General features: G+C 61.1%; 55 protein-coding genes, 3 tRNA genes and 2 riboswitches (2 of these 60 cut by a window edge). Of the genes, 26 read left to right on the forward strand and 32 right to left on the reverse strand.

Annotation, left to right across the window (positions count from 1 at the left end; translation table 11 throughout):
* A protein-coding gene (locus tag C2E25_RS00260; protein ID WP_103113815.1) for a VOC family protein crosses the window boundary here: on the reverse strand, positions 1-254 show its 5' portion. Its footprint begins 130 nt before the window's first position; only the first 254 of its 384 coding nucleotides appear in the window; the start codon lies at positions 252-254; its stop codon lies off the left edge, out of view.
* A 284-nt stretch (positions 255-538) separates the two neighbouring features.
* Between C2E25_RS00260 and folK the strand changes: the two genes are divergently transcribed.
* The 11 genes from folK (at position 539) to rpe (ending at position 10297) form a co-directional block, all read left to right on the forward strand.
* Positions 539-1033, forward strand: a complete 495-nt coding sequence (gene folK, locus C2E25_RS00265) for a 2-amino-4-hydroxy-6-hydroxymethyldihydropteridine diphosphokinase (protein ID WP_103113816.1) — start codon at positions 539-541, stop codon at positions 1031-1033.
* On the forward strand, positions 1034-1309 hold the full coding sequence (locus C2E25_RS00270) for a hypothetical protein (RefSeq protein WP_103113817.1): 276 nt from the start codon (positions 1034-1036) through the stop codon (positions 1307-1309). It abuts the gene before it with no gap.
* A 22-nt stretch (positions 1310-1331) separates the two neighbouring features.
* On the forward strand, positions 1332-1976 hold the full coding sequence (gene fsa / locus C2E25_RS00275; protein ID WP_085009658.1) for a fructose-6-phosphate aldolase: 645 nt from the start codon (positions 1332-1334) through the stop codon (positions 1974-1976).
* Positions 1977-2417: 441 nt separating this feature from the next.
* Positions 2418-3581: an ADP-forming succinate--CoA ligase subunit beta gene (gene sucC / locus C2E25_RS00280; RefSeq protein ID WP_103113818.1), complete on the forward strand. Its 1164-nt coding sequence runs from the start codon at positions 2418-2420 to the stop codon at positions 3579-3581.
* 155 nt (positions 3582-3736) lie between these two features.
* The gene (gene sucD, locus C2E25_RS00285) at positions 3737-4612 is read left to right on the forward strand and encodes a succinate--CoA ligase subunit alpha (protein WP_103113819.1); all 876 of its coding nucleotides are present in this window, start codon (positions 3737-3739) and stop codon (positions 4610-4612) included.
* Positions 4613-4780: 168 nt separating this feature from the next.
* The gene (def, locus tag C2E25_RS00290; protein WP_103113820.1) at positions 4781-5296 is read left to right on the forward strand and encodes a peptide deformylase; all 516 of its coding nucleotides are present in this window, start codon (positions 4781-4783) and stop codon (positions 5294-5296) included.
* Complete coding sequence (gene fmt, locus C2E25_RS00295; protein ID WP_103113821.1) at positions 5296-6234, forward strand: methionyl-tRNA formyltransferase; 939 nt, start codon at positions 5296-5298, stop codon at positions 6232-6234. Before def ends, fmt begins: the two co-directional genes overlap by 1 nt.
* 17 nt (positions 6235-6251) lie before the next feature.
* On the forward strand, positions 6252-7019 hold the full coding sequence (locus tag C2E25_RS00300) for a DUF116 domain-containing protein (RefSeq protein ID WP_199177337.1): 768 nt from the start codon (positions 6252-6254) through the stop codon (positions 7017-7019).
* A 91-nt stretch (positions 7020-7110) separates the two neighbouring features.
* The gene (gene htpX, locus C2E25_RS00305) at positions 7111-7944 is read left to right on the forward strand and encodes a zinc metalloprotease HtpX (protein WP_103113823.1); all 834 of its coding nucleotides are present in this window, start codon (positions 7111-7113) and stop codon (positions 7942-7944) included.
* Positions 7945-8028: 84 nt separating this feature from the next.
* A complete protein-coding gene (gene rsmB / locus C2E25_RS00310) occupies positions 8029-9393 on the forward strand; it encodes a 16S rRNA (cytosine(967)-C(5))-methyltransferase RsmB (RefSeq protein ID WP_103113824.1) in 1365 nt (454 codons plus the stop codon).
* A gap of 241 nt (positions 9394-9634) precedes the next feature.
* Positions 9635-10297, forward strand: a complete 663-nt coding sequence (gene rpe, locus C2E25_RS00315; RefSeq protein WP_103113954.1) for a ribulose-phosphate 3-epimerase — start codon at positions 9635-9637, stop codon at positions 10295-10297.
* Positions 10298-10389: 92 nt separating this feature from the next.
* Here the strand turns inward: rpe and grxC are convergent, their stop codons facing one another.
* On the reverse strand, positions 10390-10656 hold the full coding sequence (gene grxC / locus C2E25_RS00320; RefSeq protein WP_103113955.1) for a glutaredoxin 3: 267 nt from the start codon (positions 10654-10656) through the stop codon (positions 10390-10392).
* 145 nt (positions 10657-10801) lie between these two features.
* Here grxC and C2E25_RS00325 point away from each other — a divergent pair, with 145 nt between their 5' ends.
* The 5 genes from C2E25_RS00325 (at position 10802) to C2E25_RS00345 (ending at position 17617) form a co-directional block, all read left to right on the forward strand.
* Positions 10802-11224: a hypothetical protein gene (locus tag C2E25_RS00325; RefSeq protein WP_103113825.1), complete on the forward strand. Its 423-nt coding sequence runs from the start codon at positions 10802-10804 to the stop codon at positions 11222-11224.
* A 185-nt stretch (positions 11225-11409) separates the two neighbouring features.
* Positions 11410-13365, forward strand: coding sequence for an FAD-dependent oxidoreductase (locus tag C2E25_RS00330; RefSeq protein WP_103113826.1), 1956 nt, complete (start codon positions 11410-11412; stop codon positions 13363-13365).
* Between the two features lie 68 nt (positions 13366-13433).
* Positions 13434-15980 (forward strand): molybdopterin-dependent oxidoreductase, encoded by a 2547-nt coding sequence (locus C2E25_RS00335; protein ID WP_103113827.1) that lies wholly within the window; start codon positions 13434-13436, stop codon positions 15978-15980.
* A 136-nt stretch (positions 15981-16116) separates the two neighbouring features.
* A complete protein-coding gene (locus C2E25_RS00340; RefSeq protein ID WP_103113828.1) occupies positions 16117-16431 on the forward strand; it encodes a cupin domain-containing protein in 315 nt (104 codons plus the stop codon).
* Between the two features lie 13 nt (positions 16432-16444).
* Positions 16445-17617, forward strand: a complete 1173-nt coding sequence (locus tag C2E25_RS00345; protein WP_103113829.1) for a pyridoxal phosphate-dependent aminotransferase — start codon at positions 16445-16447, stop codon at positions 17615-17617.
* Between the two features lie 34 nt (positions 17618-17651).
* Here the strand turns inward: C2E25_RS00345 and C2E25_RS00350 are convergent, their stop codons facing one another.
* Positions 17652-18056, reverse strand: a complete 405-nt coding sequence (locus tag C2E25_RS00350; RefSeq protein ID WP_103113830.1) for a CoA-binding protein — start codon at positions 18054-18056, stop codon at positions 17652-17654.
* A 197-nt stretch (positions 18057-18253) separates the two neighbouring features.
* On the opposite strand from C2E25_RS00350, the gene C2E25_RS00355 reads away from it, so the two are divergent.
* The 3 genes from C2E25_RS00355 to C2E25_RS00365 all read left to right on the forward strand — a co-directional run bounded on the left by C2E25_RS00355 (position 18254) and on the right by C2E25_RS00365 (position 20876).
* The gene (locus C2E25_RS00355; protein WP_158247070.1) at positions 18254-19486 is read left to right on the forward strand and encodes an HDOD domain-containing protein; all 1233 of its coding nucleotides are present in this window, start codon (positions 18254-18256) and stop codon (positions 19484-19486) included.
* 129 nt (positions 19487-19615) lie between these two features.
* On the forward strand, positions 19616-20152 hold the full coding sequence (locus C2E25_RS00360) for a TrmH family RNA methyltransferase (RefSeq protein ID WP_103113832.1): 537 nt from the start codon (positions 19616-19618) through the stop codon (positions 20150-20152).
* A 61-nt stretch (positions 20153-20213) separates the two neighbouring features.
* A complete protein-coding gene (locus C2E25_RS00365; RefSeq protein WP_103113833.1) occupies positions 20214-20876 on the forward strand; it encodes a hypothetical protein in 663 nt (220 codons plus the stop codon).
* A 115-nt stretch (positions 20877-20991) separates the two neighbouring features.
* Here the strand turns inward: C2E25_RS00365 and C2E25_RS00370 are convergent, their stop codons facing one another.
* On the reverse strand, positions 20992-21492 hold the full coding sequence (locus C2E25_RS00370; protein WP_103113834.1) for a ferritin-like domain-containing protein: 501 nt from the start codon (positions 21490-21492) through the stop codon (positions 20992-20994).
* Between the two features lie 305 nt (positions 21493-21797).
* Here C2E25_RS00370 and C2E25_RS00375 point away from each other — a divergent pair, with 305 nt between their 5' ends.
* Both C2E25_RS00375 and C2E25_RS00380 read left to right on the forward strand, forming a co-directional pair.
* The gene (locus C2E25_RS00375; protein WP_103113835.1) at positions 21798-22964 is read left to right on the forward strand and encodes a DNA cytosine methyltransferase; all 1167 of its coding nucleotides are present in this window, start codon (positions 21798-21800) and stop codon (positions 22962-22964) included.
* 8 nt (positions 22965-22972) lie between these two features.
* The gene (locus C2E25_RS00380; protein WP_103113956.1) at positions 22973-23890 is read left to right on the forward strand and encodes an HNH endonuclease; all 918 of its coding nucleotides are present in this window, start codon (positions 22973-22975) and stop codon (positions 23888-23890) included.
* A 16-nt stretch (positions 23891-23906) separates the two neighbouring features.
* On the opposite strand, the gene C2E25_RS00385 is transcribed toward C2E25_RS00380, so the two are convergent.
* On the reverse strand, positions 23907-24320 hold the full coding sequence (locus C2E25_RS00385; protein WP_103113836.1) for a very short patch repair endonuclease: 414 nt from the start codon (positions 24318-24320) through the stop codon (positions 23907-23909).
* Between the two features lie 776 nt (positions 24321-25096).
* On the opposite strand from C2E25_RS00385, the gene C2E25_RS00390 reads away from it, so the two are divergent.
* Entirely contained in the window at positions 25097-25348 is a 252-nt protein-coding gene (locus C2E25_RS00390) for a CDGSH iron-sulfur domain-containing protein (RefSeq protein WP_103113837.1), read from the forward strand.
* Here C2E25_RS00390 and C2E25_RS00395 read toward each other — a convergent pair whose 3' ends face one another.
* The 7 genes from C2E25_RS00395 to C2E25_RS00425 form a co-directional block, all read right to left on the reverse strand.
* Positions 25349-25699: a CGGC domain-containing protein gene (locus C2E25_RS00395; protein ID WP_103113838.1), complete on the reverse strand. Its 351-nt coding sequence runs from the start codon at positions 25697-25699 to the stop codon at positions 25349-25351.
* Between the two features lie 114 nt (positions 25700-25813).
* Positions 25814-26590 carry a precorrin-2 C(20)-methyltransferase gene (gene cobI / locus C2E25_RS00400; protein ID WP_103113839.1) on the reverse strand — a complete coding sequence of 259 codons (777 nt, stop codon included), beginning with the start codon at positions 26588-26590 and terminating at the stop codon, positions 25814-25816.
* Positions 26587-27372 carry an ABC transporter substrate-binding protein gene (locus C2E25_RS00405; RefSeq protein ID WP_103113840.1) on the reverse strand — a complete coding sequence of 262 codons (786 nt, stop codon included), beginning with the start codon at positions 27370-27372 and terminating at the stop codon, positions 26587-26589. Before C2E25_RS00405 ends, cobI begins: the two co-directional genes overlap by 4 nt.
* Positions 27326-28063 (reverse strand): ABC transporter ATP-binding protein, encoded by a 738-nt coding sequence (locus C2E25_RS00410; RefSeq protein WP_103113841.1) that lies wholly within the window; start codon positions 28061-28063, stop codon positions 27326-27328. The genes C2E25_RS00405 and C2E25_RS00410 overlap by 47 nt, the downstream gene beginning before the upstream one ends.
* On the reverse strand, positions 28056-29006 hold the full coding sequence (locus tag C2E25_RS00415; RefSeq protein ID WP_103113842.1) for a FecCD family ABC transporter permease: 951 nt from the start codon (positions 29004-29006) through the stop codon (positions 28056-28058). The genes C2E25_RS00410 and C2E25_RS00415 overlap by 8 nt, the downstream gene beginning before the upstream one ends.
* A complete protein-coding gene (locus C2E25_RS00420; protein WP_103113843.1) occupies positions 29003-29743 on the reverse strand; it encodes an ABC transporter permease in 741 nt (246 codons plus the stop codon). Before C2E25_RS00420 ends, C2E25_RS00415 begins: the two co-directional genes overlap by 4 nt.
* A complete protein-coding gene (locus C2E25_RS00425) occupies positions 29743-30594 on the reverse strand; it encodes an ABC transporter ATP-binding protein (RefSeq protein WP_103113844.1) in 852 nt (283 codons plus the stop codon). The genes C2E25_RS00420 and C2E25_RS00425 overlap by 1 nt, the downstream gene beginning before the upstream one ends.
* A 95-nt stretch (positions 30595-30689) precedes the next feature.
* Positions 30690-30871: riboswitch (cobalamin riboswitch) on the reverse strand.
* A gap of 95 nt (positions 30872-30966) precedes the next feature.
* Positions 30967-31155: riboswitch (cobalamin riboswitch) on the forward strand.
* A 120-nt stretch (positions 31156-31275) separates the two neighbouring features.
* Here C2E25_RS00425 and C2E25_RS00430 point away from each other — a divergent pair.
* A complete protein-coding gene (locus C2E25_RS00430) occupies positions 31276-32256 on the forward strand; it encodes a sirohydrochlorin cobaltochelatase (protein WP_103113845.1) in 981 nt (326 codons plus the stop codon).
* 45 nt (positions 32257-32301) lie between these two features.
* On the opposite strand, the gene C2E25_RS00435 is transcribed toward C2E25_RS00430, so the two are convergent.
* The 15 genes from C2E25_RS00435 to C2E25_RS00505 form a co-directional block, all read right to left on the reverse strand.
* Positions 32302-33720: an NADH-quinone oxidoreductase subunit N gene (locus tag C2E25_RS00435; protein ID WP_103113846.1), complete on the reverse strand. Its 1419-nt coding sequence runs from the start codon at positions 33718-33720 to the stop codon at positions 32302-32304.
* Complete coding sequence (locus C2E25_RS00440; RefSeq protein ID WP_103113847.1) at positions 33717-35210, reverse strand: complex I subunit 4 family protein; 1494 nt, start codon at positions 35208-35210, stop codon at positions 33717-33719. The genes C2E25_RS00435 and C2E25_RS00440 overlap by 4 nt, the downstream gene beginning before the upstream one ends.
* 57 nt (positions 35211-35267) lie before the next feature.
* A complete protein-coding gene (gene nuoL, locus C2E25_RS00445) occupies positions 35268-37133 on the reverse strand; it encodes an NADH-quinone oxidoreductase subunit L (RefSeq protein ID WP_103113848.1) in 1866 nt (621 codons plus the stop codon).
* The gene (gene nuoK, locus C2E25_RS00450) at positions 37130-37435 is read right to left on the reverse strand and encodes an NADH-quinone oxidoreductase subunit NuoK (RefSeq protein ID WP_085009687.1); all 306 of its coding nucleotides are present in this window, start codon (positions 37433-37435) and stop codon (positions 37130-37132) included. The genes nuoL and nuoK overlap by 4 nt, the downstream gene beginning before the upstream one ends.
* Positions 37432-37953: an NADH-quinone oxidoreductase subunit J gene (locus C2E25_RS00455; RefSeq protein WP_103113849.1), complete on the reverse strand. Its 522-nt coding sequence runs from the start codon at positions 37951-37953 to the stop codon at positions 37432-37434. The genes nuoK and C2E25_RS00455 overlap by 4 nt, the downstream gene beginning before the upstream one ends.
* 82 nt (positions 37954-38035) lie before the next feature.
* Positions 38036-38566: an NADH-quinone oxidoreductase subunit NuoI gene (nuoI, locus tag C2E25_RS00460; RefSeq protein WP_103113850.1), complete on the reverse strand. Its 531-nt coding sequence runs from the start codon at positions 38564-38566 to the stop codon at positions 38036-38038.
* A 60-nt stretch (positions 38567-38626) separates the two neighbouring features.
* Positions 38627-39631 carry an NADH-quinone oxidoreductase subunit NuoH gene (nuoH, locus tag C2E25_RS00465; RefSeq protein ID WP_103113851.1) on the reverse strand — a complete coding sequence of 335 codons (1005 nt, stop codon included), beginning with the start codon at positions 39629-39631 and terminating at the stop codon, positions 38627-38629.
* The gene (gene nuoG / locus C2E25_RS00470; protein ID WP_103113852.1) at positions 39624-41990 is read right to left on the reverse strand and encodes an NADH-quinone oxidoreductase subunit NuoG; all 2367 of its coding nucleotides are present in this window, start codon (positions 41988-41990) and stop codon (positions 39624-39626) included. Before nuoG ends, nuoH begins: the two co-directional genes overlap by 8 nt.
* 103 nt (positions 41991-42093) lie before the next feature.
* Positions 42094-43368, reverse strand: a complete 1275-nt coding sequence (nuoF, locus tag C2E25_RS00475; RefSeq protein ID WP_103113853.1) for an NADH-quinone oxidoreductase subunit NuoF — start codon at positions 43366-43368, stop codon at positions 42094-42096.
* Positions 43369-43587: 219 nt separating this feature from the next.
* Positions 43588-44064, reverse strand: a complete 477-nt coding sequence (gene nuoE / locus C2E25_RS00480) for an NADH-quinone oxidoreductase subunit NuoE (protein WP_103113854.1) — start codon at positions 44062-44064, stop codon at positions 43588-43590.
* Positions 44065-44221: 157 nt separating this feature from the next.
* A complete protein-coding gene (locus C2E25_RS00485; protein ID WP_103113855.1) occupies positions 44222-46606 on the reverse strand; it encodes an NADH-quinone oxidoreductase subunit B/C/D in 2385 nt (794 codons plus the stop codon).
* Positions 46603-47049 carry an NADH-quinone oxidoreductase subunit A gene (locus C2E25_RS00490; protein ID WP_103113856.1) on the reverse strand — a complete coding sequence of 149 codons (447 nt, stop codon included), beginning with the start codon at positions 47047-47049 and terminating at the stop codon, positions 46603-46605. The genes C2E25_RS00485 and C2E25_RS00490 overlap by 4 nt, the downstream gene beginning before the upstream one ends.
* A 120-nt stretch (positions 47050-47169) precedes the next feature.
* Positions 47170-47622 carry a ribonuclease HI gene (gene rnhA, locus C2E25_RS00495; RefSeq protein ID WP_103113857.1) on the reverse strand — a complete coding sequence of 151 codons (453 nt, stop codon included), beginning with the start codon at positions 47620-47622 and terminating at the stop codon, positions 47170-47172.
* A gap of 65 nt (positions 47623-47687) precedes the next feature.
* Positions 47688-48290 (reverse strand): arylesterase, encoded by a 603-nt coding sequence (locus C2E25_RS00500; protein WP_103113858.1) that lies wholly within the window; start codon positions 48288-48290, stop codon positions 47688-47690.
* Positions 48291-48543: 253 nt separating this feature from the next.
* Positions 48544-48621: transfer RNA gene (locus C2E25_RS00505), tRNA-Glu, on the reverse strand.
* Between the two features lie 270 nt (positions 48622-48891).
* On the opposite strand from C2E25_RS00505, the gene C2E25_RS00510 reads away from it, so the two are divergent.
* The 3 genes from C2E25_RS00510 (at position 48892) to C2E25_RS00520 (ending at position 51251) form a co-directional block, all read left to right on the forward strand.
* Positions 48892-50112 (forward strand): porin, encoded by a 1221-nt coding sequence (locus C2E25_RS00510; protein WP_146032866.1) that lies wholly within the window; start codon positions 48892-48894, stop codon positions 50110-50112.
* Positions 50113-50187: 75 nt separating this feature from the next.
* Positions 50188-50730, forward strand: coding sequence for an FMN-binding protein (locus tag C2E25_RS00515; protein WP_103113860.1), 543 nt, complete (start codon positions 50188-50190; stop codon positions 50728-50730).
* Positions 50727-51251, forward strand: a complete 525-nt coding sequence (locus C2E25_RS00520; protein WP_146032867.1) for a hypothetical protein — start codon at positions 50727-50729, stop codon at positions 51249-51251. The genes C2E25_RS00515 and C2E25_RS00520 overlap by 4 nt, the downstream gene beginning before the upstream one ends.
* A 254-nt stretch (positions 51252-51505) precedes the next feature.
* On the opposite strand, the gene C2E25_RS00525 is transcribed toward C2E25_RS00520, so the two are convergent.
* From C2E25_RS00525 to serA, 5 genes are all read right to left on the reverse strand, one after another.
* Positions 51506-51583, reverse strand: a tRNA-Glu gene (locus C2E25_RS00525).
* Positions 51584-51635: 52 nt separating this feature from the next.
* Positions 51636-51711 (reverse strand) — tRNA-Lys (locus tag C2E25_RS00530).
* A gap of 109 nt (positions 51712-51820) precedes the next feature.
* The gene (locus C2E25_RS00535; RefSeq protein ID WP_103113862.1) at positions 51821-53113 is read right to left on the reverse strand and encodes an adenylosuccinate synthase; all 1293 of its coding nucleotides are present in this window, start codon (positions 53111-53113) and stop codon (positions 51821-51823) included.
* Between the two features lie 5 nt (positions 53114-53118).
* Positions 53119-54420, reverse strand: coding sequence for an ATP phosphoribosyltransferase regulatory subunit (gene hisZ / locus C2E25_RS00540; protein ID WP_103113863.1), 1302 nt, complete (start codon positions 54418-54420; stop codon positions 53119-53121).
* A 24-nt stretch (positions 54421-54444) separates the two neighbouring features.
* Positions 54445-55433: the 3' portion of a phosphoglycerate dehydrogenase gene (gene serA / locus C2E25_RS00545; protein WP_103113864.1), read on the reverse strand. 586 nt of this gene lie beyond the right edge of the window; 989 of the gene's 1575 nt are visible here — the last part of the coding sequence; its start codon lies off the right edge, out of view — the gene reads right to left on this strand; it ends in the stop codon at positions 54445-54447.

The following is a 55433-nucleotide window of genomic DNA, read 5'->3' on the forward strand; positions in this document are numbered from 1 at the left end:
TCGGGCAGTTTCAGTTCCAGGGTCATCCCGACCCCCTTGGGGTGGCGGTCAAGATGTTCAAACAGGGCCGGATGCGAAGCTTCCAGCGCCTGTTGCCGGCGGAAGAGGATCGCTGTATCGCCGCACAGCAGCAACAGGACCCGGGGGAATCCCGGTGCCGGCTCAAAAGTTTCCAGTTGCAGACCGAGAATGTCACGGTAAAAAATCTCGGTCCGGTCGAGGTCGGCGACCGCCAGGGTCAGGGTCAGGCTCATGCAACGCTCCTTGCGGCTGTTTGTATCACGCCGGGAATGTGCTGGCAACCGAACCGCGGTTGACGCTGTTCGTGCGCCTGTGCTTTAATCTTGAATCGGTGAGTTCATCACCGGCGGATAGCACAAGCCATTCTCCTGCCTACGATTCCCAGAAATCCCCGGTGAACCTATGGGTACACCTCAGATTTTTGAAAACCGTATTCAGGGCAAGCGCTTGCACTCTCCATCCTGCATAAAACGCACTGATTCAGGTTAATCCCTGCGGTTGCGAAAGAGTCGACGCCATGTCTCTTGTTTTTATCGGGCTCGGTGCCAATCTCGGTGACCGACGTGCCAACCTGTGTCACGCTCGGACGGCCCTGGCCGCCATGCCCGAGGTCCAGCTGGTCGGCAGTTCGCGACTCTATGAAACCGAACCGGTCGGCGGCCCCGAGGGCCAGCCGGCCTTTTTCAATACTGTTTTACAGCTTCAGGTTGAACTTGACCCGTGTCGGCTGCTGGAGCGGTGCCAGGACCTGGAGCGCGCCTGTGGTCGTAAGCGTGAAATCCGCTGGGGGCCGCGCACCCTGGATATTGATCTGCTGCTGGTTGACGCCATGATCAGCCGCAGTCCGGAGCTGGAACTGCCTCACCCGCGTCTCACCGGGCGCGGCTTTGTGCTGGCGCCATTGCTTGATTTGGCGCCTGACCTGCCGATTCCGGGAAGCGGCGGAACGGTCGGTGATTTCTGGCGGCGGGGAGAACCCTGGACGGGGATCGTCTGCCGTGGAGACTGGTAAATGATCCGTCTGCTGCTGCTGGCGATTTTCGCCTTTCTGATTTACGCGATGGTTTCGGCCATCTTGAGGATTTTTCGCGGCGGACAGGGCCTGAACCCGCCGCCCCCGGCCGAGAAGAGCGACGCCGGGGAGGAGATGGTCAAGGATCCGGAGTGCGGCACCTACCTGCCGCGCAGCGACGCGCTGCCGCTGACGGTTGCCGGCCGGAAAGAGTTTTTCTGCAGTGAAGCCTGCCGGGACGCCTGGCGTGTCCGGTTTCAAAAAACAGGGAAATAAACCTGGAACGAGGAGTACGAAGATGAAATTTTTTATCGATACCGCCGAAGTTGACGAGATTCGCGCCGCCTGCGAACTGGGACTGGTCGATGGCGTCACCACCAATCCGTCGCTGATCGCCAAGAGCGGCCGTGATTTCAAAGAGGTCATCACCGAAATCACCGGCATTGTCGATGGTCCGATCTCCGCCGAGGTCATTGCCCTCGACGCCCCCGGCATGCTGGCCGAGGGTCGCGAGCTGGCCAAAATCCACAAGAACATCGTCATCAAGGTGCCGATGACCGAAGAGGGTCTCAAGGCGACCCGGGTGTTCGCCGCCGAAGGTATCCGCACCAATGTCACGCTGATCTTCTCCCCGGTGCAGGCGTTGCTGGCGGCCAAGGCGGGGGCGAGCTATGTCTCTCCCTTTGTCGGTCGTCTCGACGACATCGGTCACGAGGGGATGGAAGGCATTGATCAAATTCGCAGCATTTTCGACAACTACGGCTATACCACTGAAATCATCGTCGCTTCGGTGCGCAGCCCGATGCACGTGCAGACGTCGGCCCTGCTCGGTGCCGATATCGCCACCATTCCCTTCAAGGTGATGCAGCAACTGGCGCGGCACCCGCTGACCGATGTCGGTATCGAGAAGTTTCTGGCTGACCACAACAAGGCGCAGAAATAAGTATCTTTCCGCCGCTCAGCCTGGCCCGGCCCCGCTTCTCTGCTAGACTGCAGGAGATGGAGCCGGGCCTTTTTCGCTTGATGCTGGTCAGTCCTCTTGACGAAGCCGCGGAAAAGGTCTAAAACAGCCAGGCGTATACCGTCTAAGATGCTGTTATAATGATGTTTTAAGTTTCATCTGACAGGCTTGGTCATATCGGGAACCGGATTTTTCGGTCATTGATCTGACCAGTTCACCTGTTTTTTTGGGAGAGTATGGGGAGCGGGGCTTCGACCCGAACCAGTGAACCCCGGCTGATTCGGGCCGGACGGTCCCGGAGGAAGAATTGTCCGCTGCGGAGGTCGGCATGCAGGTTCCAGGTATGCCGGTTCGATGTTGTCAGGTGCCGGCCCCAAGACCGGATAGACTTTTTCACAACCCATAGCTTGAGGTGAAGAACCCATGAACATTCACGAGTACCAGGCTAAGGCGATCCTGCGGAATTTCGGTGTACCGGTTCCGGAAGGACATGTCGTCTACAACAGTAACTCGGCCCGCGACTGGGCCAAGCGTCTCGGTGACGGTCCCTGGGCGGTCAAGGCCCAGATCCATGCCGGCGGCCGCGGCAAGGGAGGGGGGGTCAAGATCGCCAAGACTCCCGACGAGGTGAAGCAGTTCACCCGCGACATGATCGGCATGACCCTGGTGACTCATCAGACCGGCCCCGAGGGCAAGCTGGTCAAGCGGGTGCTGGTTGAGTCGGGCTGCAACATCGCCGACGAATTCTATGTTTCCTTCCTGGTCGACCGCGCCACCTCCAAGGTGACCCTGATGGCCTCGGCCGAGGGCGGCATGGACATCGAAGAGGTTGCCGCCAATACCCCGGAGAAGATCTTCTTCGAGGCGATCGATCCGACCGTCGGCATGACCGCCTTCCAGGCCCGCAAGGTCGCGTTCAAGCTCGGCTTTGCTCCGGCCCAGGTCAAGCAGGCTGTGCCGCTGCTCAAGAATCTCTACACCGCCTTCGTCGAGGCGGACTGCTCGCTGCTGGAAATCAATCCGCTGGTGTTGACCGCCGACGGACAGCTCCTCTGTCTCGACGCCAAGCTCAATTTCGACGACAACGCCCTCTTCCGTCACCTGCGCATCCGTGATCTGCGTGACTACGACGAAGAGGACATGATGGAGATCGAGGCTTCCCAGTACGATCTCTCCTACATCGCCCTTGACGGCAACATCGGCTGCATGGTCAACGGCGCCGGCCTGGCGATGGCGACCATGGATATCATCCAGCACTATGGGGCCTCCCCGGCCAACTTCCTCGATGTCGGGGGCGGAGCGACCATCGAGCGCGTCACCGAGGCCTTCAAGATCATTCTCTCCGATGAAAAGGTCGAGGGAATTCTGGTCAACATCTTCGGCGGCATCATGAAGTGTGACGTGATCGCCACCGGGGTGGTCGAGGCGGCCAAGCAGGTTGGCGTCAAGGTGCCGCTGGTGGTGCGTCTTGAAGGAACCAACGTCGATCTCGGCAAGCAGATTCTGGCTGAGTCGGGTCTCGATATCGTCAGCGCCGACGGCATGGCGGATGCCGCCGAGAAGATCGTCAAAGCCGTCAAAGGCTAATGGTGTCGCCAAAGTTCCGCCTGCCTGCGTTGCCGAACTTTTTCAAGACCTCGCCATACTGATGTATGGCTTCGCCCTTGAAAAAAACCGACGCCTTGCCAGACGAAATTTTGCTTAGCCATTGGACTACATTACAAAGATTCTAGGAGAAAACGATGAGTATCCTGATCGATAAAAATACCAAAATTATCACCCAGGGAATCACCGGCGCCACCGGCCTGTTTCATGCCCAGGGCTGTCGTGATTACTGCAATACCCAGATGGTCGGCGGGGTCACCCCCGGCAAGGGGGGCGGCGAGATCGACGGTTTTCCGATTTTCGATACTGTCGAAGAAGCGGTCGAGAAGACCGGTGCCAATGTTTCGGTTATCTACGTGCCGCCGATCGGCAGTGCCGACGCCATCATGGAAGCGGTTGACGCCGGGCTCGACCTGGTGATCTGTATCACCGAGGGCGTGCCGGTTCTCGACATGGTCAAGGTCAAGAAGTACATGGAGGGCAAGAAGACCCGCCTGATCGGTCCCAACTGCCCCGGCGTCATCACCCCCGGGCAGTGCAAGATCGGTATCATGCCCGGCTACATCCACAAGCCCGGTCCGGTCGGGGTGGTTTCCCGCTCCGGCACCCTGACCTATGAAGCGGTCTGGCAGCTGACCAGCCGCGATATCGGTCAGACCACCTGCGTCGGTATCGGCGGAGACCCGGTCAACGGCACCAGCCACCTTGACACGCTGCGGATGTTTGAGGAAGATCCCGACACCAAGGCGGTGATCATGATCGGTGAGATCGGCGGTGACGCTGAAGAGAAGGCCGCCGAGTTCGTCCGTGACCACATGACCAAGCCGGTAGCCGCGTTCATTGCCGGCGCCACCGCCCCTCCCGGGAAGCGGATGGGCCATGCCGGGGCCATCATTTCCGGCGGCAAGGGCGACGCGGCCAGCAAGAAGGCCTTCCTGCGCGAGTGCGGCATCAGTGTTGCCGATTCTCCTGCGGAGATGGCCGAGGCGCTGCTCAAGATCTGGAAACCCTGAGCAGAGGTGATGGATCGCTTTGAGACACGCAAAGGCGCCGGGGCGGGTTCCCGGCGCCTTTGCGTTTGCCGGCTCCCGGTTGACTTCGGTGTCTCCGGGCACGTAGGATAAAAAGCTGAACCGCCGGTCTCGCGGAGGCGGGCGTAGAAGAGAAAGAGGAGCTGGCAGATGGCTCTGCTGAAAATTGTTCATCATCCCGATCCGGTGCTGAAAAAGGTGGCTGCTCCGGTGACCGATTTTGATGCCGGGTTGCGGCGGTTGGCCGAGGACATGGCCGAGACCATGTATGCCGCGCCGGGAGTCGGCCTGGCCGCCCCCCAGGTCGGGGTTTCAAAACGGCTGATTGTACTCGACTGCAGTCCCAAGGACGAAAAGCAGCTGGTGGTCGCCGTCAACCCGAAGATCGTTTTCGGCGAAGGGGAGTCTTGCGAGGAGGAGGGCTGTCTGTCGGTACCGAACTACTACGCCAAGGTTGAGCGCAAGGCCCGGGTGCAGGTGCAGTACCAGGACCTGGAGGGGGTCGAACAGCTGGTTGAAGTCGAGGGCCTGTGGTCCACCTGTTTCCAGCACGAAATCGACCATCTTGACGGCATCCTCTTCGTTGACCGGCTTTCTCCGCTGAAAAAAAACATCTTCCGCAAAAAGTACAAAAAAATTCTTGAACAGTTGGAGGAGCAGCTCTGATGCAGCCCGCTGATATCCGCACCGTTTTCATGGGGACCCCCGATTTCGCCTGCCCGTCCCTTGCGGGCCTGATTGATGCCGGCTGCAACCTGGTCGGGGTCTTCACCCAGCCCGACCGGCCGAGCGGCCGCGGTCGCAAGCTGACTCCGCCGCCGGTCAAGGTGCTGGCTGAGCAGCGGCAGATTCCGGTTTTTCAGCCGGAGAAACTGCGGCGTCCCGAGGCGGTCGAGCAGCTGAGGAGCCTCGCTCCCGATCTGGTGGTGGTGGTGGCCTACGGGCAGATCCTCTCCCGGGAGGTGCTGCAGCTGCCCCGCTTCGGCTGCATCAACGTACATGCCTCGTTGTTGCCGAAGTATCGCGGCGCGGCGCCGATCAACAGGGCGATCATCGACGGTGAGACGGTCACCGGGGTGACCACCATGTACATGGATGAAGGGCTCGATACCGGAGATATGCTGATCCGGAAGAGTCTTGACATCGGTCCGAATGAAACCGCCGGTCAGTTGCACGATCGTCTCGCGCCGCTCGGTGCCGAGGCGATGCGTGAGACCCTGCAGCGGCTCTGTGCCGGGACCCTGGAACGGGTGCCGCAGAATGACGCGGAAAGCTGCTATGCCTCGATGATGAAGAAGGAGGACGGCTGTGTTGACTGGAGCCGTCCGGCGCGGCAGGTTCACAACCTGGTGCGCGGTCTTGATCCCTGGCCGTCGGCCTACACGACGCTCGACGGACTGACCCTGAAGATTGCCGCGACCTCGGTGGCTGCCGGGACGGGAGAGCCGGGTACGGTGCTGCAGGCCTCCGCCGACGGAGTGCTGGTCGCCTGCGGGGAGCAGGCGCTGCTTATCGGTCGGCTGCAGTTGCCCGGCAAAAAACAGCTTGCGGCGGCGGACTTCCTGCGCGGCCACGCTCTTCCTCCCGGGACAAGGCTCGGCTGAGACAGGATGATTTAAAGGTGAATCAGGATTTCAAACCGCGCAAGCGGCTTTTTATCGCCCTGCTCGGTGGTGCCGGTGCCGTGGTGCTGGTCGTCGCTTTCCTGCTCTGGTGGGTGCCCTCGGTCGGGCTCGGCAATATCCATCCGGCCCTGCCGCTGATTTTCGGTCTGGTGCTGGGGTTGCTGTCGCTGGTTGTGGTCGGCGGTCTTGCCCTGCTGATCCTGACCCTGCTGACCGGGCGGGACCTGTTCTTCTCCGAGCGGCTGCGCCGGATTGTCATTCGCTATCTTTTCCCCGCCATCATCAACCTCGGCAAGTTGCTCGGTGTCGACCGTGATACCCTGCAGCAATCCTTCATCGCTCTCAACAACCAGCTGGTGCGGGCCAAGAAGCTTCGGGTCCGTCCCGACCAGGCCCTGATCCTGCTGCCGCACTGCATCCAGTTGTTCGACTGCGATATCAAGATCACCGGCGATATCCAGAAATGCGTGCGTTGCGGACGCTGTGACATCAGCGGCCTGGCCGAAATCGCCGTCGAGCGCGGGATCGATATCGCGGTCGCCACCGGCGGCACCCTGGCGCGCAAGATCATCGTTGACAAGCGTCCACGCTTCATCCTTGCCGTGGCCTGCGAGCGGGACCTGACTTCGGGTATTCGCGATTCCTATCCGCTGCCGGTTATCGGGGTCCTCAACCACCGCCCCAACGGTCCCTGCTTCAATACCCATGTCGTTCTCGACGAAGTGCGCCGGGTTCTGGGTGAGCACGTGGTCGAAACTACGTGAATGCCCCTTGACCCGGGGGGGGAACAATCCTTATCTTGCCGGAGAAGCCACCAATGCCGGTGGCCTTTTCTGACTCTGTGAGGAATCGACAATGAATGCTCTTCGAACTGCAGCCCTGATGACCCTGCTGACCCTGCTGCTGGTGGCGGCCGGCGGCGCCATCGGTGGACAGGGCGGCGCCACCTTTGCCCTGCTGATGGCCGCGGTGATGAATCTCGGCAGCTACTGGTTTTCCGACAAGATCGTGGTCAAGATGTACCGCGGTCGGGAAGTGCAGAGCGGCCCCCTCTTTGATGTGGTCACGGAACTCTGTCGGCGCAACGGGCTGCCGATGCCGCGTGTCTACATGCTGCCGCAGCAGACCCCCAATGCCTTTGCCACCGGTCGCAATCCGCAGCATGCGGTAGTGGCTGCCACCGAAGGGATCCTGCAGATCCTTTCCCGTGACGAGTTGATGGGGGTGATGGCCCACGAGCTGGCACACGTGCAGAACCGCGACATCCTCATCGGGTCGATCGCCGCCACCTTCGCCGGGGCGATTTCCTGGCTGGCGCACATGGCGCAGTGGGCACTGATCTTCGGTGGTGGCCGTGATGACGAGGACGGCAACCCGCTGGCGCTGATCGGCATGATGATCCTGGCGCCGATCGCGGCGATGCTGGTGCAGATGGCGATCTCCCGTTCCCGTGAGTACCAGGCCGATGCGACCGGAGCGAAATTCTGCGGCAGTCCCTTCAGTCTCGCCAACGCCCTGCGCAAGCTGGAGGCCGGCAACCGCCGCCAGCCGATGGCGAAGGTCAACGAGGCGACCGCCCACATGTTCATCGTCAATCCGCTCAAGGGCGGCGGGATGATGGCGCTCTTTTCCACCCATCCGCCGATGGAGGAACGTATCCGCCGGCTTGAGGCGATGACTGTCGGCTGAAACCGGCGGTTCCGTTATCCCTTCTCCTTCCGGGGAGTTTTTCGCCGGGTCTGTTGACTTTTTCCGTAAAGGATTCCCTGTTTTATGCCCCGTTCTTCCCGCCCCCGTAACGTGTCAGACCCGCGACTCCTCGCCTATGAGATTCTGCAGCGGGTCGAACAGGGCGCCTATGCCGACCTCGCCCTTGACGAAGTCCTGCGTCGTCGAGGCGTATCCGATCCACGTGACCGGGGGCTGCTGACCGAACTGGTTTACGGCGTACTGAGAAAGCGCGGGCGGCTCGATTATGCCCTGGCCCGACATTGTCGGCAGCCGCTGGGGAAGCTGGAAACGAAGGTTCTGCAGATTCTGCGGCTGGGCGCCTACCAGGTGCTTGAACTGGAGCGTATTCCGCCATCGGCGGCGGTCAACACCAGTGTCAACCTGGCCAGGCAGGTCGGTCTGCAGCGCGCATCCGGATTCATCAACGGGGTTCTGCGCGGACTGTTGCGCGGCCTGCCGCGGCTGATCTGGCCGGATGAGCGGAAAAACCCGCTGGAGCATCTGCAACATGTCTGCTCGCTGCCGCATTGGCTGGCGAAGCGCTGGCTGGCTGTTTACGGTGCCGAAACGGCCATACACCTGGCAGTGGCTCAGTTGCAGCCGGCACTGTTGAGCCTGCGCTGCAACACCCTCAAGGTCAGTCGGGAGGAACTGCTCGCCTACCTTGAACGACGGGGAATTGCGGCACGAGCCTGTCGGTTTGCCGCGGAAGGAGTGGTTCTCGATGACCGTCGCGGGTTGGAGGTGTTGCCCGCCGACTGGTTCCAGGTGCAGGATGAAGCGAGTATGCTGGTTGCTCCCCTGCTGGGAGTTCAGCCGGGGGAAACAATTCTTGACTGCTGCGCCGCCCCGGGGGGCAAAACCACCCATCTGGCGGCGTTGGGAGACAACCGGCTGGCGATCACCGCCCTTGACCTGCATCCGCAGCGGGTCGAATTGATCCGTGCCGGGGCTCGGCGTCTCGGTTGCGCGGGGGTTGATGCGCGTGTCCGGGACATGACACAGTCAGCCGAGTTTCCCGCCCCGGCCGGTTTCGATCGGGTTCTGGTCGATGCCCCCTGCAGCGGCCTTGGCGTGTTGCGCCACAACCCGGAAACCCGTTGGCGGCGAAAACCGGAATCCCTGGGCGAGTTGTCGGCCCTGCAGAGCGCCATCCTGGGCCGGGCGGCGGAGTTGCTCAAGGCGGGCGGAGTCCTGGTCTATTCGGTCTGTACCGTCACCGAGGAGGAGACCGGACAGGTGCTGGAGGGCTTTCTCGCGGCCCACCCGCAGTTTGTCCTGGAGGATCTCCGCGAGGTCATGCCGCAGTGGGCGGAGCTGTGTGACAGACAGGGCTGCCTGTCGACCTGGCCCCGTCATCCGTACCTCGACGGCTTCTTTGCTGCCCGCCTGCGCCGCAGGATCTGAACCGTGATGCTTTTTTGCGAAAGCATCAACCGTGCTTCATTTCCGCTGCCGGACGTGATACAAAGCAGGGTATTGAAAAAGGCATGTCCCCTCAGGCTGAGCAAAAATGTCCAGATGCAAGGCGTCCGCACACCCGCGGAATAAGGCGTACCGGAAGGTACGTCGTTGGCGCGGGGGAAGGACAACGCAGCAGATGGGCGTTTTTCATCAGCCTGATGACATTCCCAGCCAGGAGCAGACCATGGTCAAGATAGCCCCCTCGATTCTCTCGGCCGACTTCGGTCGTCTTGCCGAAGAGATTCAGGCCGTCGCCGCCGCCGGCGCCGACTATATCCACGTCGATGTCATGGACGGGCATTTCGTGCCGAACATCACCATCGGGCCGCTGGTGACCGTTGCCGCCCGTCAGGCGACGGAGCTGCCGGTCGATGTCCACCTGATGATCGAAAACCCTGATCTTTACATCCCCGAATTCGCCAAGGCCGGTGCCGACATCATCACCGTCCATCAGGAGGCGGTCGCCCATCTGCATCGGACCGTGCAGCTGATCAGGAGTCTGGGGAAAAAAGCCGGGGTTTCGATCAACCCGGCCACGCCGGTTTCCAGTCTCGACGTGATTCTGGAAGATCTTGACCTGGTACTGGTGATGAGTGTCAATCCGGGGTTCGGCGGACAGGGATTTATCGACAGCGCGCTGGGCAAGATCAGCCAGTTGCGGCAGATGATCGACAGCCGCGGCCTGGCGACCGAAATCGAGGTGGATGGCGGAGTCAAGATCGACAACATCGGTCGGATTGCCGCGGCCGGTGCTGATGTGATGGTGGCCGGCAGCGCGGTCTTCGGCAGTGATGACTACACGGTGACCATTGATCAGCTCAAGGCCAATGCCGTTACGCAGACATGACGTTCGCGATTCGGGGATTGTTGTGGTCGGGGAGGTCGCAGCGACGGGCCCTGTCCAGACCTGTCGGTCGAGGAACCACGAACCCGGGGGGCTCAGGAAAGGGTCTCGGCTTTCAGGATGGCATCGAGTTCGCCCCGCTCGTCGAGGGTGAAGAGTTCGTCACAGCCGCCGATCCGGCTGTCGTTGATAAAGATCTGCGGTACTGTCCGGCGCCCTGAACGCTGGACCATTTCCTGCTCTTTATCGGGGTCGTCGCTGACCTCATACTCGACGAAATCGACCCCCTTGATTTTCAGCAGTTCCTTGGCGCGGCGACAATAGGGGCAGTAGTTTTTGGTGTAGATTTCAATACTGCTCATGGTGATGCTCCCGGTTTTCATGGCAATCTGGCAGAAGTTCGATTTTACCTGTTCATTGCCGACATGCAAGTCCCGATTGCAGGTGACATGAAATCAGGGTTGTAAAGCCGGATATCCAATCTGATTCCCCGATGCGGAGGCAATGATGTCGATTCGTCTGCTGTGGCTCCTTTTCCTGCTCCCGGTCCTGGTTGGATGCGCGGGCTTCGGAGGGGCTCTCGAGACCCCTCGCAAGACGTTCGAGTCGGATAATGTTGATTTTATGCAGCGCCTTCGCTGGAAGGACATCAACGGTGCCGCGCAGCATGTCGCCAAGCCCCGGCGCAAGGCGTTTCGCGATCTGTTTGTTGATCAGGATGACCTCAAGATCACCGATGTGCGGCTTGATTCGGTTGAATTTTCCGAGGGTGGTGAAGAGGTTGATAGCACGATCGTGATCGAATACTATCGTCTGCCGTCGACTCGGGTACGGACCCGGTGCTATGAACTGCATTGGACCTTTTTCAATGCCGATCAGCCGACCCCTGTCGGTTGGCAGATCACCAGTGATATTCCCCCGATTCCCTAGTCTTTCAGCCCCATTCCGGAAGCCAAAAAGGGCTTGATTTAGGCCCCTCTGCTGTGGTAATTAACTGCATACTGTATACAAAATCAGGGGAAGTTGACGGCCTTTATCGGACGCCCTTTCCCTTTTTTCAGGCAGTTTGACGCTCCCTGCAGGGTCGGGGTGCGGTTTGCTTTTGGAGGTAGACTTTGTCTCAGGTTATTTTTTCCAGCTGGGGTCGGCAGATCGTCGATAACCGCCAGGGCGGTGAAACGGATCTTGCTTCGCTGAAGCTGAAGCTGCCGGACCGCTACCTTGAGAACGGTGCTATCGGCGCCTTCATGGGTTGGGACGGCATTATCGTACTCGACAGGGAAACCGATATTGTCGCCATGGCCGCTGAATATATGAAGCGGGTCCAGGAGAAGTACTGTTGCGCCAAGTGTTCTCCCGGCAAGAAAGGGACCCGGGTGTTGCAGGATACCCTGGCCCGCATCGTCTCCGGTCACGGCGAGGAGCGGGATCTGGAGATTATCGAGGGCTTGTCGGCACTGCTCGACAACTGCAAGTGTACCCTTTGCATGACCTCGGCGCTTCCGGTTTTCGATACCGTCAAGTATTTTCGTGACGACTACCTCGCTTACATCCGCGGTCGGCGCAAAGCGAAACCGGCCGCTTCCTATCACGACAAGTTGACCGCGCCCTGCATGGACCGCTGTCCGGCGCATATTGACATCCCGTCGTACATTGAAGAGATCAAGAATCGCCGTTTCGACGAATCGCTTGACGTCATTCGCCGCAACATGCCGATTCCGGCGGTCTGCGGCCGGGTCTGCCCGCATCCCTGCGAAAGCGCCTGCCGTCGCGCGCTGGTTGATGAACCGATCAGTATCATGGTCCTCAAGCGGGTGGCGGCCGATCATGAGTGGATGCATCACAAGCGGCCGCCGATGGCGCCGGCCGGAAGCAGGGAAAAAACGGTTTGTGTGATCGGCGGCGGCCCCGCCGGCGTTTCCTGTGCCTATTACCTGGCCCTGGAGGGCTACAAGGTCACCATCCTCGACATGCTTCCGGAGCCGGGCGGCACGGTCGCGGTCGGCATTCCCGACTATCGCATGCCTCGTGATCTGTTGCGGCGCGAATACGAAATCGTGCAGGGCCTCGGCGTCGAGATCAAGTTCAACACCAAGCTTGGCCGCGATATTTCCCTGAAACAGGTCAAGGAACAGTACGACGGTGTTTTTATCGGTGTCGGCGCCTTCCGCTCCAAGCCGATGGGGGTCGAGGGGGAAGACCAGGGTTACGAAGGCTTCTCCGAAGGCGGTATCAACTACCTGCGTGCCGTGGCACTCGGTCAGCCGATCAAGACCGGCAAACGGGTGATTGTGGTTGGCGGCGGGAATACCGCCATTGACTGTGTGCGGGTCGCTCTGCGCGAGGGCGCCGAGGATTCGATCCTGGTCTATCGGCGAACCCGCAAGGAGATGCCGGCGGAATCCTATGAGGTCGATGATGCCGAGGAGGAGGGCGTACAGTTCGAGTTTCTGCGCAATCCGACCCGGCTGGTGCATGAGAACGGCAGGATCACCGGGGTTGAGGTGGTCAAGATGGAACTCGGTGAGCCGGACGAGTCGGGCCGTCGCCGTCCGCAGCCGGTGCCCGGCAGCGAGTACGTGATCCCCTGTGACATGGTCATCCCGGCCATCGGCCAGGACCCGGATCTTTCCTTCCTCGAAGAGGATAATCTCGGCATCGAAACCACCCGCTGGAATACCATCGTCACCCGGGGCGGGGTGTTGATGACCGACTGTAAGGGCGTTTTTGCCGGTGGTGACTGTGAAATCGGACCGATGACCGTGGTTGCCGCGGTCGGCCAGGGGCGCCGTGCCGCCCGCGCCATGGCCCGCTATCTCGAAACAGGCAGGACGTTCCTCGACGAGGCCGATGCCATGGAAGACCTGGTGAACAATCTCGGTGTGTTCGACAAGGATGAGCCGGTCGGTCTGGCAGGCGGTACCCACCGTGAACATCAGCCGAAGATCAGTGGTCCCGAGCGGGCCAGGGGGTGGGACGAGATCGAACTGGCGATGCCGGAAACCCAGGCGGTGCGGGAGGCGGAACGTTGCCTGCGCTGCTACCGGGTCGGCATGGTGGCGGTTGGGTGACAAAAGCAGTTCGACTGAACGGACCGCTTCCGGGTCCATACCCGTATCGTTGAAAGTGAAAGTAGCCAATGGTCAATCTGAAGATCGACGGAAAGACAGTTGAAATAGAGCAGGGGGCGACGATTCTGGCCGCCGCCGAGAAGGCCGGTATCCGCATTCCGACCCTCTGTTTCCTGAAAAAAGTTTCGCCGACCGGGGCCTGCCGGATCTGCGTGGTCGAGATCGAGGGAGTCGCCAAGCCGATGGCGGCCTGCCACACGCCGGCTGTCGACGGTATGGTGGTGACCACCCAGAGTGAAAAGCTGTACGCCACCCGCAAGCAGATCATTGAACTGCTGCTGGTCAATCATCCTCTCGATTGTCCGGTCTGTGACGCCGGCGGCGAATGTGAACTGCAGAACATCACCTATGAATTCAATGTAACCCGGCAGTCTTTCGAGGCCGAGGATGTCAGCCCCGGAACCATCGATGGCTGGCCGTTGATTCAGCAGGTGCCGAACCGTTGCGTTCTCTGCGAAAAATGCGTCAAGGTCTGTCATGAGGTGGTCGGTGCCAGTGCCCTGTTCACCAATGACAAGGGGGACAAGGCCTTTATCGACAAACATCTCGAACTCTGCGAATACTGCGGCAACTGCGTCCAGGTCTGTCCGACCGGGACGATGATCTCCAAGACGTTCAAATTCCGCGCCCGGCCCTGGGAATTGCGCAAGACTGCGACCGTCTGCACCCTGTGCAGCGGTCAGTGCGAGACCGAGGTGCAGACCAAGGGCAATGAAATTTACCGCGTGGTCGCTGAAGACGGTTGCGGCAGCAACGACGGCAACCTCTGCATCGGCGGGTTTTTCAGCCACGGCTACGTTGCTTCCGACCGTCGCCTGACGGCTCCGCTGCTGAAACAGGACGGCATCCACCAGCAGCCGGTCTCCTGGGAGGAGGCGTTGTCCCGGGTGGTGGAAAAGGGGCGCGCCGCGGGCGGTGCGGCCTGTGCCGGACTGGGTTCCCCGCGCCTGACCAACGAGGAGAATTATCTCTTCCAGAAACTTTTCCGGGCCGGACTGGGCAGCAACAATCTCGACAGCGAGGCCCGGTTCGGTTTCCTGCGCGGGATGATGACCCTGCGTGACCAGCTCGGGCTCGGCGGCGCCAGCAATCGGTATGATCGCATCGGTTCGGCGGCGGCGGTGCTGGTTTTCGGTGCCGACGTGACTGCCGAGGCCCCCCTGGTCGACTGGCAGATTGAGCGCGCCTGCCTCCAAGGTGACGGCAAGCTGATGCTGGCCAACATGCGACGGGTGAAGCTGGCTCGGCATGCCAATATCTTCCTGCAGTACAAGCCGGGCAGTGAAACCGGCCTGGCGCTGGCGCTGGCCCGGTTGATTGTCGACAAGGGGCTGGCCGATGAGGATTTCCTCAATCAGTATCTTGCCGACCCGGCAGCCCTTGAGCAATTGAGGACTGTTGATATCGATCAGGCGGCTGCCGCGGCCGGGGTTTCCCGGGCGCTGCTTGAAGAGGCGGCCGATCATATCGGCGGAGCTGAATCGGTCGCCATCATTTTCGGCGGAGACCTTCTCAAGGGTTGTCAGGCCGAAGCTGCCACGGCCGCCCTGGCTGACCTGGCCCTAGTTTCGGGGGCCCTGCACGGCGATGTCGGTGGTCTGTTCCCGCTCGATGAAAAAGGCAACATGCAGGGCGTGGTTGACATGGGCGTGGCTCCCGAACTGCTGCCCGGCCAGCAGGATTATGCCACGGCCCGTTCCCGGGTTGAAAAGGCCTGGGGGGTCAGCCTGCCGAGCGGCGGCCGTGACGCCGCAGCCATCCTTGAAGGCATCGAGCAAGGTGAAATCCGGTTTCTCTATCTGGCCGGGGTCAACCCCCTGGTTGACTTTCCCGAGAGCGGCCGCTGGCGTCAGGCCCTTGACAAGGTTGATTTCCTGGTGGTTCAGGACATCCTCGCTTCCGAGTTGACCGAATGCGCTGACCTGGTTCTGCCCGGTGTCAGTTTTGCAGAAAAGAGCGGCACGGTGACCAGCCATGACGGCCGTCTCGGTTATCTGCAGCCGGCCCTGAAACCCGTGGGAGAGGCTCGCCCCGATGGTCAGATCTTTGCCGAGCTGCTGGCGCTGCTGGGGGGTGCCCCGGTGGAGGCCGCGGCCCTGCAGACCGAGATCAAGGATCTCTGTGGTCTCTACGAGGATGTCTGCTTTACCGGCCGGGGCCGCAGAAGCTGTCAGAAACTTCCCTGGCAGCCACAGCCGAAACAGCTGAAAATTCTTCCCGTGTCGGCGGGAGATCCGGTCGAGGGCCTGCAGCTGCTGGCCGGAACGATCCTCTTTCAGTTCGGCAGTACCACCACTTATGCTCCCGGTCCCGCCGAGGTGGCGCCGGCCGGATACATCGAAATGAATCCGCAGGATGGAAAAGCCAGTGGCGTCCGGGAAGGCGGTCGGGTCAAGTTGACGACCCGCACCGGCAGTGCCGTGGGTCCGGTCCGTTTCAGCGACGCGGTTCCGCAGGGGCTGGTTTTCGCCCCGGTGCATTTCGCTGATGTCAACGTGCAGCAGGCGATTCCAATCGGCAGCTGCTACGTGGCGGTGGAGGCCGGCAAGGCCTAGCCGCAGGCAGCATTTTCTCCACAGGAGATTCTTTTCAGGGTAAAATCAGGGCGCCCGGTCTCGTGACCGCGGCGCCTTTTGCATTCGTTCACTGACACCGGACCAGGTGCTGGTTCAAATTTTCCGGAGGTTTGAGATGAAAACCATCAGTTGTGATTACCAGGAGAAAATCGTCTACAGCGAGGAGAAGGCCAATAAGGTGGTCATCGCCGAACTGGATCATTCACGAACCACCCTCTGGTGCCTGTTGCCGGGGCAACAGATCAAGCCTCATGAACATGCCGGTGATCATGTCTGGGCGGTGCTTGAAGGAAGCGGCAGTTACCTTAGTGATGACGAACCTCTGCCGATCACGCCCGGCAGCCTGGTGGTGGTTCCGGCCGGCAAACCGCACGGGGTGGTCAACAATGGGCCGCAGGGATTGGTTTTTCTGAGTATCTCCGCCGGATGAGGAGGTTTCCGACATGAATCGCCACCGACAGATTCCGCTGTCGAAGCGTTCCCGCCAGGTGACCCCGTTTCTGGCCATGGAGGTGATGGAGCGGGCCAGGAAACTGCAGGCCGCGGGACGGGAGGTTATCTATCTGTGCCTGGGTGAGCCCGATTTTGCCACGCCGCAACCGGTGGTTGAGGCCGTGGTCGAGGCGGTCAGGGGGGGAGATACCGGTTACACTCATTCTCTCGGTCGGCTCGATCTGCGTGAAGAGATCGCCGCCCATTATCAACAACGTTACGGGGTTGATGTTGATCCCGAGCAGGTCCTGGTTTCGGCCGGGACCAGTCCGCTGATGCTGCTGCTGTTCGCCGCCCTGCTCGATCCCGGCGACGAGGTGATCCTGCCCGACCCGAGCTATGCCTGTTATCCCAATTTCATCACCTTCTTCGAGGGGCTGCCGCGCTACCTCAAGACCCGCCCGGAAGATGCCTTCCAGCCACGTCCGGAGGTGGTGCGGGCGGCGATCACCGACCGCACCCGGGCGCTGCTGATCAACTCACCCTCCAACCCGGCCGGTTCGGTCATGCCGCCCGCCTGGCTGGAGCAGTTGGCGGAGTTGTCGGTGCCGGTGGTCTCCGACGAGATCTACCACGGGCTTACCTATCAGGGAGAGGAGCGCTCAATCCTCGAGTACAGCTCCGAGGCCTTCGTCCTGGGCGGATTTTCCAAGACCTATGCCATGACCGGTTGGCGGCTCGGGTACCTGATCGCTCCCCGTTCCTGCGTCCGCACCCTGCAGAGCCTGCACCAGAATTTTCTGATCAGTGCCAATAATTTCGTTCAGGCCGCCGGGATCGCCGCCCTGCGCCACTGCGGCGACGATGTCGAAAGGATGCGCACGGCCTACGATGCCCGCCGCCGGCACCTGCTGGGGCGGCTGCCGGAGCTGGGGCTCGGGGTTGAACGTGATCCGGTGGCGGCTTTTTACGTGCTGGCCGACGCCCGGCATATCAGCGGCGACTCCAAGGCGCTGGCGCTGGAACTGCTGGAACAGACCGGCGTTGCCCTGACCCCGGGCGTCGATTTCGGGGCAGCTGCCGAAGGGTTTCTGCGTTTTTCCTATGCCAATTCGATCGCCAATATCGATCGGGCGATTGAACTTCTCAAGGACTGTTTCGGTCGGCGCGGCTGGCTGCCCTGAGTGACCGACGAAGAGGGAGAAACAGTGGTCTGAATCAGTGTTCGTGGTAACCGAGTACCACCAGCAGGCAGGAGCCGTCAGCGATGACATTGACCCCTGCCTGTTCAGCGTTACGCACCGCTTCCGGATCCTCGGCGCCGGGTTGCATCCAGATATGTTCAATGCCCCTGGTGATGGCCATCTCGACAACGGTGCGGGTGACCTCCGGCGGGGTGATCACCGAGATGCTCTTCACCTCCGGGGGGAGCTGCGCCACCGAGGCGACGCAGGCCTGCCCTTCGATGGTTTCTGCGGCCGGATTGACCGGAATCGCCCGGCGATCATTCTGCAGATAGCAGCGCAGCACCTTGTTGCCGTACTTGTGAGGCCTGGTCGAGGCGCCGACCACGCCGAAAGCCGGCTGGTCGAGAAAACGACGGATCTTCTCTTCGATGGTCATGGTTTCTCCTTGACGGTCATGGCACCGATTTTACGCGTTTCGACGCCCGTGGGCAAATCATGCTGCCCGATCCTCATTCAGCGCCGTTTGTCGCGGGAAAAAAAACTAAAATCAATTCCTTTCAGGTCGATAAGAACAGAGCGGAGAAGGTGGCGCAGGCTTGCCCCTGCCCCGCTGCAACCAGGAAAGGAACAGCTTTGGGTTACGTACTGCTCGATGATCTGCAGGCGGGGATGGTTCTTGGTGACGACCTGTTCACCGAAAAGGGCCAGTTTGTACTGGCCAAGGGAATCGAACTGGAAGAACGTCATCTGCAGGCCCTGCGTCGGTTCGGTATCCTCGAAGTGGACATTGTCGGAACCTCGCAGTCCGAACTCGATGGTGGAGAACTCGACCCGGTACTGATCGAAGAGAGTGTCCGCTTCCAGCAGGCCCGTTTCAGTCTCAATGATCGCGACCACGAGGTGGTCTCCGAAGTCTTCGAGCTTGCCTGCGAGCAGACCGCCAGGCGACTGCAGTCCGGTTGGAAACCCGCGGTCGCCAACCTTCCGGAGACTCTTGGAGAGGATCTCGACTGGAGTAACAAGCCCACCTCGGAAGACCTGGTACGGGGCAAGGTCAAGCTCGCTTCGCTGCCGGACGTCTACAGCAAGATTGTCGAGGCGCTGAATGTTCCGGGTTGTGCCGCCAGTCACCTGGCGGAAATCGTCAGCAAGGACAGCAGTATCTCGGTACGGCTGCTGAAGCTGGTGAACAGTGCCTTTTACAGTCTGACGAGCAAGGTTGATTCCATTTCCCGTGCGATCACCCTGCTGGGCACCAGGGAACTGCTGAGTCTGGCTCTGGGTATTTCCATCGTCCGTCTGTTCCGCACGATTCCGACCGAACTGATCGATATGGAGGCCTTCTGGAAGCATTCCATCCGTACCGGTCTCTTTGCCCAGCAGCTGGCCCGTCGCAAGGGGCTGGAAGAAACCGAGATGTTCTTTGTCGGTGGGCTGCTGCATGATATCGGTCGCCTGGTGATGCTGGTGGAGATGCCGGAGTTCTATGCCCGGGCCCTGGTGACGGCGCAGCGGGAAGGGGTGGCCATCTACCAGGCAGAACGCCAGGAGCTAGCTTATGACCATGGACAGGTCGGCCGCATGCTGGGCGAGTTGTGGCGACTTTCCCGGACCCTCAGTCAAATGATTGGTTGGCACCACAAGCCGCAGGGGGATCGGTTTTCGGAAGAAACCTGCATCGTGCATCTGGCGGATTTCATGGCGCATTCCCTGGGAGCGGAAACCAATCTGGCAAGTTCGATTTCTCCCTTCAACCCCAGGGCCTGGGAGGTCATCGATCTGCCGACCAATATCCTCGCTCCGGCCAGCCAGCATGTCGAGCGCCTTTTCATGGATATCTCGCGCACCTTCCTTGAAGACGATTGACGGCTGCTTCAGGCTGTAACCCGCTTGTCCATTGGCATTATGCCGTCGTTGTTCCCCCCCCCTGTTTCGGTTGCCTGGATCGTCGTCTCCCGCGGTGACAGTGGGGCGCAGTTCTGCTAGGGTTGCCTCATGTCACGTCAACGTTACCGCAGTGCCGAAGAACGTTTTCGCAGAGAGTTGCAGCGGAACCTGTTGGCCCGTCCCGGACGCCATGCATTCATCCTGGTTCTCGATGGACTCAAAGCGGGTTTCAATGTCGCCAAAATCCTGCGCAGTGCCGAAATTTTCGGTGCCCGCGAAGTTCACCTGGTCAATATCGGTCCTTTCGATCCCGCGCCGGCCAAGGGGGCGTTGCGCAAGGTGCCGGTACGCCGGTTCGACAGCTTCGCCGAATCCCATGCCGAACTCAGGGCGGCAGGCTATCGATTGTTCGTGCTGGAATCGGGAAAGAGGACTTCATTGTGCGAAGCCGTCCTGCCGGAAAAGACGGCCTTTGTCCTTGGGCACGAGGAATTCGGTCCCAGTCCCGCGTGTCGCGCCAGGGACGACCTCGCGGGACTGAGCATCCCCCAGTTCGGTGAGACGGAAAGCCTCAATGTCAGTGTGGCCGCCGGCATTGTCATGTATGAATATGTTCGACAGTGGAAAAGTTCGTCGACTGAATAGCAATCCTTCTGACTGATGTTATGCTTTTTAAGCGATATCAACATCCAACGGAGGTGCATCCATGGAACGAGCAGCAATCCGCTGGACCCTTCTGCTGTCGGCCCTGGTTTTTCTGGCCGGTTGCAGTTCAACCCAGATGGCCGCGACCTGGCATGATCCGAATGTACCGAGCGGATCGGTGAAAAAGGTCTTTGTCATCGGTGTCGCCAAGGACCAGCTTAATCGACGGCTGGTGGAAGATCAGTTTGCCGCTAAACTGGCCTCTCTGGGAAGCAGGGGCGTGCAGAGTTATAATTATTTCAGCGACACCCAGCTTAAGGATGACAAGGACGCGGTGATGGCGAAGGTCAGGGAGCTTGGTTGTGACGCGGTGCTGGTCACCATGGCAACCGGCAGCCGAACCGAAACGGTCATTACCCCCGGCCGGACCTATGGCACGGTTCGCGGTGACAGCTATCGCTATGAACGACGCCGTTACACGCCTTCCGATCGTTCCCGGCGTGGATGGGATGATTATTATCGGAGCAGTTTCGATATCACTCACGAACCGGCGACCAGTACTGATTTCAAGGTGGTGACCATGGAGAGCAATCTCTATAACCTGGACAAGAAACTGATCTGGTCAGCCCAGGCCGAAACCGTGATCGACAAGCCGGTCGGTGAACTGATCACCGAATTCGTCGATGAAGTCGGCAAGGATATGGCCGCCTCCGGTCTGTTCTGAGCGGTCAGACAGGTCTGCTACAGCAACCGCCCCGTCGGATTTTCCGGCGGGGCGGTTTTATCTCACGTGAATCAGTGCGTTCAGGCGGGATGGCGCGAGTGTTTTCCGATGGGGATCAGCGCGGAGGCTGGATCATCAGATCGAGGTCTTCCAGCAGGGCCTGCAGGTCTTCTTCGTGCTCAACCTCCTGTTCGATGATCTGCAGGGCGATGTTGTAGGTGATCGGATCCTTGCCTTCGGTCAGCTTCATCAGGCGGTCATAGACGCTGATGGCGCATTGCTCGGCCTTGATGTTCTGTTCCAGCAGGGCGCGAACGAAGGGGTTGTCGGGGGCGTCGTAACCGCAGTTGGTCCACTTGAACCAGTCCTTGGGAGTAGTCAGCGGCGTGCCGCCCAGCTGGATGATGCGGTTGGAAACCAGCTCGGCGTGTGCCAGTTCCTCAGTGGCGTGCTGCAGCAGCTCGGCGATGATGGCATCCTTCATCGGCCCCTTGGCGACCTTGGCCCCGAGCCAGTACTGGTAATAGGCCAGCCACTCGTCGGCGAAGGCCTTGTTGAGTGTTTTCAGCAGCTCATCGGCATCCAGGCCGATGATTTCTCTTCCCCTGGTTCCCATGAAATCCTCCATCTTCCAGTTGGTTAGCTGATGGTTTGCAGATTTTTCAACTTTATCTCGGGGAGAGGTTTTGTCAAACCGAACAAGCGTTGACCCGATTGGACGTGGGAATAACGCTCCGGCTGCCCTTTTTTGAGGACTGACTGCAACTCCCTCACTGGGGGTGCCCGTAAAACCTCATCCTTTGGGCGGGATTTTACTCCGGAGTCGGGAACCTCGGTTTGACTTCTATCTGCGCAGTGTCTGTGCCGTCGGCGCAGGAAAAGTTGTGGAATAAACAGGTCGGGATGATATACTCAGTCGCTATGGGAACCACCGCTGACTATAAGCTTATCGATCTCTTTTCAGGGTGCGGAGGAATGACCCGGGGGTTTGTCGACACCGGTCGTTTCAGGCCGGTTTTCGCCAATGATTTCAATCGGGAGGCGATTGAGTCCTACAGGACGAATTTTGATCCGTCGGGGGAACATTCGGTTCTTGGTGATATCAAAGCTCTTCTGGACAACGGAAGCTGTCCGGTCCCACAGGCCGATGTAGTCATCGGCGGCCCTCCCTGCCAGGGGTTTTCGCTGCTGAACAAAAAACGGCTCGGTGATCCGAGGCGGTCGCTGTGGTTCCAGTTTATGCGTGTTGTCGAACTCAGCAGCGCCAGAATCGTTGTCATGGAGAATGTTCGACAACTGCTCACCTCTCCGGAATGTTTTGAGATCTACAAAACATTGAAAAATCTCGGTTTCAGATATGTCAGCAAAAGGGTTCTGAACGCTGCGGATTATGGTGTCCCTGAAATGCGCTTCAGGACGATTATTCTGGCCGCGAAGGACAATCACATTTCTCTTCCGCAACCGACTCACTGTGACCCCGCAAAGGCCGCCGACACCGAAATCCGTTCGCTCGGAATGCTTGATCTCCGGCCATGGGAAAATGTCCGGTCTGCTATCGGGGACCTGCCTGTTCCCCGGGGAACCGAAATCAGGAATGTCCCACCCCCGCTGGATCTTCATTTCGGCAGACGCCCCAGACCCGTCAGTATAGAGAGATATAAAGCCGTACCGCCGGGAGGGAACCGGTTCGACCTGCATCGGAACCGACCGGATATAACACCTGACTGCTGGGCGAATAAACCCACCGGCAGCACAGATATTTTCGGCCGTCTATGGTGGGACCGGCCATCGGTCACAATTCGTACGGAGTTCTTCAAACCGGAAAAAGGTCGCTATCTTCACCCTGACCAACATCGACCGATTACTCACAGGGAAGCGGCACGAATCCAGTCTTTTCCGGACAATTTCACGTTCAGTGGTTCCAAGATCGAAATTGCCAAGCAGATAGGCAACGCTGTCCCGCCGTTGCTGGCTCAAGCATTGGCCGTTGAAGTTATCCGTTCTCTGGAAGGAGAAACGGATGCAGGCTATGTGAAGGAAACCGAAGCTGTCTATAAACGGATTGCCGAAATCAAACTTGCAATGTGATTTTCAAAATGACCAAAGATAAGGCTCTGTTGAAACAGCAGATCATAACCCTGTTGGCAGGCTTCAACACGGATCCTGATGCCGATATCCGCTCACAGGTTTTGGCTTTAATACCGGTATGGGAGGGTCTTCAATCTCTGGGAACAACTCTTGTTCCCCAAGCCGTGGCCAAAAGCGCAAGAGATCGCATTCTGCATTATCTGCGCAAGTATCCCCTTCAGATCATTTCACATAAAGAGATCATGATCGTTGCCGGAATCAGCGAATGGGCGAGACGTGTGCGTGAACTCAGGGTTGAAAGAGGTTGGGCAATCATGAGCGGAACCACCGCCCGGGATATGCAGAATGCCGGAGAATTTGAAGGTTTGCCGGATTGCAGCGGGATGAAGCCTGACGATTATATCCTCATCGATGAACGTCAAGATCGGGAAGCGGCTTATCGCTGGAAGGTCGCCAACGAGATTCGTAAAAGCAAAGGTGGCTCAAAAGCCCATATCCTTGAATTTCTTCGGGAAAATGTCGGCAAGGCCGTAAGCGGGGAAGAATTGCGGTACGTTGCCAAGGGCGCAGCAGAATGGGCCCGTCGCATCAGGGAACTACGGACAGAAGATGGGTGGCCGGTGAGATCCCGACTGAACGGCAGACCGGATCTGCCGATTGGGGTTTATATTCTGGAAGAAGACCGCCAAGCCCCCGTACATGATAGAAAGATTGAAGATCGTGTTCGGGGTAACGTGCTGAAACGGGATACGTATTGTTGTGTGGACTGCGGATGGTCCCGTAAAGACTGGAATGCAGATGATCCCCGCTATCTTGAACTCCATCATATTCAGCACCATGCTGATGGAGGGGACAACACAGAAGACAATTTAATAACCCTCTGCAACATCTGTCATGATGCCGTCCACAGGAAAGAGGGGAGATGACAGCGGTTCGCAGTAATTATCCGACAGAAAAGACCGTCATCAATCTGTCGCGCAAACACTCAGGTTTTTTTGTCTCACATTCCCATACCACCAAAACGGTCCAGCCCTGATCCTGAAGTTTTGCCCGCGTTTCCGCATCACGCCTGATATTCTGCATGAATTTTGTTTCCCAGAACGCCTTGTTGGTTTTCGGGGTTGAAGCATATTTGCAGCCGGCGTGTCTATGCCAGTAGCAGCCGTGGACGAAAATGACGGTGCGGCGTCCCGGAAGAACGATATCCGGGGTTCCGGGCAGGTTTTTTCGATGCAGCCGAAACCGCAGGCCCATCCCATGCAGTAAAGAGCGCACGATTTTCTCCGGGCCGGTATTCGAACTTCGTATCCGCCCCATATTCCAGCTGCGCTTTTCTTTTGAGATGTGATCGGTCATCTACCCGCCCCGCTCAGTTTCGTACAGAACCAAGTATTGTACGGATGACCGCACCTGTCCAGCGATGTTTCGCCACTTTCCATTGTAGACAAGCGGGATGTGAATGAGAAGGTCGCTCATGAATTGCTGAAAGCGCAATTCCGGAGAAGTGAGCGAGGTTCACAATTCCATTATCGTAGCCTACTGTAATGTGGAGAAATCTCTCTCAGTTGGATGGCCTCTCACTCATCAACCAGGGCGCCATTGCTGAACAGTTTATCGGTCAGCACCTCCAGGCGCTATTGGCTGACGAGCCGAACCGTGAACTGAATTCTTAGCTGCGTGAAGGGGGAGCCTCTAACGCTGAACTCGATTTTGTCATCGCCCCTGTTGGGAAGCTTACCTCCATAGAGGCCAAGTCAGGTCTTTGAAATCTCTCCATCTGTTTATGGGTAGTAAACAAAACACCCTTTGCTATTCGCTTCGATACGCAACCTCCCAGTATCCAGCAGGTAGAAACCTCATTCGTGATGAACGAGCAGCACAGATAGATCAGTTCTCCGCTGATTTTTCTGCCCCTCTACACGGTGGTACAACTGGAAACCACCGGGAAAGATTACGGGAGCATGCGGGCCAGGGGTGATAAATGGGCACCTAAGTCCCATCAAAACATCACTCCTTCCCCGCTCCTCCAGCAACTCCCTCAGCGGGGCATGGTAAAATGCACCGGTAAGCGCCCCGCGCGGGCAACACTCCAACAGGAACTCACTGACTCAGGTGGAAGGAGTCCAGCTCCCATGACCAAGCCCAACACCGATGCCGGTATGCCGATCGCCATCACCCTTGACCCGGGAACCTACGACCGCTGCGCCTGCGGTGGTTCGCAGAATCTGCCCTTCTGTGACGGCAGTCACTCCTCTGACGGCCCCCGGCCGATCCGCTTCGAGATCACCCGGCGGCAGAAGGTTTATCTCTGCAGTTGCGGCAAAACCGGCAACCGGCCCTTCTGTGACGGGGGCTGCGGGTTCAGCCCCGACAGCGAAAGCTGATCACTCGCGGTGTTTTCGTGCCGGCAGGCATATTGCCGCCCTGGTTCGTCCCTGGCGAGAGCCGTGCGTGTAGCCGACCACCGCGAAATCCTCCGACAGCTTCCGTGCCAGAGCCTCATAGGCGGGGTTCTTGCTCCGCACGCAACTGGACAGGTGTACCACCTCGACTCCCAGCTGTTTCAGCCGCCCGATCTTTTTTTCCAGTGCCCCCCCGTCATGAGTGAAGGCGACCAGTTGGGCTTCCGGTCCGTAAGGGGCAAAGGCGTCGTCTCTCTGGAAAAAAGCGTTGAGGCAGCCTTTGCCGGTGCATTTGTCGAGTGTTGTCTTATGGACAATGATGGCGATTTTCATCGTATTGTCGAGAAGTAAGAGGTGTTGCCAGAGCCTGGTGGCGATGTCTGGCGATTGTCGTCGCGATCGGCCGCTCGTCGATCCTGCGACCCCGGCGCGGGGTCCGGCTGCTGTTCATGCGCTGTCGCGGCGGAGCTTTTCTCTGCCGTTTCCCGGCCGCCATCCCTGCCGGCCCACGTGCACAATGAGAGTACTCATGTAGCTGAGCGGGACTGGCTGCCAGCTTTCGAGGTTGTCGACCAGCAGTTCGCCGTTGCCCTGCTCGACGCAGCTGACCAGGCGGGCGGAGCCGAGCAGGCCGCGTTCTTTCAGGAGCGTGCGGAGAGCGCTGATCATCCCGCCGGCCTTGTAGAGTACCAGGGTCTCGCAATGGTCCAGGGCCCCGGCAACCAGCTCCAGGTCGGTGGCCGACATCAGGGTCAGGCGATCCTCCTGTAGGGTGAGGGGGACGCCGAAGCGGCTGGCGCCGGTCTGAAAAGCGCTGATTCCGGGGACCACGTGGATTCGTTCCCGGGGGAGCTGTTCCGTCAGCCCCTGCATGAGGTAGGAGCTGGTGGCAAAGATCAGGGGGTCGCCGAGTGTTGCCTGGACCACGGCACGCCCCTGCCGGCAGTGGTCTCCCACCTGTCCGGCCAGCTCCTGCCAGCGGGCACGGGTGGCCTGGTCGTTGCGCTGCATGGGATAGCTGACACAGAGCAGCTGCTGATCCCGCAGAAACGGCCGGATCGTCTCCAGGGCCAGGCTGCGATCGGCTCCCTGGGCGCGGGGAACAATCACCAGGTCGGCGCTCTCGATGATCCGGGCGGCGCGCAGGGTCAGCAGGTCCGGAGTGCCGGGACCGACGCCGACGGCGTAGAAGTGTCCGGACAGGGCGGGGCTGGCTGGGTTCATCCGTTGCTGGCCTCCCGGAAGTAGCGGTTGAGTTTCAGGACATTGTCGAAACTGTGCGTGTTGGCGCGGGAGAAGAGCAGTTCGTCGACTCGCAGAAACCGGGCATCAAGTCGCTTCAGCGGGCCACGTTCAGCAGGCGGGAGCGGATTTTTGTTCATCGGTCCAACCTGGTAGATGTAGACATCCGGCTGCCGGGCGAGGACTGATTCCGGGTTGAAACGAACCAGTTTCCGACGGCTCGGAGCGAGCAGAACACCTCCTGCTCGGTTGACAATGTCGGCCACGATGTGACCGCTGCCGGCAACGATGAGCGGCATGGCGGTAATTTCGAACATCACTTTCGGTGCGGCGGCGAGCGGCTTGATGTCGGCCAGTTTTTGCCGCTGGCGGGCAACCAATCGTTTGCCGGCGGTTGGTTTGTCCAGCGTCGCCGCCAGTTCGCCGATCTGCTGCAGGATTTCGTCGAGGGTGCGGGGGTGATAGGTGAAAACTGGTGCGTCGACCGCGGCTGCCATCTGCTCGGAGAAAAACCGATTGGAGGAGATAATCAACAGGTCGGGGGCGAGTGAACGGATAATCTCCAGGTTGGGGTGGATGTGTGAGCCGACCTGGCGGGCGCGGGGGAATCCTTTGAGGTTCCGGGTCACTCCGACCACCTGGTTCGCCACGCCCAGTTTGAGCAGAATGTCGCCGGCGGCCGGGGCCAGCAGGACGATACGCTTGGCGGCGACAGCTTCAGTGCTGAAACAGAAAAGCAGCAGTACCAGTAGCAACTTGGACATTGTAAGTCTCCGTAAGCAGTGCGGGGGTCAGTTGCGCCCTGTGCACGTCGGCCAGCAGGCGCCCCTCTTTCAGCAGCAGGAAGCGGTCGAAAAAGCGGTGCGCGAGATTGATGTCGTGGACCGGTGCGACGATGGTTTCCGGTCTGTCCCTGAGCAGGGAAAAGATCTCCAGGGCATGGCGGATGTCAAGGCCGGCGTTCGGCTCGTCGAGATAGAGCAGCGGGGCCTGCTGGTTGAGGACCCGGGCCAGCATCACCCGGCGTTTTTCGCCCCCGGAGAGCTGGTTGAACGGCCGCTCGGCGAGATCCTCCAGGTCGAACCGGGCCAGCATCTCCGCGCTCAGCTGCCGGTCCTCGGCGCTGAAGGCATTCCCCTGCCGATGGGGGAAGCGGCCGAACAGCACCACTTCGAAGACGCTGAACGGGAAGATGACGTCGCTGAACTGGGGCAGCAGGGCGAACAGCCGCGCCCGTCGGATCATCGGGATTTTCTGCAGCGGCGCGTTGCCGTAGCGCACCTGGCCTCCGGACGGCGGCAGCAGCCCGGCGAGCAGCTGCAGCAGGGTCGTTTTGCCACAGCCGTTTTCCCCCAGGATGGCGACTTTCTCTCCCGGGGCGATCTGCAGCCGGTCCAGCTCCAGGGTGAAATGTCCCCGTCGGAAGCGCAGCTTGTCGACGCTCAGTTCAGCCATGCCAGAATCTTTCCCGGCGGGTCTGCAGCAGGTAGAGGAAAAAACTGCCGCCGAGCAGGGCGGTGACGATGCCGACCGGCAGTTCGGCACCGCCGGGGATGATGATCCGGGCCAGGGTGTCGGCGGCGGTCAGCAGCAGGGCGCCGAGCAGAGAGGAATAGAAGAGGTTGTGGCGCATGTCGCTGCCGAACAGGCTGCGGGCGATGTGCGGAACGATCAGGCCGACAAAGCCGATGATGCCGGTGTGGCTGACGGCGACGGCGACCAGCAGGGTGGCGATGACAAAGGCAAAGCTGCGCAACCGATGGACATTGACGCCCAGGGTCTGAGCCGAATGTTCGTCGAGAGCCAGCAGGTTGAGCTGCAGGGCCCGGCGGCTGAACAGCAGGTAGGCAACGGCAAAAACCGCCAGGCAGACCAGCAGCTTTCCCCAGTCGACGACGAAAAAGCCGCCCATCAACCAGAAGACAATCGAGGAAAGGGAATCCTCGAAATAGTACTTGGAAAAACTGATCACCGCCGAGGCAACGATGTTCATGACAATCCCGGCCAGAATCATGCTTACCGGGTTGATGAAGCCGTCCCTGCGGGCCAGGCGATAGACCAGCAGCAGCCCGCCCAGCCCGGTCAGCAGGGCGACCAGCGGCACCAGCGGCAGCGGGATCCCGAGGGCGATGGCGAGGACCGCGCCCAGGGCGGCTGAGGACGCCGCCCCGGTGGTGAAACTGTCGGCCAGGGGATTCTTCAGGGTCAGTTGGTAGACGCTCCCCGACAGGCCGAGCATGGCACCGATCACGGCGCTGAACAGCACCCGCGGCAGCCGCAGTCCGAAAAGGATGTCTCGTTCCACCGCCGTCAGATTGAAGGGATGGATGGTCGTCGAACCGAGCAGGCAGGAGCCGACCAGGGTCAGGACGAAGAGGAACCAGAGCAGCCGTTTCATGCCTGCACCCTGGCGACCACCCGGCCGGCGAGCAGAAACAGGCCGACCAGCATGATCAGCAGCACCGGAAACAGCCCGGTTTCGACCGTGACGCCCGGCAGCAGGGTCGAGCGGATCAGTCGTGTTGAGTACGTCAGCGGCGAGAGAGCGGCCAGCAGACGAACCGGAAGCGGCATCTGCGCCACCGGAAAGAAGGTGCCGGAGAGAAACATGATCGGCGTGATCAGAAAGGCGTTCATGGTCGCCTGGTCGCTGTGGTTGCGTACCAGCAGGGCGACCACCAGCCCGAGCAGGGCGAAGATCCCGAGGTGCAGCAGCAGCGCCAGCAGAAACAGTGGTCCGAAGTGCAGCTGCACACCGCACAGCAGGCTGTAGAAGGCGATGACCAGCATCGGGATCAGTCCCCTGGTGATACCGTAGCCCATCTCGCCGACCACGATTTCCCAGCGTCGGATCGGCGCCAGCAGGTATTCTTCGAACACCTTGAAGTAGAAGCGGGCGATGTTGATTTCGGTGGCGATGCCGTAACTCTGGTTCATGCTGCTCATGGTCAGCAACCCCGGCAGCAGAAAGGCCAGGTAGCTCAATCCGTCCACCCGGGCGTTGTTGCCGATCCCGTAGCCGAAGGCGATCAGGAACAGCCCCGGTGAAACGGCCGCCGAGAGCACGGTCTTGACCAGTTTCTTGCGCAGGATCAGGATCTCACGCAGATAGATGCCACGGACGCCGTTCAGCATCATGCCTCCAGCCGTTTGCCGGTCAGGCGCAGAAAGACATCTTCGAGGGTGGTCTCACGGATGCGCACCGACATCTCCAGTTGTTTCAGCCGCTCGAGGGCCGCTTCCCGGGTGGTGAAAAATTCGTTGTCCAAGGCCTCTTCCCGGTAGATGTCGAGGACGAAATGGCCGGCCTGCTGTTTCAGTTCGGCCGGGGTGCCTTCGGCGATGATCCGTGCCCGGTCGATGATCAGTACCCGGTCGGCGAGGCTGTCGGCTTCTTCGATATAGTGGGTGGTGAGAAAAACCGTACACTGCTGTTCCTGGTTGATGCGACGCAGAAAGGCCCACATGCGGCGCCGGCTGTGCGGGTCAAGGCCGACCGTCGGTTCATCGAGAAACAGGATCGCCGGCTGGTGGAGCAGGGCACGGGCGATGACCAGTTTGCGTTTCATCCCGCCGGAGAGCTTGCCGGCCGGGGTGTCGCGTTTTTCGTTCAGGGCCGCGAAGTCGAGGCAGAAATTGATCCGTTCGCTGAGCTCCCGTCCGCCAAGGCCGAACAAGCGGCCGTGAACCCGCAGGTTTTCACGGACCGTCAGTTCCTTGTCGAGATTATTGTGCTGGGGCACGACGCCGATCATTTTTTTGACGGCCAGTCGACCCGGGTCGAAGTCTTCTCCACGATAACGGATGCGTCCGCGATCCGGAGAGAGCAGCCCGGTCAGCAGATTGATCGTCGTGGTTTTCCCGGCACCGTTGGGGCCGAGAAAGGCGAACAATTCCCCCCGGGCGACCCGGAAGCTGATTCCGTCGACCGCGCGGGTTGTTCCGAATCGGCGGCAGAGGTCGATGACTTCGATTTCAGCGGGCATAGAAATAAAAAAGGTCCGCACCACCCCGGCAGGGGCGTGCGGACCTTGCGTTTTTAAGATCCGGTCAGTCCACTTTCCCTGAACCCCGGGGAAGAATGTGGCGGGTTCGTTCCGGCAGGTCTTCTGGCTCGCGAATCATCCTCCGGACCGCCTTCCCGATCGTATTGATCAGTGGCTGTCGGTCCTTCGTCCTCGCTCACAGCGGCGGGTCCGCGGGGGATTTGCACCCCTCTTCCCTATCAAGCCCCATCGGGGCACCGGCGAACAGGTATTCTCAATGGTCCGCATTTTTAACATGAAGCAGGTGCTGCTGACAAGGCCGGTGTCCCGCCACGTCCGGGTTGTTGACTTAAGCATTCGATATCGATAAGGTACCTGACATTGTTTTCAGGTGTCCGCATATCGTGGATGAAAAGGGAACCCGGTGTAAATCCGGGACGGGCCCGCCGCTGTGACCGGGGACGAACGTCGCATGAATGCCACTGATCAATGCGATCGGGAAGGCGCGACAAGTCGCTTGATCCGGAAGTCAGAAGACCTGCCTGAAACGTTGTTGATTTCCTGTGGCGCAGGGAATTGACGGAAAACAGGATTCTGGGATACAGACAGGGAAATCCCGGATCAATTATTTTTAATTGGTCCGGGATTTTTTTATTCCGGGTCGTAAACACCGGAGGTTCCATGAAAAAATCGGTTGTTGTTGCGGTTGCCCTGGCTTTGTTTCTGTCCACCCTGCAGGCCCGGGCCGGAGAGTATCGGGTGGCACACAGGAGCGGAATTGTCCTGGCGATGTTCGGCACCACTGTCGAGCCCGCGCTGCAGGGGTTGCTCAACATCAGGGATCGAATGAAAAAAGCCTACCCCGAGACCCCGGTTCGTTTTGCCTTTACCTCGAACATCATCCGGAAGATCTGGCAAAAGCGGGCTGCCGATCCGGCCTACATCAAGGCCCATCCGAACATCCCGCCGGAGATTCTGCATGTCCAGGGACCGCTGGCCGCTATCGCCAACTTCCAGGACGACGGTTATGACACCCTGGTGGTGCAGCCCACCCACATTGCCCCGGCCGAGGAATTTCTTGACCTGACCGCCTATGTGGAGGCCCTGGCATCCATCGACACCATCAAGAAGAGATTCAAGCCCTTCCACAAGCTGGTTATCGGCCGCCCCCTGCTGGGAACTTTCGGGATTGAACATCCGTATGCCGAAGATATCAAAACCGCGGTCAAGGCGATGCGGGAGGATGTGGAGCGGGCGAGAAAGAATGGTGCGGCGCTGGTCTACATGGGCCATGGCAATGATCATTTCCCCTCCGGTGGATCCTACCTGCAGTTCGACCATGAGATGAGCCTGGCCTATCCCGATGTCAAAACCGTCATCGGCACGGTTGAGGGCTACCCCGCAATCGAGCAGGTCCTGGAGACGTTGAAAAGATCCGGGGTCAAAAAGGTGGTGATTCGAGCCCTTATGATTGTCGCCGGGGATCATGCCACCCATGACATGGCCGGTCCGGGCCAGGATTCATGGAAATCCATTTTTGAAAAAGAAGGGATCGAGGTTGTCCCCTACCTGCACGGCATGGGAGAGAATGATCGGGTCGCGGATATCTTCGTCAGGCACGCTGCCGATGCTGCCGCGGATGCAGGCATTGTCCTGAAATAGACCTGAAGCCGTGGGGACAACGTCCCGCTGAAGCTGCGTCGCACATCAGGACGGCAGAATCAGCGCGATCAGATCGAACAGCGGTCCCGGATAGATGCCGAGCAACAGGACCGCCAGCAGGCAGACGCCCAGCACGGTGTGTTCACTCGCGCTGCCCCGGTCAAGGCAGAGATCCCGTTCGCGGGTGAGGAACATGACGATTACCGGGCGCAGGTAGTAATAGAGTGAAACCAGCGAGGCGAGGATGCCGAGCAGGGCGATGCCGAGATGGTCGGTCTTGATGGCGGCATGGAAGATGTTGAACTTGGCGATGAAGCCGGCGGTCGGCGGGATGCCGGCCAGCGACAGCAGGAAGAAGGCCAGCGCACTGCCGCGTCGCGGGTGGTGATAGCCGAGGCCGCGCAGATCCTTGTAATTCTGCGGCTCCTCCCCCTGGATGGCGAAGGCGGTCAGCACTCCGAAGGCGCCGAGGTTGGAGAGGGTGTAGACCACCAGGTAGAAGATTACCGCGCTGCGGCCGGTTTCACCACCGGCCAGCAGGCCGATGGTGACGTAGCCCATGTGGGCGACCGAAGAGTATGCGAGCATCCGCTTGATGTTGTCCTGGCGCAGGGCGCAGAGGGTGCCGAGGATGATCGAGGCGGCGGCCAGCGCCCAGAGCAGCGGGGCCAGCGCCTCCAGCCCCCGGCCGATGCCGATCATCAGTGCCACCAAGGCGGCGAACACCGCCCCCTTGGAGCCGGTCGAGAGCAGGGCGGTGACCGGTGCCGGGGCGCCCTGGTAGACATCGGGGGTCCAGAGATGGAAGGGCACCAGTGAGACCTTGAAGCCGGCGGCGCAGAGGATCAGCGCCCAGCCGAGCAGGCCCAGGGGACGCAGCTTTCCGCCTTCGAGCAGCGCCTGGTGCATTTCGGCGAAATGGAAGGTTCCGGTTGTCGCGTAGATCAGGGCGATGCCGAAGCCGAGCAGGCCGGTGGCGACGATGCCCATCACCAGGTATTTCAGCCCCGCCTCGGTGCCGCGCGGGCAGGTCTTGTCGATGGCGATCAGGATATAGAGTACCAGGGTGAAGGATTCCAGACCGACCAGCAGACCGACCAGGGAACTGGCCGAGGAAAGCAGCGCCATCCCTGCGGCGGCGAACAGCACCAGGGCCGGGTATTCTCCGGCGGGGAAGCGGCGCGCCCGGCCGTAGCGCGGTGAGAGCAGCAGGGTCATCGCCGCCAGCAGGCTCCAGAGAATGGTGAAGAAACGTGCGTAGGGGCCGCTGCTGAACATGCCGCTGACTTCGGCCACCGGCGGCGGGCAGCCGCCGGCGGTGAGCGCCGCCAACAGGGCGATGGCCACGCCGGTGCCGATCAGGGTGTTGCGTCGCGGCCACCAGGCGCCAGCCATCAGCAGCGCGGTGGCGCCGAGGGCGAGGATCAGCACCGGCAGCAGGGCGATCAGTTCGGCGCCGCTCATGGCAGACCTCCGTGGGCGGCGACCAGCGGAGCCGCCTGCTCAAGCAGAATTTTTACCGGCAGATGCAGGTGGGCAAGGAAGGTCTCCGGATAGAGCCCGAGCCAGAGAGTGAAGAAGACCAGCGGTGCCAGGGCCACGACTTCCAGGGTGGTCAGGTCGGGCCAGGGGCGGCCGGCCGGGCGTTCACCCCAGAGCAGCTCCTGGACCATGCGCAGGATGTAGGCGGCGGCGAACACCACCCCGACCACCGCCAGCGCGCCCCACAGGGGCCGGACCTGGAAGGTGCCGGCGAAGACCAGGATCTCGCCGCTGAAATTGGCCAGTCCCGGCAGACCGAGGGAGGCCAGGGCGAAAAACAGGAAGAAGCAGGAGAAGATCGGCGCTTCCTGCCACATCCCGCCCAGCTTGGCCAGTTCGCGGGTGCCGGTACGGCGGCGCAGCATCGACACCAGGGCGAACAGGGCGCCGGTGGTCAGGCCGTGGCAGAGCATCAGCAGGATCGCCCCTTCCAGCGCCAGCACGTTGGCGGCCGCCAGGCCGAGCATGATCACCCCGAGATGGGAGACCGACGAGTAGGCGATCAGGCGCTTGACATCCCCCTGGATATAGGCACACCAGGCTGCGTAAAACAGCCCGACCAGGGCCAAAAACGCCAGCAGTGGCAGGCTGGCCGCGGCGCTCTGCGGAAAGAGCGGGAAGGCGAAGCGGAGGATGCCGAAGACCCCGGTCTTGAGCAGCAGCCCGGCCAGGTCGAGGGAGCCGGCCGCCGGGGCGACGGTGTGGGCGTCGGGCAGCCAGGTATGCAGCGGCACCACCGGCACCTTGACCAGGAAGCCGAGCATGAAGCCGGCGTAGAGCCAGGGCTCCCAGGCGCCGCAGTCGGTGTGCTTCAATGCTTCGAGGGCGAAGCTGTAATCGCCGGTCTGCTTACCGTGCAGCAGGTAGAGGCCGATGATCGCCAGCAGCATCAGCAGTGAACCGGCGAGGGTGAAGAGAAAGAACTTGACCGCGGCGTAAACTCGCCGGCCGTGTCCCCAGATGCCGATCAGGAAGAACATCGGGATCAGCATCACCTCCCAGAAGAGGTAGAAGAGCAGCAGGTCGCTGGCCAGGAAAACACCGAGGATGCCGGCTTCCATCAGCAGCAGCAGGGCGTAGAAGAAGGCCGGATGTTTCTTCTGGTGCCAGGAGATTAGCACCGCGATCACCTGCAGGAAGGCGGTCAGCACCACCATCAGCAGGGAGAGCCCGTCCATCGCCAGGGTGAAGCGCGCTCCGAGCCGCTCGATCCAGGGATAGTCCTCACGCAGGTACCAGCCGGCGGCATCCGGCTGCTGGCAGAACACCCAGGCGCACAACGCCAGCATCACCAGCGTGGTCGCCAGGGTGAGCGCCCGGCACAGGTCCGGCTTGCGGCGAAAGAGCAGGCAGAGCCCGGTCCCGGCCAGCGGCAGCAGCAGCAGCGATGTCAGTACAGGAAAGGAGGTCATCGGAGCCCGTTTTCTGTTTCCCGTGTGCAGTTCAGCATATTACGTTCATCTCACATCTCATCCTTTAACCATCTCCAGCAGGAACCAGCCGAGCATCAGGACCAGCCCCCAGGCGAAGCCGTGCAGGTAGGTGCTGATGCGGCCGGTGGCCAGCTGCCGGGTGCGATCACCCTGTTTCTGGGTTACGCCGGCCAGGCCGTGCAGAGTCCCCTCGATCACCGTCTGGTCGAGGCCCAGGCCGCAGAAGCGGGCGATGGCCCGAAATGGCTTCAGCAGGCTCCATTCGACCAGGCGATCGGCCTGCCAGCCGTGCAGCAGAAAGTGTTTGTACCAGGCGGGGCGTTCGCCGGGAAAAGAACGATAGAGTCCGACGGCGGCGAACAGGCCGAGAGCGAACAGGCACACGGCGGTCACCGTCAGCGCCAGTTCGGTGGCATGATCGACCAGCGGTTTCGCCTCACTTCCGGTCAGCAGGCGATGCAGCAGTTCATGCCCGCCCCAGACCGACGGAAGATTGAACAGTCCGCCGAACAGGCCGAGCAGGGCCAGTGGCGGCAGGGTCCAGCGCATCAGGGTCGGCAGCGGATGCGGTTTCCCGGGGCTGCGCGGCGGACCGGTAAAGACCAGGAAAAAGAGGCGGAAGCTGTAGAAGCTGGTCAGCAGGGCGCTCAGCGTGCCAAGCGCCCAGGCCAGGCGCAGTCCGTTTCCTCCCGCGGCGTACGCAGCCACCAGGATGCCGTCCTTGGAGAAAAAGCCACCGGTCAGCGGCGCTCCCGCCAGGCACAGCAGGCCGGCAAGAAAGAGGATCGTGACCAGGGGGGATTTTTTCGCCACCCCGCCCATTTTGTAGATGTCGTTCTCCTCGTGGCAGAGGTGGATGACGCAGCCGGCGCCCATGAACAGCAGGGCCTTGAAGAAGGCGTGGGTATAAAGGTGGAACATCGCTCCGGAAACGCTTCCGGCGCCGACGGCGATGAACATGTAGCCGATCTGGCTCATGGTCGAGTAGGCCAGCACCCGCTTGATCTCCCGCTGCGCCAGGGCGCAGGTGGCGGCGTAGAAGGCGGTCAGCCCGCCGACCAGGGCGATGGCGGTCATCCCGGTCGCTGACAGGGAGACCAGCGGGAACAGCCGGCAGAGCAGGTAGACTCCGGCGGTGACCATGGTCGCGGCGTGGATCAGTGCCGAAACCGGGGTCGGCCCGGCCATGGCGTCGGGCAGCCAGGTCATCAGCGGCAGCTGGGCGCTCTTGCCGCTCGCCCCGGCCAGCAGCAGCAGCACGATGGCGGTGATCGCGGCAGCCGGAAGCTGGCCGGCGAAGGCATTGATTTCGGGAATTCCGAGTTGGCCGGAGGCGGAGAACAGCCACAGCAGTGCGATGGCGAAGAAGACATCCCCGACCCGGGTGACCAGGAAGGCTTTCTGCCCGGCGCGGGCATTCTTCAGCTCGCGGTACCAGAAGCCGATCAGGCCGTAGGAACAGAAGCCGACTCCTTCCCAGCCGAGAAACAGCAGCAGCAGGTTGTCGGCCAGGACGATGGTCAGCATGGCGAAAACAAACAGGTTGAGCAGGGCGAAGAAGCGCGCCGTATCCTGCTCCTTTTCCATGTAGCCGACCGCGTAGAGGTGGATCAGGGTCGAGACCCCGGTGACCATCAGCGTCATTGAGGCAGCCAGCGGGTCGAAGAGGATGCCGAAGTCGGCCCGCAGGTTGCCGCTCGCCAGCCAGGTTGCCAGCACCGTGCGGGTTCCTTCGCCGGAGGAGAGGGGCCAGAGCAGGCAGCTGGCGACGAAACTGGCGGACACCGCGGCCACGGCGATCCAGCCGCGCGCGGCACGCGGGAAGCGCATCCCGAAGAGGATGTTGATGCCCGCCCCGATCAGAGGCAGCAGCGGTATCAGGAACAGCAGCTTGGCGTTCATCCCTTCATCTCGTTATAGGCATCGGCATCAAGGGTTCCCTTGCGCCGGTTGAGGTAGACGACCATCGCCAGGGAGATGGAGACCTCGGCCGAGGTCAGCGCCATCAGCAGTACCACCAGCAGCTGACCGTCGATGTTGTGCCAGAAGGCCGAGGCGCCGACCAGCGCCAGGCCGACGGCGTTGATCATCACCTCGACACCGATCAGGATCATGATCAGGCTGCGTCGTGCCAGTACGCAGGCGAAGCCGAGGCCGAACATCAGCCCGGCGACGATCAGCACATGTTCCAGAGGTACGATCATCGTTCATCTCCCCGGGCCCGGCGGCGGGTACGTTCTCCCCTGCCGACGTAGAAGGCTCCGACCGCCGCGAACAGCAGCTGGAAGGAGACGATTTCCACCGCCAGGGCATATTCCTTGAACAGCCCGTAGCCGAAATCGCGCGGTGAAGCATAGAAGTTTGGTCCCCCCGGTCCCGCCTGCGGTTCGGCGGTCATCAGCAGCAGGGTGCAGACGACAATGCTGCCGGACAGCAGGATCACCGGCGCCCAGCGCTGCCAGCCGGGTCCCCTGGCGGCTTCTCCCGGCGTCAGCTCCAACATCATGATGATGAACAGGAACAGCACCATGATCGCTCCGGCGTAGATGATCACCTCCCAGGCGGCAACCAGCGGCGCCCCGAGGATGAAGAAGATCAGTGCCAGGGCGAAGAAGGCGTGGACCAGGTAGATGACCGCGTGCACCGGGTTCTTCCGGGTGATGGCCATCAGCGTCGCCAGCAGGGCGGCGGCGGAGAGGATGTAGAAAATGGCTGCAGTCATAAGTTCGGCTAAAGGCCAAGGGCCAAAGGCCAAAGGTTGAATTCAGCTTTCGACACGGTTTCCTGATACTCTTCCCCAGGGTTCATGGCAGCAGACTCCTCACATCCGCCGGCGGACGCTCTTCCTCGCCCTGGCCGCGCGGGTTGACCACGCCGATGCCGGCGTGGCGGTAGAAGTTGTAGTCAGGCTCCTTGCCCGGGCCGTCGATCAGCAGGTCTTCCTTCTCGTAGACCAGGGTCAGGGGATCGCGGCGACAGATTTCGTAGTCGGCGGTCATCTGGATGGCGCGGGTCGGGCAGGCCTCGGTACACATGCCGCAGAAGATGCAGCGGGTGAAGTTGATCCGGAACCAGGTTGCATAGCGGCGGCCGTCTTCCGCCTCCGCGGCCTGCATCGAGATGCAGTCGACCGGGCAGGCGGCGCTGCACAGGTAGCAGGCGACACAACGTTCGCCGCCGTCCGGGTCGCGGGTCAGCACGATCCGCGCCCGGTAGCGTTCAAAAGGCACCCGCTTCTGTTCCGGGTACTGGATCGTCACCGGTTTGCGGAACATGTTCCGCAGGGTGATCCAGTAGGCCTGAGCGGTCGCCTTGATGTCTTGATACAGGTTCATAAGATGATTAACATCGGCTAAGGGCTAAGGGCTGAAAGATTTGCCTTTGGCCTTTTCCCCTTAGCCCTTAGCCGGGTTTAAAAGCAACAATATCGCTCCGGTTACGATCACGTTGACCAGCGCCAGCGGCACCAGGATCTTCCAGCCGAAATGCATCAGCTGATCATATCTCAGCCGCGGCAGGGTGCCGCGCGTCCAGATGAAGAGGAAAGAAATGAATCCGACCTTGAGGAAGAACCAGACGATTCCCGGCAGCAGCGGGCCGTGCCAGCCGCCGAGGAAGAGGACGGTGACCATGCTGCTGAGAATGATGACGTTGATGTATTCGCCGACGAAGAACAGGCCGAAACGCATCCCCGAATATTCGGTGTGGAAGCCGGCGACGATCTCGTTCTCGGCTTCGGGCAGGTCGAAGGGGATACGTTTGCTCTCGGCCAGCACGCTGACCAGGAAAATCAGGAAGGCCGGCGGATTGAGAATCGCGAAGGGCAGCCCTGCCTGGGCATTGACGATATTGGTCAGGGAGAAAGATCTGGCCATCAGCACCACCGGGACGATCGCCAGGCCCATGGAGAGTTCGTAGCTGATCAGCTGGGACAGGGCGCGGATGCTGCCGAGCAGGGCGTATTTGCTGTTGCTGGCCCAGCCGCCGAGGGTGACGCCGTAGACCGCCAGCGAGGAGAGGCCGAGAAAGTAGAGCACGCCGATGTTCAGATCGCAGATCACCAGCGGCACTTCACGGCCGAACAGGCGGATCGGAGGGCCGAAGGGAACCACGGCGAAAGTCAGCAGGGCGGTGACCGCGGCGATCCCCGGGGCGATGAAGAACAGGAACTTGTCGGCCTGGGAGGGAATGAAGTCCTCCTTGGTGACCAGCTTGACGGCGTCGGCCAGCGGCTGCAGCAGGCCGAAGGGGCCGACCCGGTTGGGACCGTAGCGCAACTGCATGCGTCCCAGCAGCTTGCGCTCGGCGAGAACCATGTAGGCCGCCCCGGTCAGCAGCAGGAAGAAGACGAACCCGAGTTTGACCAGGATCAGGATGGTGGTGACCAGCCATTCAGGCATCTCCCCCTCCTTTCCCGACCAGGCAGGGGGTCGGGCTCCCCGGCGCGAACAGCTCCAGCGGCGTGTCGCGCAGGCGCGTGGCGAGCAGCAGCCCCGGAGTCATGGCGGCATTCAGTTTCAGTTGCAGCGAGAAGGTTTCCAGCTCGGTGTGCAGCGCGATCGTGTCGCCCTCCTTGAGCCCCCGCGCAGCGGCGGTTTCCGGGTGCAGCAGCACCTGCGGATCGGGCTGGACGGCGTCGAGTGCCGGGGAGAGACTGGCGAGTTGTTCGCTGCCGAACAGCTGTTCGACCACCAGCAGCGGCAGACTCCCTTCCGGAGCGGGATGGGGGAAACTCTGGTCATGGCTCCCGGCCGGATGGCCGCCGCCCCGCACCCGCTGTCCTTCGCCATCGGGATCGAGCAGGCTCAAACCGGCGAAGCGGGAATCCCGTCCTTCGAGCTTGCGGCGGATCATCTCCGGAGACTGGTTCTCGCCGCGCAGTTGTGCCAGCACCGCCCAGGCCGGACGTGGTTCACCGCCGGCTGTGGTGGGGGAAAAACTGCGCGGCGGGTGCCCCCCTTCGCTGCTGATGCCGAGCGGAATGCCGGGGTTGAATACCGTGCTGAAAGAGAGCATGCGTCCCTCGTTGTTGACCAGGGTGCCGGAGCCTTCGGCGACGGTCGTGGTCGGCAGAAAAACGTCCGCCTGGCGCGACAGTCGGTTGGGGGCGTGGTCGAGGATCAGCAGGAATTCGAGTTTTCCCAGCGCCCGGGCCATGCGTTGCGGGCCGTCGGCCAGCGGGTCGTTTTCGAGACAGACCAGGGCGCGGATTTTTCCCGCCAGCATCTCTTCACAGAGCTGGTCGGCGTCCGGGCCGTCGCCGCTCAGCAGGGCCGCGCCATAGCTGTTGGGGCCGCCGAGGGTGACGAACAGCCCGGTTCCGAAGTGGTCGGCTGCTGCCGCCAGCTGGCGAATGCCGACTTCGCCGAGCAGGTCGCCGCCGCCGCAGAGAATCGGTCGTTCAGCCTGGTGCAGCAGGGTTCGTAGCGTCGACAGGTCATCCGTCGGTTCGGTGGTGGAAACCAGGTGTTCAAGCCGTTGCGGTAATTCTTCGGGCCCGGTCGACAGTCGTTGAAAATTACAGGGGAGCTCAACCGGACGAGGGTCGATGACGATCACCCGGGCTCCCCGGCGGGCCGCCTGGCGCACGGCCAGTCCGAGCAGCGGCGCCTCGTTGAGGGGGTCGGAACCGACCAGCAGCAGGCAGTCGCTGCGGCGTACATCCTCCAGGCTGCGCGCTCTGGAACCGAGCAGGGCGGTCAGTTGCCGCGCGGCCCTGTCTCGTCCAGGTTGCGGATCACCGCAGAAGCGGGCGCCGCCGAGCTGTTTCGCCCAGTCGTGCAGCAGTGCCAGGGATTCCAGCGAGGCCCGCGGTGAACCGAGCAGGGCGATCGCCTCCGGACCGACCTTGGCGGCGATGTCGGTAAGTCGTCGCCGGGCCAGCTGCAGGGCCTCAGGCCAGGCGGCATCAGCCCCCTGCAGCTTCGGAGTGCGGGGACGTTCGGGATGGTTGACGTGACCATAGCCGAAACGCCCGCGGTCACAGATGAAAAAGCCGTTGGTCTGGCGGTTGATGCCGGACCGGACCCGCTGCAGTTCCCGGTAGCGGGCGCCGGGAATGACGCTGCAGCCGAGGGAACAGTGCGGGCAGATCGAGGCTGCCTCCTGCAGATCCCAGCTGCGGCTGCGGAAACGGCAGGTCTTGTCGGTGAAGACCCCGGTCGGGCAGACATCGGCGAGGTTGCCGGAGAAGGGGGATTCAAGCTTGCCCTCCTTGAAGCGGCCGAAGAAGACCCGGTTGCGCGAGCCCATGACGCCGAAGTCGTCGCCGCCGCAGTAATCCCGGTAGGTCCGAACGCAGCGGTAACACTGGATGCAGCGGTTCATTTCCTGTTCGATAAAGGGACCGAGATCCTGGTTTATCCAGGTGCGCTTTTTGCCGCGATAGCGACGGATGCCATGGCCGCCGGCGATGGTCATGTCCTGCAGCTGACATTCTCCGCCCTCGTCGCAGACCGGGCAGTCGTGCGGATGGTTGAGCATCAGCCATTCGATCACCGCGGCGCGCAGCTCTTGCGCCTCGGCGTCGACGGTGGAGACCACCATCCCGTCCTGGGCCTGGACCATGCAGGCCATCTCGATGCCCTTGACCGGACCCTGCTCGAACTTCATGGCGCACAGCCGGCAGGAACCGACCGCCCCGAGCGCTTCATGGTAGCAGAAGTGCGGGATGACGATCCCGAGTTGCTGCGCCGCTTCGAGCACATTGGTGCCGTCGGGGACGGTCACGGTCTGGTTGTCGATGGTTAAAGTCGGCATAAGAGCTAAAATCGGCTAAGGGCTAAGGGCTAAGGGCTAAGGGCTAAGGGCTGAAGGGGTTGGGGGTTCCTTTGGCCCTTCGCCCTTGGCCTTTAGCCGTTTTTCACTGAAAGGGGCATCGCCCCTTCCGCACATGGTCCTCCAGCTCATCCTCGAACAGCCGCAACAGGCCATCCAGCGGTCCCATCGCCCCTTCGGCGAGGGCGCAGAAGGAGCGGCCGGTGATGTTCCTGCGCTGGTGTTTCAGCATCTCGATCTGTTCCATGTTGCCGCGTCCGGCTTCGATCTCTTCGAGCAGCCACTGGATGAAGGAGAGACCATCGCGGCAGGGGGTGCACCAGCCGCACGATTCGCGGGCGAAGAAGCGGATCAGGTTAAGGGTCACCGCGACCATGCAGGTGTCGTTGTCGAAGGCAGTCACTCCGGCGGTGCCGAAACGGCTGCCGACCGCTTCAAGTGTATCGAAATCCATCGCCACGTCGAGATGTTCGCGGGTCAGGTACGGCGTCGAGGCGCCACCCGGCAGGCAGGCCTTGAACTCTCTGCCGCCGCGAATGCCGCCGCCGACATCAAAGATCACCTCGCGCAGGGGGATGCCGACCGGCAGCTCGAAACATTCGGTCCGCTCCATGTGCCCGGAGAGGCCGAACAGCTTGGTGCCGGCGCCGTCCCCGTTGCGGGCCAGGTTCTTGAACCATTCGGCGCCGCCGGTGATGATGTGCGGGACGTCGGCCAGGGTCTCGACGTTGTTGACCGTGGTCGGCCTTCCCCAGAGGCCCTTGACCGCCGGGAAGGGCGGCTTGCTGCGGGGATTGGGTCGTACCCCCTCGATACCGTTGAGCTGGGCGGTCTCCTCGCCGAGGATGTAGCGCCCGGCGCTGCGGTGGACGTGAATCCGCAGACTCCAGCCGGAGTCGAGGATGTCCGTGCCGAGATAACCGGCATCCTTCGCCTCGGCGATGGCCCGTTCGAGGTTGCGTGCCTCCTGTTCATAGGCGTAACGGATGAAGATGTAGGCCTCCGACACCTGCAGCGCCCAGGCGGAGAGGATCACCCCCTCGATCAGCTGGTGCGGGTCGGCCATCAGCAGCTGGCGGTCCTTGTAGGTGCCCGGCTCCATCTCGTCGCAGTTGCAGACCAGGTATTTGTCGCCCGGCTGGTCGGCAGGGAAGAAGGACCATTTCAGCCCGGTTGAGAAGCCCGCTCCACCGCGGCCGCGCAATCCCGAGCGCTTGACCGTCTCGCGCACCTCAAGCGGGGTCATCGCGCGGATGGCCTTTTCCAGCCCCTGGTAACCGCCGGTCTGTCTGAACCCGTCGAGAAAGACGGTTTCGCCGGGACGGCGGTTTTTGAAGAGGATTTGCGGGTAGTCATTCATAAAGTCATCAATCGGGCCGCCAAGACGCCAAGGACGCCAAGAAATGCAAATTAAATTCTTTAACGGAGAGATGGAGAGGGGCAGAGGTGGAGAGAAAATCTTTGGGATTTTAAAACCCCAAAAAGATCTTGGGTTTTTCTCCGCATCCTCTCCCTCTCAGCGACTCTCCGTTAAAAAGATTTTCTTGGCGTTCTTGGTGTCTTGGCGGCAACACGCCTTTCAGTCTTTCTCTTTCTCCAGCGCCGCATCGATCTTCTCCGGCGTCAGTCTGCCGTACAGTTTCAGCTCGATCATCATCGCCGGGGCGTCGCCGCAGGCGCCGAGGCAGCAGCTCGGCAGCAGGGTGAAGGCGCCGTCGGCGGTGGTTTCTCCCGGGCCGATGCCGAGTTTTTGCTGCAGGTGCGCGGCGACCTGCTCGCCGCCGGTTGCCCAGCAGCAGATTGAGTCGCAGTAGTGAATCACCTTGCGGCCGACCGGCCGGCGGAAGATCTTGTCGTAAAAAGTGGCGATCTCCTCGACCTGCAGCGGTGAGAGGCCGAGAATCTCCGCCGTCAGCTCGACCCCTTCATCCGGCACCCAGCCGTGATGCTCCTGGATGGCGCGCAGCAGGTCGATGATCAGCTCGCGTGGATGCTCGCTGGCCGCTGCTTTGGCGCGGAAGTGGTCGTGTTCAGGTTGTGGAAGCAGCTCGTTCATAGTCGTTTTTAACGGAGAGACGCGGAGAAAAAGAGACCGGAGAGAAAGTCTAAAGCTTGTTCTTTGGTTTAAACCATAAAAAGGCTGCCTTCTCTCTGCCTCTGCTCCTCTCCGCCTCTGCGTTGAAGTCTTTGCCTCTCTTTCTGGCGGTTTATCCTTACCGGTCCAGATCCGCCAGCACGAAGTCGATCGATCCCAATATCGTGATCATGTCCGCCACCAGCCAGCCGCGACTCATCATCGGCACCATCTGCATGTGAGCGAAGCTCGGGGTGCGGATGCGCAGCCGGTAGGGGACGGTGTGGCCGTCGGAAACCAGGTAGTAGCCGCATTCTCCCTTGCTCGACTCGATGGCCCGGTAGACCTCGCCGCGCGGCACGCTCGGGCCGCGGGTAACGTTGCAGAAGTGGTGAATCAGGCTCTCGATGTCGTTCAAACCGTCTTCGCGCTGCGGGTAAGCGTAGCGGTAGTCGTCGGTCATCCAGCGGCCGGCGGGCATCCTTTCCGCCGCCTGGCGGACGATTTTCAGACTCTCTCGCATCTCTTTCAGTCGTACCAGGTAGCGGGCGAAGCAGTCGCCGCCTGCTGCCGTAACAATATCGAAATCGTAGTGCTGATAGCCCGAGTAAGGCATTTTGCGGCGCAGGTCCCACTCGAATCCGCAGGCTCTCAGGTTGGGCCCGCTCATGCCCCAGTCGAGAGCCTCGTCGAGGGAGACCGGCCCGACATCCTCGGTGCGCTTGCGGAAAATCGGTCCGTTGGTCAGCAGCTTGTCGAGTTCCGTGATGCGCTGGTCGAAATCCCGGGTAAAAGCGTCAACGACCGATTTCCAGCCGCCGGGCAGGTCTTTGGGGAGGCCGCCGATACGGAACCAGCTCGGGTGCATGCGTCCACCGGTGATCATCTCGATGATGTCGAAGATCTTTTCGCGCGACTCCATGCAGTAGAAAATCGGAGTCATGGCGCCGACATCGTGGGCGAAAGTGCCGAGCCAGACCAGGTGATTGGCGATGCGGAACAGTTCGCAGAGCATCACCCGCACGGTTTCGGCGCGCGGCGGCGCTTCGACACCGAGCATGGTTTCGAGGGGATGCAGGTAGGCGAGGTTGTTCTGCACTCCGGAGAGGTAGTCGATGCGGTCGGTGTAGGGGATGAACTGGCTCCAGTGCTGGCGTTCCCCGATCTTCTCGGCGGCCCGGTGATGGTAGCCGAGGTCGATGTCGAGATCTTCGATCTCTTCACCGTCGAGCAGGGCGATCAGCCGCAACACCCCGTGGGTGCCGGGATGGTGTGGACCGATATTGAGAATCATTGCCTCGAAATCCTCGGCCAGCGGCTTGCCGCGGAAGAAGTCGCCGCCATCACGTGGTTCCATCTGCCGGGCGGTCTTGCGGGTGTAGGGCTCCATTTCCGTGGCCCGGAAGGGGTGCTCCTTGCGCAGCGGGTGCCCCTGCCAGCTGTCCGGCATCAGGATACGCCGCAGGTCGGGATGGCCGGCGAAGCGGATGCCGAACATGTCGAAAATTTCCCGCTCGTACCAGTCGGCGCTCGGCCAGAGCCCGGTCAGGCTGGGTGCTTCCGGCCAGCCGCCGTCGAGAGGGGCCTTGACGCGCAGGTAGCCCGGTTCGTCGAAGCTGAGCAGGTGGGCGGTGAGGGTGAAGCGGTGTCCGGTCTGGCGACGACGGTCGCTTTCGTCCACGGCGGTCAAGTCTTCGAGGCGGCGGTAGCGGATGGGCGCGTCCTGCCTGAGGAAGGTCATCAACTCCACCAGCTGTTCCGGAGCGACCACCAGGGTCGGCATGTCGCGGGCGTCCTCTTCCTGGACGGTTTCCCCGAAACGCTCCTTCAGGGCCCGGCGCAGGTTGTGGGTCGAGGCGGGAAAGGCGGCCCGCGGCTGCGGCGGCAACCACATGTTGTCGGCGCGGCTGTGACGGAAATGCGGGTGCTGCAGCTGGCTGCCGCGCAGCGGCGCATTGCCGTAGCCGGGTCCGCGCGGGTCGCGGCTCTTGCTGTGTCCGTCGACCAGAATCGGTTCCGTTGTCCCTTCGCTGCCGCCGTTCATGCCGAGCACCAGGCGGGTCGGTTTTTCCTTGCTGCGGATCTTCTCCTGCAGCAGCATGATGCCCTGCATGAAAGCTTCCGGACGCGGCGGGCAGCCGGGGATATAGACGTCCACGGGAAGAATCTGATGAATTCCCTGGATAACGCTGTAGCTGTCGTACATGCCGCCGGAGTTGGCGCAGCTGCCCATGGCGATGACCCATTTCGGGTTGGTCATCTGCTCGTAGAGGCGCAGGATGGACGGGCCCATTTTCTTGAACGGCGTTCCCGAGATGACCATCAGGTCGGCTTCGCGCGGGGTGCCGCGCAGCACCTCGGCGCCGAAGCGGGCCAGGTCGAAGCGTGGGGTGAGGCTGGTGGTCATCTCGACGAAGCAGCACGACAGGCCGAAAAACATCGGCCAGATCGAATTGCTGCGCGACCAGTTGATGACATCATCCAGGGTCGTCAGCACCACGTTGTCGGGGATCTCTTCGCTCACGCGCCCTTCCTCTTGTCGCGTTGTCGGTACCAGGCCCGCGGCCCCCAGTCGAGGCCGCCCATTTTCCACAGGTAGATCAGGCCGAACAGCAGGATGATGATGAAGAAAGTGATCTGCAGGTAACCGGCCCAGCCGAGCCGATCCCAAGCGACCGCCCAGGAGACGATGAAGATCGCTTCGACATCGAAGACGATGAAGAAGATGGCGACCAGGTAGAAGGGAACCGGTTCGCGCAGCCGGGCCTGGCCGGTCGGCGCCACCCCCGATTCGTAGGGGTCCTCCTTGAGCCCGCCGCGGCTCTTGTGGCCGAGCAGCCAGGAGATGCACATCAAGGCGCCGATCATGACGACCGCCAGACCGGCGTAGACCACCAGCGAAAGCAGGTCGGATGTCGGCGGCGGGCCGCTGGTCGCGGCGGTTGTGGCGGCGTTAGCCAGGGGCATAAAGCTGACCGTTGCAGTAAACTTGGAGCGGTTTAAAAAGCCCCGCGGACATGAACACGGGGCTGAATCACAGGTTTCAGAATAGCACACTGCCGGGCAGGTGCAAGCGGTTGGATTTATTCATGAGATGCCGGAACGATTGACAATCGCCTGGCGTGCCAGCTCGTCGCAACGTTCGTTCTCCGGGTGGCCGGCGTGGCCCCGGACCCAGCACCATTCGACCTGGTGGATCTTTTCCAGTTCGACCAGCTGTTCCCACAGATCGCGGTTGGCGACCGGTTTTTTCTGCGAGTTTTTCCAGCCCTTGCGGATCCAACCGGCCAGCCATTCGGTCATCCCCTTCTTGACATACTGGCTGTCGGTGGTCAGGCGTACCCGGCTCGGTCGCTTGAGAGCCTTGAGCCCGGCAATGGCGCCGCACAGTTCCATGCGGTTGTTGGTTGTCTCCGGTTCATAGCCGGAGAGTTCCCTGACATGGTCACCGTAGCGCAGCAGGGTGCCCCAGCCGCCGGGGCCGGGATTGCCGCTGCAGGCGCCGTCGGAAAAGATTTCGACAATGGGTGTTTCGGACATGGTCATCTCCCTGGCCGGCCAGCATAGCAGAATGAAAGAGCAGGCGAAACCGCAATCACGGTCACTTAATTCGTGGCTTTGTGGATCAGCTCGGCCACGGCCGTGGCCAGTTTGCGGTAGCCGGCGGCATTCGGATGGATGGTGTCGCTCTTGAGGTCACGGTCGGAAAAGATGTCGCTGAGAGTCTTCTCGAGGTAGGGCAGCCGATTGGACTCGGCCAGCTCTTCGTAAAAAGCGGGTGGCGACAAGAAAAGTCCCGGTTCCGGCACTCCGACCAGGACCACGTCGCTGCCCGCTTGCCGGCAGAGATCGATCATCGCCTGCAGGTTTTTGCGTGTCCGCTCCCTGTCGAGACGGCGGAGAAAGTCGTTGCCGCCATGGATCAGGATGACCAGTTGCGGCTGCGTTTCTTCCAGCACCCGTGGCAGCCTTCGGAGCCCCTCGGCCGAAATTTCTCCCGGAACGCCCGCGTTGATCACCTTGTGTCCCAGCAACTGCTCCAGCACCGCCGGGTAGCTCTGTTCCTCCGCGGCCCCGTTGCCGTGAGTCAGACTGTCGCCGTAGGCGAGGATGACCGCGTCGGCGGCCAGCGGGCTCAGTTGCGGTTGCCGGTTGCAGGCGGCGACGAGCAGCAGGACGCAGAAGAAGAGGTAGTTTCGCAGGCGCATGTTTGAACAATAACAGAAAAAGAAAAACCCTCCCGCCGGCGCAGAAGGGCTATCGCTTTTTGGCATCCCCAGGGGGGATTCGCCTGCTACGTCGGTCGCATCCCGTTCCCTCCTGCGCAGGCCCCCTTCGCCCGCTGCCGCGGTCATCCCTGGCCGCTTCTCGTCCACTGGACGCGCTCGCTCCGCTTCGAATCCCCTGTGCCGGAAAACGAACACGGCCCTTCCGCGATTGCGCAAGAGCCGTGTGAATGATTGGCGTCCCCAGGGGGATTCGAACCCCCGTCGCCGCCGTGAAAGGGCGGTGTCCTGGGCCAGGCTAGACGATAGGGACTTGAGAAGCAGAATTTGCCACAAATGGAGAATGATGACAATGAAAAAATAGGAAAAAATCAAAAATTTCGTGTAAGGGCCTGTCATGAGTTTTTTTTCTGCGAGCCGGTTGATATCAACACGGCTTAAGTTGAAAACGGTTTTCATTTTCTTGTTGACGAGTCGGGCGGCGATCTGTATTTTCCGAAAACAATTTTCAATTTCGTTTCGTTCGGTTGTCAGCTCAAGGCCGCGACGGAGCGCCCATTTCAACCACCCAAGGAGTTATTACATGTCGAGACGTATTATGGGTCTAGTCGGATTGCTGCTGGTCTTTTCACCGCACATCGCAATGTCCGCCAGCCTCGAAGAGCTTGAGCGGCGCCTGAATATCGTGACCGCGGAACTGCAGAAAATGAAAAATGAATCGGCGGTGAGTGAGGCTGAATATCAGTCGATCTACGGGTTCGGTCCCGCGGCCTCGAAAGTTTATACTCTCTCGCGGGGGTTATCGATCGGCGGCTACGGCGAAGCCCACTACACGAACTATGTCAGCGATCAGGGCAGGAAACAGGATCAGGCGGATTTCCTCCGTTTTGTCCTTTATTCCGGTTACAAGTTTACCGACAGCATCATTCTGAATTCGGAGATCGAGTTCGAACACGCTTCAACCGAGGATGACGGTGCGGTTTCCCTGGAATTCTCCACCCTGGATTTCCTGCTCAGCAAAAGATTCAATCTCCGGGCCGGTCTGATGCTGATTCCGATCGGAATCACCAATGAACTCCATGAGCCGACCCTGTTTCATGGCAATGACCGGCCGCTGGTCGAGCGCTATGTCATTCCGACGACCTGGCGCGAAATGGGGATCGGCGCCTTCGGCGAACTCGCCGAAGGCCTGGAGTACAAGCTCTACCTGGTCAACGGCCTGGACGCGACCGGTTTCGACGGTAAGGGGATTCGCGGCGGCCGACAGGATGGTTCCAAGGCGCTGGCCGAAGATTGGGCCATCATCGCCCGTCTCGATTATGAACCGCTCCTCGGACTTAATCTCGGCGCCGGCACCTACCTGGGCAACTCCGGACAGGGCCAGGAATTCGCCGGAAGAGAGACCGATGTCTTCACCCGAATCTACGAAGCTCACGTCCAGTACAAGGTCGGCGGCCTGGAGTTGAAGGCTCTCGGCTCACGGGTCCGGATCGATGATACTGACGCGGTTTCGGCTGAAGTCGGCGAAGCGGTTCCGGAGCGGATTTCCGGCTGGTACGGGGAGGTCGCCTACGATGTCCTGCCGCTGTTTGTTCCCGGTACCGATCAGTACCTGGCGCCTTTTGTGCGCTATGAGCAGATCGATTACCGGGGCACCGACGAGGATGTCGACCTGCTGGTCGCCGGTATCAGCTACAAGCCGACTCCGAATGTCGTGGTCAAGGCCGATTATCGCAATGTCAACAACAAGAACAGGGCAGATACGGCCGACGAGGTCAACCTGGGCATCGGCTTTATCTTCTGATTCGGAATCCATTCAGAAACGGAGAGGCAGTGCGTCGGCGGCGTCCTTTCGCCGTCGGCGCACCAGTTTGACATTATGCGTCTGAAAACAGTTATCTACCTGGCCTTGGCTCTGTTCTGTGCGGCGGCGGTGGCTCATGCCGGAACCTACATGACCAGGAGCGAAGCCCTGGCCCTTGCCTTCGGGGAAGGGGCCGAGATCGGGACTGTCCAGTTGTTCATGACCGAAGCCGAACTGGCGGAGGTCACCGGAGAATCCGGAATCCACCCCGATTCGGCACTCTACACGTTCTATGTCGGCAAGGACGGCAACCGGGTCATCGGCTATGCCGCCATCGAGGCGGCGACTGTCCGCACCCATCCGGAGACGGTGCTGGTGGCGCTCTACCCGGACGGCAGGGTGCGTTTCGTTGAAATCCTGGCATTTTTCGAGCCGGAAGATTACCTGCCGTCCAGGCGCTGGCTGAAGCAGTTCCGCGATCGGAGTTTCTCCGGCAGGCTCAGGATCGGCGGCGATATTCACGGGATGACCGGGGCAACCCTGTCCGCTCAGTCGGTCACCCGCCAGGTGCGGAAAACCGCGGCCATACTCCATACCTACCTGGCGAGGACAGAATGATGCGGATGTTGCTGACCGGACCGCAGGCGGAGCGGCCTGCCGGAACCATCATGGGGTTTTTCTATTTTTACTTTCTGCTGCATTGGCTGACCGGATTTTTCATGTTCTTCACCAGGCTCGGCTTCACTTACGACAGTGTTGTCCGTTACTACCTTGGGGATCCGGAACGTTTCATGAACCCGCGCAGCTTCAGTGGACTGCTGGAGGTGAGTCACTTTCACCTGTTCGCCATGGGGTTGTTCTTCGTGGTGTTCTCGCATCTGCTTCTGTTCACGGGGTTCCGGGCACCGTTCAAATGCCGGCTGACCTGGGGACTGGCCGGTGCCCTGTTGACGGATATGGCGTCCGGATGGCTGGTCAGGTACCTGGCCGCGGAATTCGCCTGGCTGAAGCTGGCGGCCTTCTGGAGTGTGCAGGGGGTGTCCCTGGTGCTGCTGGGAGGATTGTTGTGGGAATTTTCGGGTCGCCGCAGCCGGCGGCCGCTGTCCATGGCCCCGGGGAAGACCGGACAACTTGATTAACATTCTGCGCTCGCTGCGCTTCGAATCCCCCTGGCGAAAAAAGCAAAACGCCCTTCCACTTGCGTAGAAGGGCTTGGGGATTCGTCCACTACGTCAGGCGCGTCCTGCGCCTTCCTGCGTGGACTCCCCTTCGCTCGCTGCCGCGGCCATCCCTGGCCGCTCATCGTCCACTGGACGCGCTCGCTACGCTTCGAATCCCCCTGGCGAAAAAAGCAAAACGCCCTTCCACTTGCGTAGAAGGGCGTTTTGCTTTTTGGCGTCCCCAGGGGGATTCGAACCCCCGTCGCCGCCGTGAAAGGGCGGTGTCCTGGGCCAGGCTAGACGATAGGGACTTAAAACTTCAAGTACCCTGCAGGAAATGTCCCTGCGGTTACTGCTTGAAAATGGTGAGCCGGGGGGGGATCGAACCCACGACCATCTGATTAAAAGTCAGATGCTCTACCAACTGAGCTACCGGCCCGCAACGGGAATGAATTTATACTGGAAGCCGTGGTTATAGTCAACCCTTTTCTCGAATTTTTTTTCGCCCCGTCAAACGGGAGAAAAAATGCTCCTGTTCGTGGCTTTGGTCAAGCGAACGGATTGCTCAGCTGGATGGTCTGGTCACGGCGCGGACCGACCGAAATCAGCACCGGCGGACAGCCGGTGACCTCCGCCAGTTTATCGAGATAGGCGCGGGCCGCGGCCGGCAGCGCGTCCAGGCTCTTGGCTTCGGAGATGTCCGACTGCCAGCCTTCCAGCTCTTCGTAGATCGGCTTGCATTCGCGCAGCACCTCGAAATCGCGGGGAAAGTGTTCAAGCATTTCTCCCCGGTAGGAGTAGCCGGTACAGACCTTGATGGTTTCCAGGTCGTTGAGGACATCGAGCTTGGTGATGGCCAGGCCGGTCAGGCCGCTGGTGCGTACCGCTTCGCGCAGGGCCACGGCGTCGAACCAGCCGCAGCGACGGGGGCGACCGGTGGTTGAACCGAATTCCTGGCCAGCCTTGCGCAGCGCGTCGCCCATTTCGTCGTGCAGTTCGGTCGGAAAGGGACCGCTGCCGACCCGGGTGACATAGGCCTTGGAAATACCGATCACCTGGTCGAGGTGGCGGGGCCCGATGCCGCTGCCGGTGCAGGCGCCGCCGGCCACCGTTGAGGATGAGGTGACAAAGGGATAGGTCCCGTGATCGATGTCGAGCAGGGCGCCCTGGGCGCCCTCGAAGAGCAGGTTGCGGCCTTCTTTCACGCTCTGCCCGAGCAGAGTTGAGGAACAACCGAGATATTTTTTCAGGATCTCGGCATAGGTGCTGTACTCGTCGATGATGGCGTCACGGTCGAGGGGGGACTTGCCGAGGAACTTTTCCAGCAGGAAATTCTTCTCCGGCAGGTATTCATCGACCTTGCGGGCGAAGACATCGGGTCGCACCAGGTCGTTGAGACGAATACCGCGGCGGCCGATCTTGTCTTCGTAGGCCGGGCCGATGCCGCGGCCGGTGGTCCCGATTTTCCTGTCCCCCTTGGCTTCCTCGCGGGCAATGTCGATGGCGGTGTGCCAGGGCATGATGATGTGAACGTTGCCGTCGATCACCAGCTGGCCGTCATCCTGCATGTAGCCCCTGGCCTTGAGCCCTTCGATCTCCTTGATGAAGACGCGCGGGTCAAGGACGACGCCGTTGCCGATGATGCAGCGTTTGCCGGGGTGCAGAATTCCCGAGGGAATCAGGTGGAGGATGGTTTTCTGGTCACCGACCACCAGCGTGTGTCCGGCATTGTTGCCGCCCTGAAAGCGGATCACGTCGTCGGCGTACTCGGTGTAGATGTCGACGACCTTGCCTTTGCCTTCGTCGCCCCATTGGGCGCCTACGATTACAACGTTCGGCATTCTTTTCAGCTCCTGTGGGGATCGAGTTGCAGGTTGCCGGCTTCGATCTCGTCAATGGAAATCTGCCTTTCGTGGCCGTCGGCGACCCTGACCAGCTTGACGGAATCCTGCTCGCTCCCGATGATCATCACGTAGTGAAAGTCCATTTTCCCGGCATAGGCCAGGGTTTCTTCAAGCCCGCGCGGGTAGTTGTCGCGGGCGGCGGAATAGCCTTGTCGGCGCAGGGCGCGGGCCAGTTGCTGGGCCCGGCGCTTGTTGTCTCCCTGCTGGAAGAGCAGCACGTCGGTGGTGCGGGCCGCCGGCAGCTGCAGTTCTTTGTCAAGGGCGAACAGCAGGTTGAGCAGATTGAAAGTGAACCCGGTGGCCGCCAGTGGCCGGCCGTAGCGGGCGGTCAGGTTGTCGTAGCGGCCGCCGCTGCAGACGGCGCGGCCGAGGCCGGGCAGAAATCCCTGGAAAGTGATTCCGGTATGGTAGTCGAGGCCGCGGATTTCTCCAAGGTCGAAGGTGACATAGGGATCGACCTGATAGGTCTCGAGGACCTGCAGCACGTCGGCGAGGTTGCTCAGGGCCCGGCGGGCGGAGGGGGTGTGGACGACCCGGTCGGCCCGTTCGAGGACTTCACGTCCGCCGAACAGCCGCGGCAGGGCGAGCAGTTCCTCTTTCTGCCGGTCGCTGACGGCCAGCGGTTCGAGCAGTTGTCTGAGGCCGGAAGTGTCCTTGCGGCCGATGGCGTCACGCAGCGCGGCCAGTGTCGCCTGGTCGAGGTCGAGGTCGTTCATGATGCCGCGAAAGAATTCGACCTGGCCGATGTCGATGGTGAATTCCGGCGTCCCCAGATCCTGCAGCGCTTCGACCGCCATGGCAATCATTTCGGCATCCGCCTCGGCGTTCGGCAGGCCGATCAATTCGACGCCGGCCTGGAAGATCTCCCGATCTTTGCCGGCCTGCTGCTCGGTGTGACGCAGCACCCGGCCGCTGTAGCAGAGCCGCAGCGGCAGCGGCAGGTTCTGCATGCGGGTGGCGACGATGCGTGCCACCTGCGGGGTGATGTCCGGCGGGAAGGCGACCAGTCGTCCGCTCTGGCGGTCGTCGAAACGGAAGGTCTTTTCACGCAGACCGCCGCCCAGTCCCTGTTCCAGGACGTCAAGGTTCTCCAGCGACGGGGGCAGCACCGGGCGGAATCCCCAGCGATGGAAAAGTTCCAGCAGGGTCTTCTGCAGGAATTCAACCTTGGCCGCCCTGTTCGGCAGAAAGTCTTTGACCCCCTTGGGAAGCAGGGCTTCGGGGGTGGTTGCGTCAGTCGTCATCGTTTTCCGTGGGCATGAAGGCTGTTAGAGAATAACCTGGATGGCTGAACGGATGGCCTGATGGGACCTGATCCGTTCCAGGACGTCATCCGGGATCGGGGTGTCGATATTGAGGACCGTGAGGGCTTCGCCGCTGCCCCGGGCCAGATTCATCCGGGCGATGTTGATCTCTGCTTCTCCGAGCAGCTGGCCGATGTAGCCGACCACGCCCGGCTGATCATGGTTGTAGAGGATCAGGATCGGACCTTCCGGCGAGGTTTCCAGGTCGTAATGATCGATCTTGACGATTCGCGCGCGGTCGCCGAACAGCCCGCCGCAGACACTGCGGCTGCCGCTCTCGTCCTCGATGGTGACCCGCATCAGGGTCGCGTAGCCTTCACTTTGCGAGCTTTTCGCCTCGACGATGTCGATCCCCCGCTCTTTGGCGATGAAGGGCGCGTTGACATAGTTGACCATCGAGCCGACCACCGGCTGCAGCAGCCCGTTGAGGACCGCCATGGTCAGCGGCGCCATCGGGTGGGCGGTGATGTCACCGGCATACTCGATGTTGAGTTTGCGTACCGCGCCGTTGCTGAGCTGGGTCAGCAGGGCACCGAGCTTTTCCCCGAGCTGCACGTAGGGGCGGATCTCGGCGAGCAGTTCGGCGCTGACCGAGGGGACGTTGAGGGCATTGATCACTTCGCCGCGTTGCAGGAAGGCGACGATCTGCCGGGCCACCTGGACGGTGACGTTGATCTGGGCGTCGACCGTGGCGGCCCGGAGATGCGGAGTGCAGATCACTTCCGGCAGCCGCAGCAGGGGATTGTCCGCGGCCGGGGGTTCCTGGCTGAAAACATCCAGCGCGGCGCCGCCGATCTGTCCGGCGGCAATGGCTTTCGCCAGGGCCTGCTCGTCGATCAGTCCGCCGGTGGCACAGTTGATGATGCGGCAGCCCGGTTTGCAGCGCTGCAGCTGTTTTTCTCCCAACAGGTTCTCGGTCTCCTGGTTGAGGGGGACGTGCAGGGTTATGAAGT

The organism is Geothermobacter hydrogeniphilus, assembly GCF_002898515.1.
In the GTDB taxonomy this organism is placed as follows: domain Bacteria; phylum Desulfobacterota; class Desulfuromonadia; order Desulfuromonadales; family Geothermobacteraceae; genus Geothermobacter_A.

Bases quoted from the DNA above. Each gene is read 5' to 3' on its own strand.
- folK (WP_103113816.1), top strand. From the start codon at position 539: ATGTCTCTTGTTTTTATCGGGCTCGGTGCCAATCTCGGTGACCGACGT.
- C2E25_RS00270 (WP_103113817.1), top strand. From the start codon at position 1,034: ATGATCCGTCTGCTGCTGCTGGCGATTTTCGCCTTTCTGATTTACGCG.
- fsa (WP_085009658.1), top strand. From the start codon at position 1,332: ATGAAATTTTTTATCGATACCGCCGAAGTTGACGAGATTCGCGCCGCC.
- sucC (WP_103113818.1), top strand. From the start codon at position 2,418: ATGAACATTCACGAGTACCAGGCTAAGGCGATCCTGCGGAATTTCGGT.
- sucD (WP_103113819.1), top strand. From the start codon at position 3,737: ATGAGTATCCTGATCGATAAAAATACCAAAATTATCACCCAGGGAATC.
- def (WP_103113820.1), top strand. From the start codon at position 4,781: ATGGCTCTGCTGAAAATTGTTCATCATCCCGATCCGGTGCTGAAAAAG.
- fmt (WP_103113821.1), top strand. From the start codon at position 5,296: ATGCAGCCCGCTGATATCCGCACCGTTTTCATGGGGACCCCCGATTTC.
- htpX (WP_103113823.1), top strand. From the start codon at position 7,111: ATGAATGCTCTTCGAACTGCAGCCCTGATGACCCTGCTGACCCTGCTG.
- rsmB (WP_103113824.1), top strand. From the start codon at position 8,029: ATGCCCCGTTCTTCCCGCCCCCGTAACGTGTCAGACCCGCGACTCCTC.
- rpe (WP_103113954.1), top strand. From the start codon at position 9,635: ATGGTCAAGATAGCCCCCTCGATTCTCTCGGCCGACTTCGGTCGTCTT.
- grxC (WP_103113955.1), bottom strand. From the start codon at position 10,656: ATGAGCAGTATTGAAATCTACACCAAAAACTACTGCCCCTATTGTCGC.
- C2E25_RS00325 (WP_103113825.1), top strand. From the start codon at position 10,802: ATGTCGATTCGTCTGCTGTGGCTCCTTTTCCTGCTCCCGGTCCTGGTT.
- C2E25_RS00335 (WP_103113827.1), top strand. From the start codon at position 13,434: ATGGTCAATCTGAAGATCGACGGAAAGACAGTTGAAATAGAGCAGGGG.
- C2E25_RS00340 (WP_103113828.1), top strand. From the start codon at position 16,117: ATGAAAACCATCAGTTGTGATTACCAGGAGAAAATCGTCTACAGCGAG.
- C2E25_RS00345 (WP_103113829.1), top strand. From the start codon at position 16,445: ATGAATCGCCACCGACAGATTCCGCTGTCGAAGCGTTCCCGCCAGGTG.
- C2E25_RS00350 (WP_103113830.1), bottom strand. From the start codon at position 18,056: ATGACCATCGAAGAGAAGATCCGTCGTTTTCTCGACCAGCCGGCTTTC.
- C2E25_RS00360 (WP_103113832.1), top strand. From the start codon at position 19,616: ATGTCACGTCAACGTTACCGCAGTGCCGAAGAACGTTTTCGCAGAGAG.
- C2E25_RS00365 (WP_103113833.1), top strand. From the start codon at position 20,214: ATGGAACGAGCAGCAATCCGCTGGACCCTTCTGCTGTCGGCCCTGGTT.
- C2E25_RS00370 (WP_103113834.1), bottom strand. From the start codon at position 21,492: ATGGGAACCAGGGGAAGAGAAATCATCGGCCTGGATGCCGATGAGCTG.
- C2E25_RS00375 (WP_103113835.1), top strand. From the start codon at position 21,798: ATGGGAACCACCGCTGACTATAAGCTTATCGATCTCTTTTCAGGGTGC.
- C2E25_RS00380 (WP_103113956.1), top strand. From the start codon at position 22,973: ATGACCAAAGATAAGGCTCTGTTGAAACAGCAGATCATAACCCTGTTG.
- C2E25_RS00385 (WP_103113836.1), bottom strand. From the start codon at position 24,320: ATGACCGATCACATCTCAAAAGAAAAGCGCAGCTGGAATATGGGGCGG.
- C2E25_RS00390 (WP_103113837.1), top strand. From the start codon at position 25,097: ATGACCAAGCCCAACACCGATGCCGGTATGCCGATCGCCATCACCCTT.
- C2E25_RS00395 (WP_103113838.1), bottom strand. From the start codon at position 25,699: ATGAAAATCGCCATCATTGTCCATAAGACAACACTCGACAAATGCACC.
- cobI (WP_103113839.1), bottom strand. From the start codon at position 26,590: ATGAACCCAGCCAGCCCCGCCCTGTCCGGACACTTCTACGCCGTCGGC.
- C2E25_RS00405 (WP_103113840.1), bottom strand. From the start codon at position 27,372: ATGTCCAAGTTGCTACTGGTACTGCTGCTTTTCTGTTTCAGCACTGAA.
- C2E25_RS00410 (WP_103113841.1), bottom strand. From the start codon at position 28,063: ATGGCTGAACTGAGCGTCGACAAGCTGCGCTTCCGACGGGGACATTTC.
- C2E25_RS00415 (WP_103113842.1), bottom strand. From the start codon at position 29,006: ATGAAACGGCTGCTCTGGTTCCTCTTCGTCCTGACCCTGGTCGGCTCC.
- C2E25_RS00420 (WP_103113843.1), bottom strand. From the start codon at position 29,743: ATGCTGAACGGCGTCCGTGGCATCTATCTGCGTGAGATCCTGATCCTG.
- C2E25_RS00425 (WP_103113844.1), bottom strand. From the start codon at position 30,594: ATGCCCGCTGAAATCGAAGTCATCGACCTCTGCCGCCGATTCGGAACA.
- C2E25_RS00430 (WP_103113845.1), top strand. From the start codon at position 31,276: ATGAAAAAATCGGTTGTTGTTGCGGTTGCCCTGGCTTTGTTTCTGTCC.
- C2E25_RS00435 (WP_103113846.1), bottom strand. From the start codon at position 33,720: ATGAGCGGCGCCGAACTGATCGCCCTGCTGCCGGTGCTGATCCTCGCC.
- C2E25_RS00440 (WP_103113847.1), bottom strand. From the start codon at position 35,210: ATGACCTCCTTTCCTGTACTGACATCGCTGCTGCTGCTGCCGCTGGCC.
- nuoL (WP_103113848.1), bottom strand. From the start codon at position 37,133: ATGAACGCCAAGCTGCTGTTCCTGATACCGCTGCTGCCTCTGATCGGG.
- nuoK (WP_085009687.1), bottom strand. From the start codon at position 37,435: ATGATCGTACCTCTGGAACATGTGCTGATCGTCGCCGGGCTGATGTTC.
- C2E25_RS00455 (WP_103113849.1), bottom strand. From the start codon at position 37,953: ATGACTGCAGCCATTTTCTACATCCTCTCCGCCGCCGCCCTGCTGGCG.
- nuoI (WP_103113850.1), bottom strand. From the start codon at position 38,566: ATGAACCTGTATCAAGACATCAAGGCGACCGCTCAGGCCTACTGGATC.
- nuoH (WP_103113851.1), bottom strand. From the start codon at position 39,631: ATGCCTGAATGGCTGGTCACCACCATCCTGATCCTGGTCAAACTCGGG.
- nuoG (WP_103113852.1), bottom strand. From the start codon at position 41,990: ATGCCGACTTTAACCATCGACAACCAGACCGTGACCGTCCCCGACGGC.
- nuoF (WP_103113853.1), bottom strand. From the start codon at position 43,368: ATGAATGACTACCCGCAAATCCTCTTCAAAAACCGCCGTCCCGGCGAA.
- nuoE (WP_103113854.1), bottom strand. From the start codon at position 44,064: ATGAACGAGCTGCTTCCACAACCTGAACACGACCACTTCCGCGCCAAA.
- C2E25_RS00490 (WP_103113856.1), bottom strand. From the start codon at position 47,049: ATGCCCCTGGCTAACGCCGCCACAACCGCCGCGACCAGCGGCCCGCCG.
- rnhA (WP_103113857.1), bottom strand. From the start codon at position 47,622: ATGTCCGAAACACCCATTGTCGAAATCTTTTCCGACGGCGCCTGCAGC.
- C2E25_RS00500 (WP_103113858.1), bottom strand. From the start codon at position 48,290: ATGCGCCTGCGAAACTACCTCTTCTTCTGCGTCCTGCTGCTCGTCGCC.
- C2E25_RS00510 (WP_146032866.1), top strand. From the start codon at position 48,892: ATGTCGAGACGTATTATGGGTCTAGTCGGATTGCTGCTGGTCTTTTCA.
- C2E25_RS00515 (WP_103113860.1), top strand. From the start codon at position 50,188: ATGCGTCTGAAAACAGTTATCTACCTGGCCTTGGCTCTGTTCTGTGCG.
- C2E25_RS00520 (WP_146032867.1), top strand. From the start codon at position 50,727: ATGATGCGGATGTTGCTGACCGGACCGCAGGCGGAGCGGCCTGCCGGA.
- C2E25_RS00535 (WP_103113862.1), bottom strand. From the start codon at position 53,113: ATGCCGAACGTTGTAATCGTAGGCGCCCAATGGGGCGACGAAGGCAAA.
- hisZ (WP_103113863.1), bottom strand. From the start codon at position 54,420: ATGACGACTGACGCAACCACCCCCGAAGCCCTGCTTCCCAAGGGGGTC.